41 protein-coding genes and 1 pseudogene are annotated in these 50,894 nt (G+C 37.5%); 20 read left to right on the top strand and 22 right to left on the bottom strand.

Features of this window, described 5'->3' with window-relative positions; all coding sequences use genetic code 11:
* Positions 1–384 (bottom strand): annotated as a pseudogene (locus MT391_RS16680) (hypothetical protein); the annotation flags it as partial.
* A 411-nt stretch (positions 385–795) separates the two neighbouring features.
* On the bottom strand, positions 796–1,209 hold the full coding sequence (locus MT391_RS16675) for a hypothetical protein (protein ID WP_166370895.1): 414 nt from the start codon (positions 1,207–1,209) through the stop codon (positions 796–798).
* 231 nt (positions 1,210–1,440) lie between these two features.
* Between MT391_RS16675 and MT391_RS16670 the strand changes: the two genes are divergently transcribed.
* Positions 1,441–1,878, top strand: a complete 438-nt coding sequence (locus MT391_RS16670; protein WP_499499094.1) for an excalibur calcium-binding domain-containing protein — start codon at positions 1,441–1,443, stop codon at positions 1,876–1,878.
* 90 nt (positions 1,879–1,968) lie between these two features.
* A complete protein-coding gene (locus tag MT391_RS16665) occupies positions 1,969–2,445 on the top strand; it encodes a DUF3465 domain-containing protein (RefSeq protein WP_499499092.1) in 477 nt (158 codons plus the stop codon).
* Positions 2,446–2,549: 104 nt separating this feature from the next.
* Here the strand turns inward: MT391_RS16665 and MT391_RS16660 are convergent, their stop codons facing one another.
* Positions 2,550–3,764: a DEAD/DEAH box helicase gene (locus MT391_RS16660; RefSeq protein WP_499440033.1), complete on the bottom strand. Its 1,215-nt coding sequence runs from the start codon at positions 3,762–3,764 to the stop codon at positions 2,550–2,552.
* A gap of 5 nt (positions 3,765–3,769) precedes the next feature.
* On the opposite strand from MT391_RS16660, the gene MT391_RS16655 reads away from it, so the two are divergent.
* The gene (locus MT391_RS16655; protein ID WP_499499091.1) at positions 3,770–3,970 is read left to right on the top strand and encodes a hypothetical protein; all 201 of its coding nucleotides are present in this window, start codon (positions 3,770–3,772) and stop codon (positions 3,968–3,970) included.
* A 51-nt stretch (positions 3,971–4,021) separates the two neighbouring features.
* On the opposite strand, the gene MT391_RS16650 is transcribed toward MT391_RS16655, so the two are convergent.
* Positions 4,022–5,638, bottom strand: coding sequence for an ABC-F family ATPase (locus MT391_RS16650; RefSeq protein WP_166370889.1), 1,617 nt, complete (start codon positions 5,636–5,638; stop codon positions 4,022–4,024).
* Between the two features lie 372 nt (positions 5,639–6,010).
* Here MT391_RS16650 and MT391_RS16645 point away from each other — a divergent pair, with 372 nt between their 5' ends.
* The gene (locus tag MT391_RS16645) at positions 6,011–6,748 is read left to right on the top strand and encodes an HNH endonuclease (protein WP_499499089.1); all 738 of its coding nucleotides are present in this window, start codon (positions 6,011–6,013) and stop codon (positions 6,746–6,748) included.
* A 520-nt stretch (positions 6,749–7,268) separates the two neighbouring features.
* On the opposite strand, the gene MT391_RS16640 is transcribed toward MT391_RS16645, so the two are convergent.
* Positions 7,269–9,512, bottom strand: a complete 2,244-nt coding sequence (locus tag MT391_RS16640) for a peptidase U32 family protein (RefSeq protein WP_499499087.1) — start codon at positions 9,510–9,512, stop codon at positions 7,269–7,271.
* Between the two features lie 287 nt (positions 9,513–9,799).
* Here MT391_RS16640 and MT391_RS16635 point away from each other — a divergent pair, with 287 nt between their 5' ends.
* Positions 9,800–10,273: a peroxiredoxin gene (locus tag MT391_RS16635; RefSeq protein WP_499499085.1), complete on the top strand. Its 474-nt coding sequence runs from the start codon at positions 9,800–9,802 to the stop codon at positions 10,271–10,273.
* 200 nt (positions 10,274–10,473) lie between these two features.
* Here the strand turns inward: MT391_RS16635 and MT391_RS16630 are convergent, their stop codons facing one another.
* Both MT391_RS16630 and sfsA read right to left on the bottom strand, forming a co-directional pair.
* Positions 10,474–11,292: a fumarylacetoacetate hydrolase family protein gene (locus tag MT391_RS16630; RefSeq protein WP_499499083.1), complete on the bottom strand. Its 819-nt coding sequence runs from the start codon at positions 11,290–11,292 to the stop codon at positions 10,474–10,476.
* Positions 11,293–11,412: 120 nt separating this feature from the next.
* A complete protein-coding gene (sfsA, locus tag MT391_RS16625; RefSeq protein ID WP_499499082.1) occupies positions 11,413–12,108 on the bottom strand; it encodes a DNA/RNA nuclease SfsA in 696 nt (231 codons plus the stop codon).
* A 136-nt stretch (positions 12,109–12,244) separates the two neighbouring features.
* On the opposite strand from sfsA, the gene MT391_RS16620 reads away from it, so the two are divergent.
* Positions 12,245–12,442: a hypothetical protein gene (locus MT391_RS16620; RefSeq protein WP_166370879.1), complete on the top strand. Its 198-nt coding sequence runs from the start codon at positions 12,245–12,247 to the stop codon at positions 12,440–12,442.
* Between the two features lie 78 nt (positions 12,443–12,520).
* Entirely contained in the window at positions 12,521–14,149 is a 1,629-nt protein-coding gene (locus tag MT391_RS16615; protein ID WP_499499080.1) for an NAD(P)/FAD-dependent oxidoreductase, read from the top strand.
* Positions 14,150–14,326: 177 nt separating this feature from the next.
* On the opposite strand, the gene MT391_RS16610 is transcribed toward MT391_RS16615, so the two are convergent.
* A complete protein-coding gene (locus MT391_RS16610; RefSeq protein ID WP_499499079.1) occupies positions 14,327–15,943 on the bottom strand; it encodes a B12-binding domain-containing radical SAM protein in 1,617 nt (538 codons plus the stop codon).
* A 242-nt stretch (positions 15,944–16,185) separates the two neighbouring features.
* Here MT391_RS16610 and MT391_RS16605 point away from each other — a divergent pair, with 242 nt between their 5' ends.
* The gene (locus MT391_RS16605) at positions 16,186–17,118 is read left to right on the top strand and encodes a D-2-hydroxyacid dehydrogenase (RefSeq protein WP_499499077.1); all 933 of its coding nucleotides are present in this window, start codon (positions 16,186–16,188) and stop codon (positions 17,116–17,118) included.
* Positions 17,119–17,264: 146 nt separating this feature from the next.
* Here MT391_RS16605 and MT391_RS16600 read toward each other — a convergent pair whose 3' ends face one another.
* The 7 genes from MT391_RS16600 to queF all read right to left on the bottom strand — a co-directional run bounded on the left by MT391_RS16600 (position 17,265) and on the right by queF (position 28,330).
* Entirely contained in the window at positions 17,265–18,560 is a 1,296-nt protein-coding gene (locus tag MT391_RS16600) for an NCS2 family permease (RefSeq protein WP_166370871.1), read from the bottom strand.
* Between the two features lie 500 nt (positions 18,561–19,060).
* Complete coding sequence (locus MT391_RS16595; RefSeq protein ID WP_499499076.1) at positions 19,061–20,791, bottom strand: hypothetical protein; 1,731 nt, start codon at positions 20,789–20,791, stop codon at positions 19,061–19,063.
* Positions 20,792–21,147: 356 nt separating this feature from the next.
* Positions 21,148–21,936: a flap endonuclease Xni gene (gene xni, locus MT391_RS16590; RefSeq protein WP_499499074.1), complete on the bottom strand. Its 789-nt coding sequence runs from the start codon at positions 21,934–21,936 to the stop codon at positions 21,148–21,150.
* A gap of 1 nt (position 21,937) precedes the next feature.
* A complete protein-coding gene (ppnN, locus tag MT391_RS16585; protein ID WP_299660556.1) occupies positions 21,938–23,290 on the bottom strand; it encodes a nucleotide 5'-monophosphate nucleosidase PpnN in 1,353 nt (450 codons plus the stop codon).
* 296 nt (positions 23,291–23,586) lie between these two features.
* Positions 23,587–25,056, bottom strand: a complete 1,470-nt coding sequence (locus tag MT391_RS16580; protein WP_499499073.1) for a GGDEF domain-containing protein — start codon at positions 25,054–25,056, stop codon at positions 23,587–23,589.
* Between the two features lie 73 nt (positions 25,057–25,129).
* On the bottom strand, positions 25,130–27,160 hold the full coding sequence (locus MT391_RS16575; RefSeq protein WP_166370860.1) for a tetratricopeptide repeat protein: 2,031 nt from the start codon (positions 27,158–27,160) through the stop codon (positions 25,130–25,132).
* 312 nt (positions 27,161–27,472) lie between these two features.
* Positions 27,473–28,330 (bottom strand): NADPH-dependent 7-cyano-7-deazaguanine reductase QueF, encoded by an 858-nt coding sequence (queF, locus tag MT391_RS16570; RefSeq protein WP_166370858.1) that lies wholly within the window; start codon positions 28,328–28,330, stop codon positions 27,473–27,475.
* A 104-nt stretch (positions 28,331–28,434) separates the two neighbouring features.
* On the opposite strand from queF, the gene syd reads away from it, so the two are divergent.
* The 6 genes from syd to MT391_RS16540 all read left to right on the top strand — a co-directional run bounded on the left by syd (position 28,435) and on the right by MT391_RS16540 (position 34,330).
* Complete coding sequence (gene syd, locus MT391_RS16565; RefSeq protein WP_499499071.1) at positions 28,435–28,992, top strand: SecY-interacting protein; 558 nt, start codon at positions 28,435–28,437, stop codon at positions 28,990–28,992.
* 235 nt (positions 28,993–29,227) lie between these two features.
* A complete protein-coding gene (locus tag MT391_RS16560; protein WP_499499069.1) occupies positions 29,228–30,112 on the top strand; it encodes a DMT family transporter in 885 nt (294 codons plus the stop codon).
* Positions 30,113–30,557: 445 nt separating this feature from the next.
* Entirely contained in the window at positions 30,558–31,406 is an 849-nt protein-coding gene (locus MT391_RS16555; RefSeq protein WP_499499067.1) for a PA4780 family RIO1-like protein kinase, read from the top strand.
* 369 nt (positions 31,407–31,775) lie between these two features.
* A complete protein-coding gene (locus MT391_RS16550) occupies positions 31,776–32,213 on the top strand; it encodes a tellurite resistance TerB family protein (RefSeq protein WP_499499065.1) in 438 nt (145 codons plus the stop codon).
* A gap of 22 nt (positions 32,214–32,235) precedes the next feature.
* A complete protein-coding gene (locus MT391_RS16545) occupies positions 32,236–33,900 on the top strand; it encodes a SagB/ThcOx family dehydrogenase (RefSeq protein ID WP_499499063.1) in 1,665 nt (554 codons plus the stop codon).
* Positions 33,901–33,937: 37 nt separating this feature from the next.
* Complete coding sequence (locus tag MT391_RS16540) at positions 33,938–34,330, top strand: 4a-hydroxytetrahydrobiopterin dehydratase (RefSeq protein WP_499499061.1); 393 nt, start codon at positions 33,938–33,940, stop codon at positions 34,328–34,330.
* Between the two features lie 131 nt (positions 34,331–34,461).
* Here MT391_RS16540 and MT391_RS16535 read toward each other — a convergent pair whose 3' ends face one another.
* On the bottom strand, positions 34,462–34,983 hold the full coding sequence (locus MT391_RS16535; RefSeq protein WP_299660585.1) for a GNAT family N-acetyltransferase: 522 nt from the start codon (positions 34,981–34,983) through the stop codon (positions 34,462–34,464).
* A 168-nt stretch (positions 34,984–35,151) separates the two neighbouring features.
* Here MT391_RS16535 and MT391_RS16530 point away from each other — a divergent pair, with 168 nt between their 5' ends.
* Together MT391_RS16530 and MT391_RS16525 are read left to right on the top strand one after the other, a co-directional pair.
* Positions 35,152–35,775, top strand: coding sequence for an alpha/beta family hydrolase (locus tag MT391_RS16530; protein WP_499499059.1), 624 nt, complete (start codon positions 35,152–35,154; stop codon positions 35,773–35,775).
* Between the two features lie 375 nt (positions 35,776–36,150).
* The gene (locus MT391_RS16525) at positions 36,151–37,218 is read left to right on the top strand and encodes a branched-chain amino acid aminotransferase (RefSeq protein ID WP_299660591.1); all 1,068 of its coding nucleotides are present in this window, start codon (positions 36,151–36,153) and stop codon (positions 37,216–37,218) included.
* 179 nt (positions 37,219–37,397) lie between these two features.
* On the opposite strand, the gene MT391_RS16520 is transcribed toward MT391_RS16525, so the two are convergent.
* Positions 37,398–38,354, bottom strand: coding sequence for a LysR family transcriptional regulator (locus MT391_RS16520; RefSeq protein ID WP_499499058.1), 957 nt, complete (start codon positions 38,352–38,354; stop codon positions 37,398–37,400).
* A gap of 177 nt (positions 38,355–38,531) precedes the next feature.
* Here MT391_RS16520 and MT391_RS16515 point away from each other — a divergent pair, with 177 nt between their 5' ends.
* From MT391_RS16515 to MT391_RS16505, 3 genes are all read left to right on the top strand, one after another.
* Positions 38,532–39,737: a multidrug effflux MFS transporter gene (locus MT391_RS16515; RefSeq protein ID WP_166370837.1), complete on the top strand. Its 1,206-nt coding sequence runs from the start codon at positions 38,532–38,534 to the stop codon at positions 39,735–39,737.
* Between the two features lie 137 nt (positions 39,738–39,874).
* A complete protein-coding gene (locus MT391_RS16510; RefSeq protein WP_166370835.1) occupies positions 39,875–40,663 on the top strand; it encodes a M48 family metallopeptidase in 789 nt (262 codons plus the stop codon).
* 413 nt (positions 40,664–41,076) lie between these two features.
* A complete protein-coding gene (locus tag MT391_RS16505) occupies positions 41,077–41,565 on the top strand; it encodes a hypothetical protein (protein WP_499499056.1) in 489 nt (162 codons plus the stop codon).
* 163 nt (positions 41,566–41,728) lie between these two features.
* On the opposite strand, the gene MT391_RS16500 is transcribed toward MT391_RS16505, so the two are convergent.
* Entirely contained in the window at positions 41,729–42,712 is a 984-nt protein-coding gene (locus MT391_RS16500) for a hypothetical protein (RefSeq protein ID WP_166370831.1), read from the bottom strand.
* A gap of 255 nt (positions 42,713–42,967) precedes the next feature.
* Between MT391_RS16500 and MT391_RS16495 the strand changes: the two genes are divergently transcribed.
* Positions 42,968–43,420 carry an Lrp/AsnC family transcriptional regulator gene (locus MT391_RS16495; RefSeq protein ID WP_499499054.1) on the top strand — a complete coding sequence of 151 codons (453 nt, stop codon included), beginning with the start codon at positions 42,968–42,970 and terminating at the stop codon, positions 43,418–43,420.
* Between the two features lie 124 nt (positions 43,421–43,544).
* Here the strand turns inward: MT391_RS16495 and pntB are convergent, their stop codons facing one another.
* From pntB to rapA, 4 genes are all read right to left on the bottom strand, one after another.
* Entirely contained in the window at positions 43,545–44,915 is a 1,371-nt protein-coding gene (gene pntB, locus MT391_RS16490) for a Re/Si-specific NAD(P)(+) transhydrogenase subunit beta (protein ID WP_166370827.1), read from the bottom strand.
* Positions 44,916–44,917: 2 nt separating this feature from the next.
* Positions 44,918–46,459, bottom strand: a complete 1,542-nt coding sequence (locus MT391_RS16485; RefSeq protein ID WP_499499052.1) for a Re/Si-specific NAD(P)(+) transhydrogenase subunit alpha — start codon at positions 46,457–46,459, stop codon at positions 44,918–44,920.
* A gap of 342 nt (positions 46,460–46,801) precedes the next feature.
* On the bottom strand, positions 46,802–47,461 hold the full coding sequence (locus MT391_RS16480) for an RluA family pseudouridine synthase (RefSeq protein WP_166370823.1): 660 nt from the start codon (positions 47,459–47,461) through the stop codon (positions 46,802–46,804).
* A 65-nt stretch (positions 47,462–47,526) separates the two neighbouring features.
* Positions 47,527–50,439, bottom strand: a complete 2,913-nt coding sequence (gene rapA / locus MT391_RS16475) for an RNA polymerase-associated protein RapA (protein ID WP_499499051.1) — start codon at positions 50,437–50,439, stop codon at positions 47,527–47,529.
* Between the last annotated feature and the right edge of the window lie 455 nt (positions 50,440–50,894).

Here is a 50,894-nt window from a genome sequence, read left to right as displayed (position 1 = left end):
AGGAGCTTTTAATGCATGAATAATCGAAAATAAAGCAACCAATGTTGCAGGGTAAACCCAAAAACCATGTCGTATGTTATCCAGTAAACCATCAAGCTCGCGAATTAGCATACAAGCAAAGAAGCCTGTAATAAGCACACTGAAATGTCTGACAGAAGGATCTTTATATGCGGTATAGGCAAAAGATAAGGTAGTGCAGAATAATAATGTTTCCTGTAAAAACTCTGTTGCAGAGTATTCAGAGATACCCTGATCTAAGTTTATCACACCGTGCTGCATATAAATAAGATCAAAGGCAAGGGCTAAAATAGGTAAGGTTACTAAAAGAGATAACAACAAAAATTGTTGAAAGCCTTTTAGAATGATGCGTAAATCTGATGACATAATCACTCCGCTAAAATAAAGTATGGTGTTTTGTCCTTAATGCGAGATTCCGTTCTACTTTATTAATGGGACGGCATATTATATCTCCATAAATAAAAAATCACATTATTTACATAGGTAAAAAGTAAAGATAAATAATTAATATTTGTGATTTTGGTTGTGTTTTATGCGGTTTTTATTGGGCTGATTGTTTGAATTAAAAATTAGGGTATTGAAATGAAATATATTTGGTTGAAATTAGTGTTAACGATATTGGTTTTTGCTGGATTGTTTGCTTGGATTTATTATTTAGTTTCGAGCGGTAATATCTAATTATTATTAAAAATAGTTTCAAAAAAATTGCCAACCCATTACATATAAAAGATAACATTGGGTTAGCGATAAATTGATAGGCTAGTTTACGTGTAAAAACTACTTAACCGTTAGTTTTACATCTGCATCACGTAGAAGATAAAGCGCAATACAAGCGGCAAGCATAGGCCATGCTGCAAAAAACAATAGATTGTTGAAGCCGTCAATATAGCGAGGGAATGAAGAAAAAGTAGATGCGGCGTGCATTAATAAAATAATACCGTAAGTAAGGCGTTTTTTGATCCCAGCAACAAATGCAAGAACTAACAATAATTGTAGCGCGCCAAGAATATAAAAGATGGTATCACTTGCTCCACTGATACCATAAAATGCTTTCATAACTATCGCACTGTGTGCTGGATTGATAAATTTATCTAACGTCCACATAAAGAAAACGATAAAAATACCTAAGCGTAATGAAAAGAGAGACCACTGAAGGCGGTTTTGTAGGTTTGCTGAAACAGGTTGTGACATAGGAAGATCCTTAAAAGTGTTAAATGGTTTAATACATAACTTATCAAGACCGTGGCCTATGTTGTTTTATTTCACAAATTTATAATTAATTTTCAAATAATGACGCGTTAGTTCATAAGTATCATTAGTGATGCTTTACAAAAAGTATTCATTTAGGCGCTTTTTATGTTGCTTATCGTCATTGGCTCATACTAGTAGCCAAAGAATCAGGGTAAATTAAAGAGACTTTCAATGATGAAAATGTTCACAATATTAATACTACTTATTGCTGGTGGATACGCTTATTTTTTATATTCAAATAATGAATTGCCGTTTATTGCAGCTAACTCATCAAGTGTTTCCATTGATGACAAAATAAAATGTACGACTAAAGAAGGCCGAATTTTATACGGGAAAGTTCCTGATGGTGTGATTTGTGAGCGCCTTGAGTCAGTAAAAGGAGCGATTATTATTTTGCCAAGTGAAACTAAAAGTGAACGTAAAGATTCTATTAATTTATTTAATAAAAAAAGTGAACTGGCAAATTCAAAATACCGATGTGATGGTAGAACCTATTGCAGTGAAATGCGTTCAAAAGCGGAAGCGATCTTTTTCATAGAGAACTGTCCGAATACTAAAATGGATGGCGACCACGACGGCCAGCCCTGTGAAAGTGATTCTCGTTTTTAAATCAATTTATAACCGTTAACGGATAGGGATTATTAATGTTCAATCCGCCTAGCTATAAATAATTGCAACTCGGGATAAGGAAAAGTATTGATGAAAAATAGTATGCTTATGCTGTTAGCGCTATTGCTTGTGGCGTGTAATAACGAAAGCCAACCTAATGGAGTTAGTTCAGAGGCATTAGCAAAAGTTGAACAGATAAAAGAAGCGGTTTACACCGTCAGTGTTTCAGCTAATAGCGAACAACGTCTGAGTGATGCTTTTAAAGATAAACGCTCTGATCTTCAGATCGCTGGTAAAGGAACGGTGATCAAGCTACTTGCTGATGACCTAAAAGGTTCTCAGCATCAACGCTTTATTATAAAAACGAATACTGGGCAAACAATATTAGTCGCACATAATATAGATTTAGCGCCAAGAATAAATACTCTAAAAGTCGGCGATAGCATTGAATTTTATGGTGAATACGAATGGAATAAACGCGGTGGTGTGATGCATTGGACGCATAAAGATCCTAAGCAACGTCATATCGATGGGTGGTTAAGGCATGCTGGTCTAGTTTATCAATAACAACAAAAGTGCCGTTAATCTTTAAATGAGCTCAGCATTCGAGCTCATTAATTAACCTGAAAGGTTATTTATCACTTTTAAGGCAAGTAATCGCTAATATTATTTTAGCGTTTGATCGATGATTGGCGACGACGGCCTTTTTGCGCTTTTTTCGGTGCGTGTGCAGCGTTTGAATCAGGCACAACCAACTTCGCTTCAAAGCCTTCAATCACTTCACGGTTAATGAAGTAACCTAAATGACGTTCGATCGCACATAGGTTTCTAAAGTCATCACGCGATACCAATGAAATAGCTTCACCTTCAGCACCAGCACGACCAGTACGACCAATACGGTGTACATAATCTTCAGCTTCATCGGGTAAATCATAGTTAACTACACGTTCTAAATCGTCGATATCAATACCACGTGCTGCAATGCCGGTAGCGACTAAGAACTGAATTTTCCCTTCTTTAAAGTCAGCCATTAATTGTTCGCGTACTGCTTGGCTACGACCACTATGGAAAGATTCAGCGGCGATTTCACGTTTTTCTAATTGGCTTACTAATTTAGCCGCGCCACGTTTAGTTTCAATGAAGATCAACGCTTGTTGCCATTTATTCTCATGGATCAAATGGCTTAATAATGCCGATTTAAACTCTTTATCTACAGTGATCAAACGTTGTGCAATCTTAGGCACAGTAACATTCTCTGGTGCAATTGATATCTCTACCGCATCTGTCACAGCTGTTCTTGCTAAAAAGCGTACTTGCTTTGATAAAGTTGCAGAAAATAACAGATTTTGACGTTGCTCTGGTAACTTCTCAACGATTTTATTGATGTCACTAATAAAGCCCATGTCTAACATGCGGTCGGCTTCATCAATCACTAGAATAGAGGTTTCATCAAAGTGAATAGCACGACGTGTGTACATATCTAACAAACGACCAGGCGTTGCTACTAAAATATCAACACCTTCAATCAAGCTTTGCTTTTGTGGTTCAACATCCACGCCACCGTACATCGCCATCGAAGTAATATTAAGGTGCTTGGCATAAAGTTGAATATTAGCTTCCACTTGAATCGCTAGCTCGCGAGTTGGCGTTAAAATCATTGCGTGTACACGTTTAGGACGAACTAACGGCGCATCAATTAATTTTTGTAAAATAGGTAATACAAAACTTGCAGTTTTACCGGTACCCGTTTGCGCCGCGGCAATCAGGTTTTTTCCTTTTAATACAACAGGAATCGCTTTTTCTTGGATAGGTGTTGGCGCAGTGTAACCCTGTTCAGTTACGGCTTGTACGATTGGATCACTTAATCCAAGGGATGAAAAAGGCATGTTATTTGTCTCTACTTATCAAGTTAAAATGGTATAAAACGGCCACATTTTTACATAAGCAAAGTATCAAACGTACCTCACTGTCGCTAATGCTAAACGGTGATGCGCATGATAAAGATGGAAAAGTGACAGGTTTTATGAGTTATTCGGTTTTATTTATTGCTTCTTTTTTTATTTCTTTATGTCTTTATTTCTTTGTTTCTTAATGTTTCAAATCAGCAGCGCTGAACGCAACTACTGATTTGAAGTGTTGTGCTTTATTGTAGGTTTAAGCTTAATTTTTTTGCTTCTGACTGACTTGCTAGGTATTCGTTATAAGTACCTTGGAAATCAACCACTTTTGTCTCTTTAATATCAACAATACGGGTTGCTAATGAAGATACAAATTCACGGTCATGACTTACAAAAATAAGCGTACCTTTAAATTCTTTTAATGCATTGTTTAATGCATCAATCGCTTCTAAGTCCATGTGGTTAGTGGGTTCGTCCATTACTAACACGTTGATGTCTTGCATCATTAACTTACCAAATAACAGACGGTTTTTCTCACCACCAGAACAGTTACGTGCTTTTTTGTTTGCATCGTCATCGGTAAATAATAAACGACCTAACATACCACGCACGATTAAATCGCTGTGTTTGCTAGTACGCCATTGACCCATCCAGTCCATCAAGGTTAAGTCGTTATTAAAATCTTCAGTGCTATCTTGTGGGCAGTAGCCGATAGACGCATTTTCAGACCATTTAACAACGCCTTCGTTATGTTGTAAGTCATTCACTAAACAACGCATGAAGGTTGTTTTACCCACACCATTCTCACCAATAATAGCAAGTTTAGCTCCGGCTTCTAAAATAAGGTCTCCACCACTAAATAATGGCCCTTCTTCAAAACCATGCCCTAGACCTTCTAATACTAACGCTTGACGATGCATTTTCTTGCCTTCATCAAAAGATAAAGAAGGGTGCATACGGCTTGTTGATTTAACATCATCAAGTTTGATTTTATCCATTTTTTTAGCACGTGAACTTGCTTGTTTCGCTTTAGAGGCATTGGCACCAAAACGGTTTACAAAGTCTTGTAGTTCGTCGATTTCAGCACTTTTCTTCGCATTTTCAGATAATAACTGCTCACGGATCAGTGAAGAAGCTTCAAGGAAGTATTCGTAGTTACCTGGGTAAATACGTAATTCACCGTAATCAATATCAGCCATGTGCGTACACACAGAGTTTAAGAAGTGACGGTCATGCGAGATGATAACCATAGTACAACGACGTTTATTCAACTCTTCAGACAACCAGTTAATGGTATTAATATCCAAGTTATTGGTTGGCTCATCGAGTAATAATAAGTCAGGGTTTGCAAACAATGCTTGTGCTAATAGAACTCGCAGTTTCCAGCCCGGTGCCACTTGTTTCATTAAACCAAAGTGAAACTCTTCTTCAATACCAGCATCTAATAAAATGTCACCAGCACGACTTTCAGCAGTGTAACCATCCATCTCAGCAAACTCACTTTCAAGCTCACCAACTTTCATGCCGTCTTCTTCAGTCATTTCTGGTAAACCGTAAATACGGTCACGCTCTTTTTTGATTTCCCACAACGCTTTGTCACCCATAATAACGGCGTCAATTACTGTGTACTCTTCAAAAGCAAACTGGTCTTGGCTTAACGTACCGACTTTCACACCCGGATCTAATGATACGTTTCCTGAGCTTGGCTCTTGTGCACCCGTCAAAATCTTCATGAAAGTTGATTTTCCGCAACCATTAGCACCAATTAACCCGTAGCGGTTAAAGTTACCAAATTTGGCTGAAATATTTTCAAATAAAGGCTCGGCGCCAAATTGCATTGTAATGTTTGCGGTAGATATCAAAGTCAAGATTCCATCAGTTTAGAGCAGCACTTATTCACCTAAAAGTGATTAACAGCGTTGCAGAAATAATAAGGTCGCGAAGTATACAGATTAAGCAATTAAAATGTCGAATTATGTGAGTAAAAGCAGGTTATTTTTTGTTTTATTTTTAATCTGCTAGGTTGTTGGTGATGGAGATAAGCAATCAACATCATTAATTTCTTTTTAAATTTAGATATTGATAATTCAGTACTCTGCTAGTTGTTAAGGAAGCAACTATCTAGCTTATTGATTATTTTATCTAAGTTGGTTACTTTGTGTGAAGTTTGTTTTATATACAAATTATATCGGGTTGTTCAGCTTAACTGCACTTTTAATCAAAGGTTATAGAGCATGGTCAGTGATAGGGAATACATATTTTCGTTACTTCGTAAAAAAATGGAAGATGCTGGATTTTGTTTTGAGAAAATTCAAACTCCTCACTTTCAGAATATTAGAAAGCAGGAGCTTAAGTTTATTCATCCGGAATTGGATAAAAAATTTACTAGCCTCGGACTTAATAACAGAGCCAAAAAATTTTACATTAAGCCCTTGTCTGATGAAGAAGAAAGTGAAATAGTGTTAACTACAGGCAAAACATCTCCATTATTCAGTTTAGAAAATTTTCCCGAACCGAATGCTATTGATACCTATAAGAATAGTGATATAAATGCTTGGGTTAATAGTGAAAGGGATAATAGTTTAGATCTGTTACTTTACTCTATTAGAGAATACGTATTTGCAACGTTAAACGATATTGATGAGTCATTTACAAATGAACTCCAGTACTCAATGGCGAGGACCTCAGAGGAAAGACTGGAGCGTCTAAAAAATGCGTCTAAAAATCCTAAACAAATCATTGTTAAAACATTGATCTATAAAAGAAATTCAGATGTAGTGGTGGAGGCGCTTTATCGTGCTAAAAGCGTGTGTGAATCTTGTGGGGTTAAAGCTCCTTTCACCAGAAAAAAAGATCTTACGCCATATTTAGAAGTTCATCATATAGTTCAGCTTTCTAAAGGCGGAGAAGATACTTTGGACAATGCCATCGCTATCTGTCCAAACTGCCACAGAGAGAAGCATTTTGGCTAAGAATAACAAAAAAAGCCTTATTTAATTATTACCATATTACCCAATGTGGCTGCTTCATTGTCCCGTCAAGTTTCCCCAAGGTAACGATTCATTTTAGCAACAGCAAACAGGACGTTTGCTGTAATGTCAGAATGGCCATGGACGGCCATCCTGACATGGTGCGTTTAAAATAAATGGTTAGCTTGGATTAGGAAACGTCACGGGTGGCCTTTCTTTTGGTTCTGTTTTCTTTGGCCATTTAAAGAAAATGAACCCGCCGCAAGGGCGGAATACCAAGGTCAGTCGTAATCTAAAAGCCCCGATGAGCACAGACGAACCTACACCAAACTAATCTAATTCAAACTACTGCACTGAGAGTAGACAAGTTAGCAAGCTAACTCGATTAGCGCAGACAAAGCTATTAAGTTAATTCAAACTGCCTAGATGAGCGCAGACGAACCTACACCAAGCTAATTCAGATTACTACACTAAACACTGACGAAGCTGACAAATTAAACACCAGATTGATCAATTATCTAATTTACAAGCCTTGTTGGTATTGCGCATTGGTCGCAACTGTCACCATACCTGTAACCGTTGCTGCTGCTTGCTGATCGCCATCTAAGAAATCTTCAAAGTGCTTAATTAACTGCGCTTTATCCTGCTTCTCTTTTGAACCTGAACCAATATCCGTTAGGTCGATAAAGAACTCATCAAACAAATCTGAGAAATCTCTGACAGCATCAAAATTTAAGAACTGTTCATGGTTATAAATACTTGGGTAACCACCTAACTGCTTATCAACGGCGAAAGAGATACCTTTCACGTTGGTAATTGTCGTCGCTTTTTGACACTTCAACATACAGCCATCTTCAATGCTTGGTTTGTTACAACCCACGGTTTGTTGAAAGAAACATTGGCGGCTAGTCATCATTAGAATAGGGTGGTAAATGCTGTATAACATTTTGAAGTTAGCAGGGCGTTTGATGTTTTTGATCTGGTTACGGTTAATTTCGTTTGAGATAAATGCACCGGCACAATTTAACTCTTCTTGCATGGTTAATAATGCATAGGAGTTAGTGGTGTTTAAAAATGGACCTGCAATCCATTCAATACCCATTTCAAAGGCTTTATATGCAATACCAGTATTATTGGTAACAATACGAGCAGGTTTTAACTCTTCTAAAATGCGTACTGCTTCAATGTAATCTTTACCGATTAATACCGCTGGGAACCAAGGAATAAAGCGCGGATTACGCACTAAAATATCACGTTGTTTGTTGCAGCGTTTTTTAAAGCTTTCCGGTAATTTAAAGTAGATGTCAGCATCGGTTAAGTCACCTAAGTGTGCATCTTTTTCATCGCTGATTAATATTGATAACGTTGGCTTTTCGTTTAATTTAGGGTGAGAAGCTAATGGCGGTAAAGTGACTGCTGGGATCACGTCTTTTTCGCCATTTAAATAATAAGCGACTTTATTTTTAACTTCCGTTAACTCTTTAAATGGAATAGTTAAATGATCATCCAGTTGCGAAAAGTCAAAGTCAGCAACATTGTAACGGCTATTTTTAAAGCTTTTGAAACGTTTTTCAATGGCTTCAACGGTGACTGCTGATTGCTCAGAAGCAATCATGTTTGAGTTTGATTCTACTACAAAAGTTTTCTCGTCAATGACGATAGTCACGGTGAATGGTTTATCCAACTGCCCTGAGAAGCTTAATGATAAATCGCTTTTATCAATATTTAAGGTCGCTACTTTAGCGGCTACTTCGTCAACGATTTTATTTTTATCGTCACGTAAGTCTTGTTGTACTTCTTGGATTTGTACGATTGAAATCGCATTATTTTTTTCATTGGCATGGGTAAAGCTGTTATCGCGTGGATTGTCGATAAACATGTCTTTAGTTAAATTGCCTTTCAAAAACGAGTTAGTGAAATCACGGTTAAATACTTTGTATAAAGCAGAGTCATCGGCTAATAATTTACCGGTATCCACAAAAGTATTGATCTGCTGACGCCAGCTATCCACAACCGTATGCACGTATTGTGCGCCTTTAATACGACCTTCAATTTTTAATGAGTCAACACCGGCTTCTACCAAATCAGGCAAGTCAAACCATGCAGAGTTATCTTTTAAATTAAGTGGGAATTTATTGCCTGCTGCAGTCACTTCATATTCATCACGACAAGCTTGGCTACAGCGACCACGGTTACCTGAGTTACCAACACTCACTGAGCTTGAATAACATTGACCAGAAAACGCGATACATAATGCACCGTGTACAAACACTTCGGTTAATACTTCGTTATCGTGTGCTAAAGCAGTGAGGATTTTGATTTCAGTTAGGTTTAATTCGCGTGATAAATTAGCACGGGTTGCGCCAATTTTAGCAAGGAATAAAATTTGCCCTTCATTGTGCGTTGTCAGCTGTGTTGATGCATGAATATGTAAGCTTGGGAAAAACTTTTTAACCAGGTTAAAGATACCTAAGTCCTGCACTATGATGCCATCGATACCGGTATTAACTAGCTGATTTAATAGTTTAGTGAGCGTTGGGATTTCATGCTCTAGGATCACGACATTAAGCGTTAAAAAAACTTCACATTCATATTCATGTGCTAGCTTGATGATGCCGACTAAATCATCAAAGGAAAGGTTGGCAGCACGGTTACGAGCGTTAAAAATATCCAAACCGCAATAAATCGCGTTAGCTCCTGCAATTATCGCCGCTTTAATCGCGTCAACATCACCACCTGGGGCTAATAATTCGATTTTTCTACTCATAACTTGTCACCATCTATTTAATTCATTTTTATTTTGAGGCGCGAGTTTACCTTTATCCAAAGTGTTTTGCCATCGTGCAAGGGAGCTAGAGTTAATCGACTTAAAAGTAATTGAATAGCCACTTTATTATTCAGTGTTTGTTTAGCTGGTTTAGGGATAGACTGTTAACCTGTAACAGCCTGTTATTGATTATATTAATAGACGCGATTGTTATATTTAAAGTAGCAATTGTAATGGCAATAACTAAAAGTAATTAAAAGTAACTTAAATTAACTAAGGATAATAAAATGATTGAAGTAGGCCAAAAATTACCAACAGCAACCCTAAGCCAATTAACTGCTGAAGGTATGGTTCATCATGACGTTGCTGAATTATTTGCAGATAAAAAAGTAGTCTTATTTGCTGTACCTGGCGCATTTACGCCAACTTGTTCTGAAGAGCATTTACCAGGTTATGTTGTACTTGCTGATAAGTTTCAAGCAAAAGGTGTTGATTTGATCGCTTGTGTTGCTGTGAATGATGCATTTGTGATGAAAGCATGGGGTGAATTACATAACGCATCTGAATTATTAATGTTAGGCGACGGCGATGCGAGCTTTTCTAAAGCACTTGGTTTAACCATGGATACTGCAGGATTCGGTGGCGTTCGCTCACAACGTTATGCAATGGTCATTGAAAATGGCACCGTCACGTTATTAAACGTTGAAGAAGCAGGTGAATTTGAAGCAAGTAAAGCAGAAACAGTTCTAGCTGCACTTTAATTTTAGATGCCTCATCTACTTTCATAAAGTTGCATTTGAGCTAATTAATTGTCCCTTACAATGCCGTTGTAAGGGATTTATTCTCTACTTTCCTTCCTCTTTCTTTGTTATCTCTGTTGTCTGTTTATTTTTAGCTTTTACATATAATAGGTTGCTGTTGTTATTGTTATTGTTATTTTCACAGTTGTCACTGTGAGTATTTAACGTTTAATTTTATTCTCCACTGTACCTACTTGATCGATACTAACGGATACTGTGTCACCATTATTCAACGCTTGGGTTCGACCTGGCGTCCCCATAAAAATTAAATCTCCGGGCATTAAGGTGAAGTATTGGCTTAAATAGCTGACTACTTTTGCTGGTTTGTGGATCATATTTTGAGTATTTTCCTGCTGTACTATTTTGCCGTTTAAGCGAGTCGTCAGGAGTAAGTTATTATAATCAACACCTACTGTAATGATTGAGCTAATAGGGCCGAATCCATCGCTGGCTTTAGAGCGCATCCATTGCAGGTCTGAACTTTGCCAGCTACGTTCGGTTAAATCATTGCCTGCTAATACACCGAAAATAACTTCTTCTGCCTGTGATTCTTTAATATGCTTAGCTTGTTTACCAATCACTAATACTAATTCGCCTTCAAAGTGCACGTTATTTGCATCTTCAGGTAGGACAATAGTTTCTCCTGAGGCGATTAATGACGAAGGTAATTTAAGAAATAACGGCGGTGGCGCTTTTGATGGTGATGAGATATGACTACTAAAGTTCATACCCACGGCAAATACTTTCTGCGGCGTTGTAGGAAGTAATAATTTAACCTCTGCTAATGCAATAGGGTCTCCTTTGGCGGTTAACTGAGTAGATAACTCGCCGCTAAGCGGTTGAATCAGATCTCCTTTAATTTCACCGTAACTGATTGCTTGATGGTGCTTAAAGCGTGCAATTTGCTTTACATCGGCACTGACCATTGAGGGCAGGCTTAACCCTGTCACTAATCCTATGACTAACATAATTTTTTTCATTATCTGACTCCTGTCTTTTTTGTTCCATTAATGTTCCGGTTTAATAAATGCCAGAGCTATTACAGTCTTGTTAATAACCACTACTTTCAAGCTAGCGATTACTCTGCTTGCTGTTCATTTTCATGTGTGGGAGTTAACAATATTGCTTAAATTCGGGAAATAACAAATGACTTCAACGCCTGCTTGTTTTGCCTGTGCGAATAAGTCGGCATATTTTTTGTCGATAAAGTCTGCGGGTTGCACACTTTTTATCGCGGAGTGTAATACCGCAAATAATAAAACACTGCGATAGCCTTGTTGTTTCATTTCTATTAATTCGCGTAAATGCTTTTGACCGCGAGTTGTCACTGCATCTGGGAAGTAACCATCACCCGCCTGTTTGCGTTCGTCTAATAGGGTGCAGCTTTTTGCTTCTACATAGCAATCCACTTTATTGTCATCGCTTAATAAAAAATCGATGCGACTATTTTCCTCTCCGTATTTTACTTCTGCTTTGCACTGTTGATAGCCGAGTAGTTCAGGGATTTGTTGTTCAGAAATCGCCTGTGCAACCAGCGCATTGGCTTTGGCTGTATTTACACATATCCAATGGCCAGCTTGAGTGAGCGTAAATTCCCAAGTGTATTGGTATTTACGTTTTTTATTGCTGGAGGTGCTATATAAAACGCTATCGCTTGGGGTTGCACAACCCGTCATTGCGCCGGTATTTGCACAATAAATAGTTGTTTCACTGCCATCTTCTAAAATTACATCGGCTAAGAATCGCTTGTAACGTTTTATTAATGTCGCTTTTTTAAAGGGAGTTTCAAATATCATTATTGTTTAATAACCTTTATTGATGTTGTACTTTTTAACAAATAAGTAACAAGTGTGTTGTTATCGCGTTTTATTTAAGTGATAATGGTTATCATTAACTTTTTTCTTCACTTATCTTCAAAGGAGTGTGTTTAAAATGACTATTCAAATTGAAATTGATAAAGATAAATTAATGCATTTATTTGAACAGGGTGTGTTGTGTGCTGCTGATTTTCGCTGTTTAACCACGGAGTCAAAACAACAGGTTTCACAATTATGCCTGACAAACTGTTCAAAACGTTTACAGGCTATCCCCTGTAGCATCCCTATCTCTATCCATAAACAAGCACATTAGGGTTTATTAAACCTTATCATTTGATTGTAGATCACGTAAACTACGCGCTTATTTTTTAAGCCAATTTTTAGGTGCATCATGATACGTCTCAACCAAGTTAAATTACCGCTGGACCACGAAGAAGGTGCGTTACAGCAGTTTGTATTAAGTAAGTTAAATATAACTGCACAGCAACTGGTTAATATCCATGTTTTTAAACGTGGATATGATGCGCGTAAAAAGAACCAAATCACACTTATTTACACTTTAGATGTTAGCGTGACCGATGTCGATCAAGCTAAGTTATTAGCGAGCTTTGAAAAAGATCCAAATGTGCGTGTTTCTCCGGATACTGATTACCAATATGTTGCTACTGCTCCAGCAGACTTAGCGGAGCGACCTATTGTTATTGGCATGGGGCCTTGTGGGTTATTTGTTGCTTTAATTTTAGCGCAAATGGGTTTTAGACCGATTGTATTAGAGCGCGGTAAGTCGGTACATGAGCGTGCTAAAGATACGTTCCGTTTTTGGCGTACGAGTGAGCTTAATACCGAATCAAACGTACAGTTTGGTGAAGGTGGCGCAGGTACCTTCTCCGATGGCAAGTTATACAGCCAAGTTAAAGATCCTGGTTTTAAAGGTTTAAAAGTAAAACAAGAATTTGTTGCTGCGGGTGCTCCTGCTGAGATTATCTACGTGAGCAAACCACATATCGGTACCTATAAGTTAGTGACGATGGTGGAAAAAATGCGCCGTAAAATCATCGAGTTGGGTGGAGAGATCCGTTTTGAAACGCGTGTTGAAGAAGTCAATATCGAAGACGTTGATGGTAAAAAGCAAGTGACTGGCGTGACCTTAAAGGGTGGAGAAGTGATCAACTCACGTTATGTGACCGCTGCTATTGGACACAGCGCACGTGATACTTTCCAAATGTTGCATGATAAAGGTGTACATATGGATGCGCAGTCATTTTCGATTGGTTTCCGTATTGAGCATAAGCAAGAGATGATTGACCAAGCTCGTTTTGGTATTAATGCTGGGCACCCAATTTTGGGTGCTGCGGATTATAAGTTAGTACACCATTGTAAAAATGGTCGTAGTGTATATAGCTTCTGTATGTGTCCGGGGGGGGTGGTTGTTGCGGCAACATCGGAAGAACATGCCGTGGTAACTAATGGCATGAGCCAATATTCTCGTAGTGAGCGTAATGCAAATAGTGCGATTGTAGTGGGCATTTCTCCTGAAGACTTTAATAACGACCCATTACAAGGGGTCGCATTGCAACGTAAATTAGAGCGTCATGCCTATGTGATGGGTGGCAGTAATTATGATGCGCCTGCACAAATGGTAGGGGACTTCCTTGCTGCGGGTAAAGGTAAACCCTTTGAGAACGTTGAGCCTTCTTACAAACCTAACGTAAAAATGACTGACTTAAGTGATGCATTACCGCAATTTGCAATTGATGCGATTCGTGAAGCGTTACCAGCTTTTGCTAAGAAAATCCGTGGATTTGATAGTAAAGATGCGATGTTAACAGGCGTTGAAACACGTACTTCATCACCTATACAAATTAAACGTGGCGATGACTTACAAAGCATTAATACGCAAGGTTTATACCCAGGCGGTGAAGGTGCTGGTTATGCTGGTGGTATTTTATCTGCGGGTATTGATGGTATTAAAATCGCGGAAGCGGTGGCATTAAAAATGTTAGCGGATTTAGAGGCTTAATCTTTTCCTAGATATCTCATCTTTTTAAACATTTAGATTGTTAAGTTTTATAAAGCAAGTCGGTTGTGTTTTATAAAGTAAACTTGTTAAGTTTTATAAAGTAAGGCCGCTGTGGTTTATCAATCACAGCGGCCTTTTTGTATTTGAAAGCTTATTTCTTTATTACTTTCATTACTTCTATTGCATATGTTGCTTTTGTCGCTGTAATAATTTACTACCACTGGTGGATTGTTTTTTCTGGCCGCCATAAAGATTAAGGGTATTAAATACGCCTTTTAACCTTGATGCGGTGTAATCTAATTCTATCTTAGGTAATAGTGTTTGATGTATTTCAGGAAATAAGGCTTCAACACATTGAGAAATTAATTCAAATAATCGTTTTAGATTAATCTTATGCGTTTGTCCTGTTTCTTCAAATAACCAATTGGTGATGGCCATAAAGTGCTCAAAAGGGTCGTCCGCTAGAATATGCCCTAATGAATGTTTAAAACGTCCTGAATTTCCTATCATATCCCAATATCTTGCAAAGCGATTAACCAGCTGCATGGTGGCAAAATCTACTCTGTCGGTACTTAAAATATTAAACGGTGGTAGTGGGTTAAAGCGTAAATCAAAGGTGTCAGTGTGCCTAATAATCGGGCTACCTTTAAGGCGTTTTAAAATGCCCATTTGAATCTCATGGGGATGGCATTCATATAGTTGGTTGAAGCTGTCTTTAAAGCTTTCAAAGGTTTCACCGGGCAGGCCAAAAATAAGATCAGCATGGATATGTGCGGTGGTATTTTCTTTTAACCAAATCAGATTTTGTTTGGATTTAGCATTGTTTTGCTTACGGCTAATATTGGCTTGTACTTCTTGATTAAAGGTTTGAATACCCACTTCAAATTGCAAGCTGCCCTCAGGAAATTGCGCTAGCATCTCTTTTAACTTGCGAGGTAGATGATCCGGTACTACTTCAAAGTGTAAGTACAAATCATCACTCATTCTGTCTAAGAAAAACTGCATAATTTGTAACGAGGTATTAATGTCTAAATTAAAGGTTCTATCAATAAACTTAAAGTTGCGCGCACCACGTTGATACAAGGTTTCCATCTGTTTTAAGAAAACAGTTAACTCGTAAGGATTTGATTTAGTATCTAAAGAGGACAGACAAAATTCACACTTAAAGGGGCAACCGCGAGAGGCTTCGACATACAATAAACGATTCTTTAAATCTTCGTCGCTGTAATACTGATACGGCATTTCAAGGTCTTTTAAATCCACAGGTTTAGACTTCAAAATTTTATTGCCTGGTGGATTGTTATTGATTAGATCCTGACATAATTCGTAGAAACTGATATCTGCTTCACCGGTTAATACATAATCAGAAGCTTGTACTATCGCTTGCTGCTCAGATTCATAACTTACCTCTGGCCCACCTAATACTACCTTGACTTCCGGCGCGATCACTTTCAATAGGCTAACCACATTAGTGGTTTCGACGATATTCCAAATATAGACACCAAAGCCAACAATAGTCGGTTTGGAAGCTAAAATTTGCTCAACGATATCAATAGGCCAAGTTTGAATAACAAATTCTTTTATTTCAGCGATAGGCTGTAGATCTTTTAAATTGGCGTATAAATAACGTAAACCTAAACTGGAATGAATATATTTAGCATTGATTGTCGCTAATACTATTTTTGGCGAGGCTGACCCGTTGATAGCTACGGGCTTAGCGTGGCTGCTTGCGACAGGCTCTGGTTCACTTAGCGTTGTACGCATAATGGTTAGGTCATGGTCGAATTGTTGCATAGCAGTTGAGACTCTTTAGTATTTAAGAAATATGCGCGAATAATACAGTAATCGATGAGTTTATTCAGTGCTTGATTTATTGTGTTAAGAAAAGCGAGGCTTTGGTTTGTTTTTTGAGAAAAGAGAAGCATTAATTATTGCTACAAAGTTTATTGATTTTGCATCTGGAATGGTAACCAGTATCAAAATCCTGTATATCTAAGACTCTCAATTTATTGGCTTTTTCGTATTAAGGGATAGAAATGAAAATTGTTTTATTAGATGCATTAACATTAGGTGACAGTGATTTATCTGTTTTTGATCATTTAGGCGAGTTAACTGTTTTCCAGACAACAGATGAACAACAAACTGCTGAGCGGTTAGTAGGGCAGGAAGTTGTTATTACTAACAAGGTACTGATCACTGCACAGCATATGGCGGATAACCCACAGCTAAAGCTCATTTGTATTGCTGCAACAGGCACTAACAATGTAGATCTAGAGGCCGCGGAGAAAGCGGGTATTACGGTTAAAAACGTATCGGGTTATTCTACGGAAAGTGTTAGTCAGGCAACCTTCTCTCTATTGTTTCAATTAATACATCAAAGCCGTTATTACGACCAATATATTGCTAAAAAAGGTTGGTGTGATAGCCCTGTATTCACTCATATTGAACGTCCTTTTTATGAGTTAAAGGGTAAACGTTGGGGCATTATTGGCATGGGCACTATTGGTCAACGAGTTGCAGAGCTAGCAACTGCTTTTGGTTGTGATGTTTGTTATTACTCGACTTCAGGCAAAAATTCACAACAGTCCATTGAACAGGTAAATTTAGCTACGTTATTAAGTGACTGTGATGTTATCTCTATTCATGCGCCACTTAATGCGCAAACTGAAAACTTAATTGCTGCTGAGCAAATACAGCAATTAAAAGCGGGGGCGGTGATCATGAATTTAGGTCGCGGTGGGATCATTGATGAACAGGCAATGGCGACGGCATTGGATACACAAGATATTTATCATGGAACGGATGTATTGGCGGTAGAGCCTATGCTATTAAATCACCCATATTTGTCAGTAAAAGAATCTCAGCGTTTAGTAGTGACACCGCATACTGCTTGGGCAAGTGTAGAAGCTCGTCAATGTTTGTTAGAAAAAGTAGTGGAGAACATCAAGAGCTACGTGACAGCAAATTAGTAAGTTAATGTAACAGTATAAAGAGACAGTAAACTTAGGTTTTAATCTTTAGAATAAAAAAATGTCACGCTTTAATCATTTAGTTTCAAATAATAAGCGCGGCATTTTTATAATTAATATTTATCGGTTATTGCAAATTAGATTGCTTAACCAGGAAAGAAAACCAGTTTAAGAAAGAATAAAACAGCAAGGAACCAAACGCTTGCGCTTAACTCTTTCATTTTACCACTAGCTACTTTGATCGCAGCGTAAGCAATGAAACCAATCGCAATACCGTTAGCAATTGAGAACGTTAATGGCATCATGATGGCTACAATAACCACAGGCGCGGCTTCAGTAATATCATCCCAGTTAATGCTTTTTAAACCACCAACCATTAATACTGCTACATATAATAATGCGCCTGCTGTTGCATAAGCCGGAACCATGCCTGCTAAAGGAGCAAAAAATAGAGCAAGTAGAAATAGGATACCAACAACCACAGCAGTTAAACCGGTACGACCACCTTCAGCAACACCAGATACACTTTCGATGTAACTTGTTGTTGTAGATGTTCCTAACATTGAACCCGCCATAGAAGCGCCACTGTCTGCTAATAGTGCGCGGCTTAAACGTGGTAAGTTGCCATCTTTATCTAGCAGTTTTGCTTTATCTGCTACCGCAATTAATGTACCTGACGTGTCAAATAGATCCACGAATAGGAATGCGAAGATAATGCTGATCATACCTACGTTTAAAGCACCGGCTACATCCATTTGCATGAAAGTAGGCGCAATACTTGGTGGCATTGACATAATACCTGCATATTGAATATCACCCATTAATAGGCCGATAACAGTAACACCCAAGATAGCTAGCATCACGCCACCTTTAACTCGGTAGTGTGCAAGTGCAATAATGGCAATAAAACCTAAGCAAGCTAAAGCGGCTGGTAATGCAGTTAAATCACCTAAACTCACTAATGTCGCTTGATTTGCAACTACGATACCGGCATTTTTTAAGGCAATTAAACCTAGGAATAGACCGATACCAGCTGCAATCCCTTTACGCATTGGTAGCGGGATTGAGTTGATGATCCACTCACGGATTTTGAATAAACTTAATAAGGTAAAACAAACACCTGAAAGGAATACAGCACCTAAAGCAACTTGCCAGCTGTAACCCATGTGTAATACCACAGTGTATGAGAAGAAAGCATTTAATCCCATACCCGGTGCTAAAGCGACAGGGTAGTTAGCGTATAACCCCATAATGAAACAGCCAATTGCAGCTGCTAAACAGGTTGCGACGAATACAGCACCTGAGTCCATACCGGTTGCAGATAACATTGATGGGTTAACAAAAATGATATAAGCCATGGTTAAGAAGGTGGTAAAGCCTGCAACAATCTCTGTTTTTACATTACTGTTGTGTTCGCTTAGTTTAAATAATTTTTCTAACATAATTTTTCCATTACTCGCGCGTGTGGAGGTCTATTTCCTTCCGACCTATTAATATCCATGATAATAATTAAGCGATCTATATTATTGGCCAAAATCACTTACTTAATACAATCGATATAAGATGAACAAATTCTCTGTGTGAATTTCGCGCAATTATAAAAGAACTGATTTTATTAGCTAGTCTAAAAGGGCAATTAATCTGATTGATACTTAGATCTCGTTTGGCTTAGATCAAAAAATAAGCGGCTTTTTACGAGCTGAAAAAAAACTGACCTGAGTCAGCTTTTCGTTTGATATCTCATTTTTGTTAGCTGAGGTGATTTTTGTTAGCTGAGGTGATTTTTGTTAGCTGAGGTGATTTTTGTTAGCTGAGGTGATTTTTGTTAGCTGAAGTAATTATTGTTAGCTTGAGATAATTGATGATATTGATCACTTGAGTTATTTGCCCGTTACCATTTATGTGCATGTTCATGCTCGATGGTAACGGGTAAAGCTACTTTTTATTGTTGAGGTGATTTATTATTCACCGTTGAATCAAAACGAATACCTTGCTCATTAATATCTAAATTGATATTCATACGTGCGTCATAATCCATTAGGAACTGCATTTCATCAGCGATTGATTCCCCAGACATTAACTGTGTTGCACTAGCAAAAGGTGTAAGCATTTTATTTACGTCAAATGATAATTGGTACAGCCCATTAGCAGATAATGGTTCCTGTCCAAGTTTTTCAGCGGCTTGCTCACCTTTAGTCCCGTTATAAATCACTAAATGTTTACCTTTGATGGCAATTTTAGGATTGATGTTTAAAGCAACCGGTACAGGGAATAAATCTTTTAATGAAATAGCTTTGCCATCATCACTTAAATTAACCTGTTGCAGCTCTGGGCTAAACATTCTAATGGAGTTAAAAATAGCTAATGGGTTCTCAGCATGTACTGCTAATAACGCGTCAAAACTATCCAATTGTGTTGGTTCTGTTTGACTCATACTGTAATCAAACAGTGCACCACTAAGACCTTTTAGACCTGCTGCCATATTAGCGCTCATACCAACCATTGCTATCGACTGTCCATTCGCAGCAATTTGTGATTGTAGTTCTGCTAATGGCTGACATTGATAAGCAGGTTTTTGTAAATCACCCCAAATAGTGGTTAATGCGTTAGAGAGTTCGCTAACATTCAAGCCAATTGCTGTTGCTACAACACTATCGTTAAAGTTTTGTGTGTAACTTGGGATGAAGCCTCGCATGCTGCTCAGTGCTTTTAAAATCACTGCATTTTTACTTTCTATGACCGCTGAAAATCCGAGTGTTGACTCTGTTTCACTGATATCCATTTGGGTGTAGCCAAAGGCTGTGCGAGGCCAATTTTTTGCAATGCCAGTGAATTCTTGATGACAAACAGGTGTTTGTAAGCTGGCAAATGGATTATCATTTTCTACCTTAGTTATTTCAGTTAGTTGTCTTGCTAATTGATTACCGTCGGTTGTTGTTAAGCCTTTAATAATCTCAACATGATTAATAAAACCAACACTCGCATCAGAGAATTGATGTTGTTTAATGATATCTGTTAATAATGTGGTATCTGCTATTGGTGCTGTTACTTTTTCTAGACCGAGCGCGGTTGCCAATAACTGCTCAGAAACAAATCGCGTTTTTACTGTGACGGTTAAAATACCGTTGCCCTGTGCCACAATAACATCAACTACTTCGTCTTCATCGGGTGGGGTTATCGTATAAATGCGGTAAGCAAGATCTTGGATTTTTCCTTGTTTATGTTCAAAGCCTGTTTCTTGTTCATTTTTATCTAATAAATCCCAGATAGCTTGAGGGTTAGCAACTTCTAGTTTTATAACTGGCAGCCACCCTAGTGTATAAGCGTAAGCTCGGATTTGATCGCTCAATCCAAAGGTTTTAACTAATAAATCAGCATCTTTTAAGCCGTCTTGATAAGCTTTGATTAAATTAGCAACAAAGTGCAGGCCTGGTTCATCAGATTCATACAATGCATCTAGTTTTGCTTGGTCGCTTGGTGTTACTAATTTTGGCGCGGAAGCAATGTAATCTTTAATTGGAAATGGAGTTAATTGGCCTGCAAAAAAAGGAGTGTCTGACGGGACATAATTTAAAACATTATAGGCAGCAGCTGCAGGTTGTTGAGATAAGTAAACGCCTGCGCCAAATGCGCCAATAGCTACCACAGCAGCAGGGATTAATAATTTTTTCACAGTTAAAACTCCAAAATTTATTTATTAGGATGTTATAAATAGCAAACGCTATGCGTTGCTAATGTAAGGTTTATATCGCTTACTAGTGGCGATAACGATTTTCCAATAATTGTTTGAGTAAATTATTTCAATAAAACGTTTCAGTAAATTTGTTCATCATATATTTAAAAATTGACCGAGGTGCTTAATTTCAAGTTACTTAATTTTAAATTACATATCTTATAAACAATGTAACGGCTTATAAGAGCTCCACCCCTTTTTAACGTGAGTGCTCGAAAAGTGGTGCAAACAGGGTAAGTTTATTGGTCATTTTTTTTAGTCTTTTGTTCATTAAAGTTATTCTTTTGTATTCTTTATTATTTTGTTTGATAACGTAAATCTTTTAAATTAAAACCTAATCCAATTTGGGTTTTTAAAGTAACCAGTTGTTTGGATAAAAGCGCGTCAGCCTGATTTGCTTGTACTTTTTGTAGGCGTTTATCTTCACTAACTATCGGTTGTACTTGTTTTAACATGTTATCTAGACTTTGATATTGCTGCAAAAGTGCTAATGCGCCTTTATTACCAACTCCCTCGACACCTTTAATATGGCTACTACTTATACCTGTTATGGCCCAGTAATCGATTAATTGGTTTATTTTTAAACCCAGTTTATGCTCCACATAATAACTGTCCATATGTAACGATTGAAAATAGTCGTAAATACTAGTGTAGGCATTTAGTAATTGGTAAAAGCCTTTATCCGTGGACACTATGATACAGCGCTGTTGTCTCTGCGTTACTTTGCTTGTTAACGTTGCAATTAAATCATCCGCTTCGTCTTGTTCTGTGACTAAAGATTCAATACCCATTTCGTAAAATGCGTCTTGAATTTGTGGTAAATAGGCTTTTAAAGCCTCGGGGATCGGTTTTCTACCTTCTTTATATTCAGGTAGTAACTGATGACGCCAGCTTTGCTGGTGGCTATCAAAAACGCAAATAACATGGCTCGGCTGATGCGCCCTTAACATCTTTTGAAGTGCATTACAGGCGGTGTTATTGGTTGCACTTAATACAAAGTCGATATTTTTATTTTGTTTTTCTTGTACTGCATAGATACGACGAATTAGGTTCATCGCATCTATAATTAATAAACAAGCACTCATATTAAGTTTTAATCTTATAGCAAGGGGTGTAAACCGTTCCTGGTAGTTTCATTCGCCCTTGTTCAATGAAACTCTTTAATAATTTATCTACGCGTTGCATTAAATCTTTTTCACCGGTTAACAAAAATGGACCATTTTCTTCAATGGATTTTATGCCTTCATCTTTTACATTACCACCAACGATCCCAGAAAAAACACGACGTAGATTGGATGCAAGTTGATCTTTTGGCTGATCGCGATGCAAAACCAGGTTTGCCATATTTTCATGATTTGGAATAAAAGGAACTTGGAAATCATGGTCGATTTTTAATGTCCAATTAAAGGAATAAGCATCTCCAATTGCTTTGCGATACTCTTTAACGCGGCGCATTGATTTTTTAATGAGCTTGGCGACTAATGGCGCATCGTCAATAATGATTTGATAATGCTGCTGTGCTTCCTGCCCTAATGTATTCACAATAAATTCATCAATGGCTTTAAAGTAATCAACACTACTGGCTGGCCCTGTCAATACGATAGGTAAGGGCTGACGTTTATTTTCAGGGTGCATCATAATACCTAGAATATAAAGCAATTCTTCCGCTGTTCCTGGGCCGCCTGGGAAAATTACGATGCTATGGGTAAAGCGCACAAAAGCCTCTAAGCGCTTTTCAATATCTGGCAAAATAACCAGTTCATTAACAATCGGGTTAGGTGGCTCAGCGGCAATAATACCAGGCTCGGTTAAACCAATATAACGCCCATTATTGACACGTTGTTTTGCGTGTCCTACTGCGGCACCTTTCATCGGACCTTCCATGGCACCTGGGCCACAACCTGTACAGATATTAAGTTCTCGTAACCCTAATTGATTGCCAACTTCTCGAGTATATGCAAACTCAATATCATTAATAGAATGTCCTCCCCAACAAACGACAACACTGGGTTCGACACCGGCTTTAAGTACATTAGCATTACGCAAAATCGAAAACACTAAGCTGGTCGCTTGTTCGCTGTTGAACGCTGATGGTGGGTTGGGTTGTAATTGTGTGTTGACATATAAAAGGTCACGTAACACTGAAAACAGGTGATCTTGCATGCCTCTGATTAGCTCGCCATCGATGTAGGCATCTTCTGGTGGATTTAATAGCTCTAAGATGACGCCACGTTCTTGGTGGAGTACATTAATTTGAAAGTCTTTATGTTGTTCAAGGATCTCTTTACTACTGTCGGTATGGCTACCTGACTTTAATACTGCTAAAGAGCAGTTTCTAAATAATTGATAAACTTCGCAAGAGGCGCTGTATTTTAGTTGGTTTACTTCTAATTGAGATAATAGCGCCATGCTACCAACGGGACTGATATGTGAAATCATAGCTTCTCCTTTTGACTGTCTATTAAGACTAACTTAGTTAGGTAGAGATGCCATCAAAAAGTACCAGTTATTTATTAAATAATTGAATTAGCTACAGACTTTACTAGGATCTCAGATTAGAGAACTAGGAGCTTAGCTAATGGAAACGAAGTTTAAATTACAATAGCCGAAGTTGCATTAAATTTGCTTAGAACATTCGTTTTATGCTTAGAGATTCATCATCTTATTGCTTGCTGAATTTGCACCTTGAATGGGAAACAGCACAGACAATTTATTTATCTGTTGCCAGTTAAATCTTATTTGTCATCAGTTGCTGTTTTTTCTATAAAGATGACGCGATCTTTGCCCTCTGCTTTTGCTTGATATAATGCTGTATCAGCACGTTCAAACGCTTCATCTTGATCATCACTTGAAACTAAGGTGGTAAAACCAACTGAGATGGTGATGATTAAGTTTTCTTCTTTGAATCTGAAAGTGATTGCTTTAATACGATCTCGTAATTTATTTAATACAAACTGTGCTTGTTGTTGGTTTATCTCAGGTAATAATAATGCAAATTCTTCGCCACCGAATCGGGCGATGTAATCTGTTTTACGAATTGATTTTTGTAATGTTTGAGCGATGGCATGTAGGACTTTATCACCTGCTAAATGGCCAAAATTATCGTTAATACTTTTGAAGTTATCGATATCGATGACCGCCATTTGTAGCGGGGTTTTATAACGTTTTAAACGCGTTATTTCAATTTCTAGGCGTTCGCTCCAAGCAGCTCTATTGGGGATTTTAGTCAAAAAGTCGACGTGTAACTGTTTAGTTTGGTGTTTGAGTGTTTTTTGATAGCTCTGTGTTTCACTTTGCAGTTCTTTAATTTGTCTCACCATACCTTGAAATTTATGACGAAACTTTTGCTCTTTCTTTTTCTCTTGTTCAGCAATGACATTTTTCACTTCACTCACGTAGCTAGTAATGTAATTACGTAAACTATCGATATCTTGTGCTTCTTCACTTTGTTGCTGTAGACTTTTTGCACTCTTTTCTATCGATACAAAGGTATCTTTTTGTTGTGCAAAACCAGCTTCAGTTGCATTTAAGGTTTTTGCAAAATTTAAATAAAACTCGGTTAAGCTATCATTCAGTGTATATAAAAAATGACGTGAAGAACTACGCTCTTCACGTGTACTGTTAATGATTAGATTAATGACTTGTAAACAATGATGAGGTAATTGAAAAGGATCACTTTCGTTACTGATATTAATACGTAGTTTTTCAAGATCTTGTACATAAGCTTCACCAACATCTAACTCTAATATCACTTGCTGCAGTTCTTCATTAATAAATTCTACGTCACCCTTATGATCGTCGTCAGATTGCATCGAACGTTTACTCAGTTCTATTACTGCGCGTTGATAAATTTTGATCAGTTCTTTTAATTCAACTTGATGCTCAATAATAGTGTAAGGGACATCTCCATCTTGCATTTCTAGGAGTCGAGTTTTAATGGAGTCTGATAAAGAATCTATTTGTTGTAATTGCGTGATCGAGTGACGAGAAATTAAACGTCCCTCTGAGAGCTTGTCATCTAAATTATTTGGGATTGTTGCTAACTGTACGACGCATTCATCGAATAGATCGTTGTCGCTTTCATCGGTAGATGTTGCTTGTAATTTTTTTAGGAATCGGATTTGATATTTATCAAAAGCTTTATCTTGGCGATAATTTCGTCTTAAGAGTTGTTGTAATAACCTTGTTAGCGCCGATGATGCCATGAATATAATCCTTTAATATTTGTAATTTTCTTAATGTGAGCTAATTTTTATTTTTATACTAAATTACAATCGCTTAGCGACTAATCTCTGGCCATGCAATAGGGATGTTGGGATGGCTCGTTTTCAATTTTACTATTCCTTTATCGATCCCTGCTTGACCTAATAACCACAAATCTCCATCAAAGAATGCAGGTTGAATTTTTTCTATTGCATATAATTCTAACCAGCTACTTTCGTGTACTATCTCTCTTATTTGACAAGCACCAAATAAAGCTAAACAAGTGATATTAAGCATGCGTTCCGGCGCTATTGCACGAGTGACATTGTTTAAAAAGGGAAAAGCAACTATGCCTGTTGAAACTCTTCCATCTAAATCATAATTCTCTGCAAATGTTTGAAAGAAATATTCAATATCCTGTGCTAATTTTTTCGCTTCACCATGATGTTCTTGTTCGGCAATAAATAGTAGTTGATTATCTCTGACTTGACTAATTTGTGTATGTTGAGAAAAGTTAGCTTTTAATTCTTGTCCTAAGGCTAACTCTATTTTCTCTGCACTGAACAAACCTTTTGAACCGTTTAAATTACTTAAAAATGGAATATGTACCAAAGCATAAAACAGGGGACGTCCTTGATACTGTTGATCATATTCCTGTGCTTGTTGTGATATTAAACGTGTTCGAGGGTGATGCAACCATTTTTTACGCGTTATTTGTTCTCTAATTACGAGTTTTTTATGACGAATAAAGATAAATAATGTAAATAATGAAGTGACGCCTAATAACGCCAATACAATATAGGCAATGTTTTTAAAGCGATTATTTTTGAGTAATAACTCATTGTTTTTGGTTTCTAGCTGGATTTGTTGCTGTGTTTGCTCAATGAGTTGAAATTGCTCATTAATTTTTAATTGTTGCAGAGCAAATAGTTTTTCTTTAATTGCATTTTGCAAAGAGTGGAAGTTTTTAAAATGAAAATTTGCTTGCTGATGGTCGCCGGATAACTCATAGCTTAGGGCGAGCATTTCAAAAGCCTTTACGCGTAGCTCTGGAAATCTATCCTTGGCCAAAGTTAATACACTTTCTAATTGTAGAATTGCTAAACCCGTATCTTGACTTCGAATGTTTAATTGCGCCAATAATAAAGTGCTTTCAGTTTCTTGTTCAAGTCGATGTAATTTTTGAAAATGATAACGTGCATTTTGCAAATATTTCTGTGCTAATTCGGTGTTCTTTTTTAAATCGTAAGGCATCGAAGCATAAGTTCTACCGAGTTCTAAATAGGTGTAAGCAAGTAACATTTTATGCTTCTTTTCTACCAGTTCAAACGCATTAAATAAGTAGATAATCGCTTGATTGTATTCTTTATTTTGACGTTTTAAAATCGCAAATTTTAATAGGCTATCCGCCTGCTGTACATAATTGTCTGTGGGCAATAAAAGCTCAACACGTTGGCTAGCAAAATCCATTGCTTGTGTGTAACGATGTTTTTGTTGATAAAGATTGGATAAACTTTCTTTCACTAAACTGCTTAATTTTATCAGGTGTAGTTGGTCTGCCATTTCGTTTGCTGTTTGAAAGTTGGATATAGCTAATTGTTGCTGATTTATTTGATCGTAATAATGACCATAATAATAAGCTAACCACGCAACTAACTCTTTATGCTTGGTATTTTTTATGTTCTTTTTAACTTGGCTTAACGACTCATTCGCTAATTGATATTGGTGCGTCGCTAACGCGAGTTTAGCGATAGTTAAACGAAGAATATCGACTAGGTTTGACTTGTTTGCATGCTTTTTATCTTTCATAGACTCAATTGAATTAAGCAGCATTTTAATTAGTGCTTCATTACTGAGCTGTGGACGCTCAGACTCTGGTATCTCGCTAGCAATGATATTTAATGTTCTGATTTCATCGGGAGTGATACTTGGCGTTTTTAGTAAAGGGATCAGTAACGCTAAACTGTTTTCGTAGTCTGCAAGCTCTGTATAACAAGAGGCTAATAACTGTGAAGGCGCATGATTAGGAATACGTTTAGTAGAGGTCAACCTATTCTTAGGCATGGTGCCTTCAGCATAAGTGGGCAGAGCTTCTACCTTATTCATAAATTTAGTAACGGAATTAATACAATTTAGAGGTTCCAATTGACGCGTTTTATAACTTTCTTTGATTGAAGCAGGGATAAGTGCCCCCGATAATTCAAGGGACCATAGGGGATGGCTAACAGAAAGTAAAAGGCAGCTAAATAAGACTCTTGAAAACAAACGCATTAATAATTAAAACCTCATCACAAAACGGTGGCGGTACAACTAAATAATTTAAGTAAGTGCAACATAACATGTAAAAACGCGAACAGTTGCACTTCTGCTCATAATACTGACTTAATAAGCACTATTAAGTCAGTATTATTAATAAAACTACTGGCGTATCAAGCGTATATTATTAATTGCAGATTCCATTGACGTACTACGTAAAGGATTAATATCTAAGCCACCTCTACGTGTATATCTAGCATAAACGGTTAACGATGTTAAAGAACCATACTTCATTAAATCACAGAAAATACGCTCTACACACTGCTCATGGAATTCATTATGTTGGCGAAATGAAATTAAGTATCGCAACAACTTTTCATGGTCGAGTGATTTACCCGTATAGCTTATTTCAACACTTGCCCAATCTGGTTGGCTAGTGATTAAACAATTTGATTTTAATAAGTGTGAGTAGAGTGTTTCCGTTACTGTAGTATCAGAGCTAATATCCGTTAATAATGACGGTAACAGTTGATACTGGTCAACTTCAATATCTAACTCATCTAGGTTAACACCGCTAAAAGTACCCAGTGACTCGTTAATCATATCTAGATTTGCATTAAGGTCGACGCTAACCGGTTTGTTGGCACAGGCTGATAAGTCTGCAGTTAATATTGCTTGTACCGCTGCAACGGACTCAAATTTACTTTGATTAAAGCTGTTTAAGTATAATTTAAAGGATTTTGATTCTATTAAAAACTCACTATCAAAGGGGACCTTAACAATCCCCGTTGCAACCATTGGTTTACCTTTATTATTTAACCAGGAAAGTTCGTAAATATTCCATAGATCAAAACCATGAAAAGGCAGTGCAGAGGCATCTAAGTTAAGCTCATTACGGTTCAAACTACGTGGAACTCCTTGCAATAAGGATTGATCGTAGTGGCATTTATACTCTGTGACTTTACCTAAAGATAAGTTTTGTAATGTTTCATCTTGGTTATAAAGTGTTGAATTTGGCATGGAACATCTCATTTAGAGGAAAGCGTTGTCAGAAAAACAAGACAAGGCTGCCCGAATAGTTACAATATGCCGTATTGTAACTAAAAAGAAGAATTATTCGAGCTATGAATACAGATACACAACAGCAGTTATTTGCATTATATCAACGTCATCAACAATTATGGCAATCAACACAGCAAACTTTACCGACTCAATCTTTTGACCCTGAATGGTTGTCTCCTTGTCAGGTTGGTAATGTTGAGGATGATCAAATAACATGGCAGGCTGTGCCGAGAGAGCAAAAAGCGAGCCTTAATAATATTGAGCAAGCACTGGAAGTGACTTTACATCCTTCTATTGAAGATCTTTTTTGTAGCGCTTATAGCGATCACATCAGCTGCGAGTTTGAAGGGCATCCTATTGAACTTATTCAAGTGTGGAATGAACAAGACTTTAATGTGTTGCAAGAGAATATGATTGCTCACTTTATGATGCAAAAACGATTAAAAAAACCAGCATCAATGTTTATTGCAACCTGCAGCGATGAGATGCAAGTCATTTCTATTTTAAATGAAACAGGGCAAGTGCAATTAGAAACCTTAGGTAAAAAACAAGAAGCAGTGTTAGCTGAGTCATTAGCGGAATTTCTAGAAAAGTTAACGCCTATTATGACTGATAGTTAAAAGATATGGCTGATAGTTAAAGGGCATATAAATATTGCTTCATTTTAAGTTTTGCTATGCTTCTTTATATCTCGCGAGGTAGATGAGCATTGATGAATTATATTGAACAATGTTTGTTATCATATTAACGTTTAAATCAATGCATAATCTGAAAATTAAAGATTCAAATAAATAACTAGGCGATGCAAAATACGATAAACTGCACGTCTATTTTTTTAATCAAATTAGTCTAATTATGTTACGAAATTTTTTCTTGTCGATACCGATTAGCTTACGGTTTATGTTGCTGTCAGCTTTTTCCTTTGCATTGATGACTGCCTGTGTGAAGCTGGTAAGCACCCATAATATTCCTGTCTTTGAAATTGTTGCTGCTCGCGGGATTATTTCATTGTTGATTAGTTATGTTGATATTAAACGTAAGAAAATTCCTGTGTGGGGAAATAACAAAACACTACTTATTGCTCGTGGCGGGGTAGGGACCTTAGCGTTAATTTGTGTCTATTATGCAGTCACGACTTTACCATTAGCTGAAGCGACATTATTACAGTATCTGTATCCCGTCTTTACTGCTTTGTTAGCTTTTTTCTTTCTGAAAGAAAGGATCCAACGTTCAACATTAATTTGTATTGTGCTTTGTTTATTTGGTTTACTGGCGATGGTTAAACCCAATTTATCGATGACAGGAGAAGCGGTTTTACCTTGGTTTAGTGTTTGCGCTGCATTATTAGGCGCATTAGGCAGTGGGACTGCTTATGTATTAGTTAAGCGTTTAAGTCAATCCGAAGACAGCTCCGTGATTATTTTCTATTTCCCCCTGATTGCCTTACCATTATCAGTTATTTTATTAGGCGATAACTTTGTTATGCCCAACACCGAAGCGTTGATTTTATTATTGTTTGTAGGCATTTTTACCCAAATTGGACAGGTCGGCTTAACTAAAGCCATGCAGAAAGAAGTTGCCGCTAAAGTCAGTGCTTTTTCTTATGTACAAGTTGTCTTCTCGGCTATCCTTGGGGTCATCGTTTTCAATGAAGTGCCTTCTATTTGGACTTTAATTGGAGGTTCATTAATCGTTTTAGGTGCACTAGTGAATGTTTTTGGCAAAAAGACAAAATCATAAATAACTACCTATTATAAAATCTATTTTAGGGCTTGATTTAGTTCTTAATTACTAAGTATTTTCTATGCTGTAAAAGTAAAATTAAATGGATTTTTATTTTGCATGTCATGAATTGAACAAAAAGAAACAATGAAACGATTGCTTTTATAGTACTATGGACGGTTATACCTTTTGATATAAGCGCTTATTAGTGTTTTATTAATACACTACTTAGTTAAAAGGCACTATAAATGAGGCGCTATAAATGTAGCCGTTATTTATTTGATGAATTGCCTAGACATATATTTAAGACTAATGGGTATATGCTTCTATCTCACTATTACTTGGCATAACTATTATCTATTAAGGTAATGACTGGGTAATACTGTTTCTGCTTTTTAGCTCTTTATTTAATTAAATAGCATTTAGCTCAATCAATTAAAATATTAGAAAACAAATTATATAAATGAAAATACCTAAAAGAATTCAACCATTAGTTGACGATGGCATCGTCGATAATGTACTACGCCAGTTAATGAGCGGCAAAGAAGCAACGGTTTATGTTGTTCAATGTGGTGATCAAGTTCGTTGTGCAAAGGTTTATAAAGAAGCTAGTAAACGTAGTTTTAAAAATGCGGTTTTGTACAATGAAGGACGAAAAGTCCGAAATGGTCGTAATGCACGTGCAATGCAAAAAGGCTCTAAATTTGGGCGTGAGCAACAAGAAGAGATTTGGCAGAGTACTGAAGTGGATGCCTTGTATAAATTCGCCGATGCAGGTATTCGAGTTCCTACACCTTACGGATGTTTCGGTGGAGTGTTGATCATGGAACTGATCACCGATGCTGAGGGTTTTGCAGCTCCGCGCTTAAATGATGTAACACTGTCTCAAGAAAAGGCAATTGTTGACCACGCTAAAGTGATGGACTATGTGGTTCGTATGCTCAGTGTTGGTGTGATCCATGGTGATTTGTCAGAGTTTAATGTGTTGGTGGATGAAGAAGGTCCTGTGATTATTGACTTACCACAGGCCGTAGATGCAGCTGGTAATAATAATGCGAAGAAAATGTTGTTACGTGACGTGAATAACATGACACAGTATTATTCTCAATTTGCGCCTGAGCTTGCTAAAACACGTTATGGCGAGGAAATTTGGTCTATTTTTGAAACGGGTGAGTTATCATCTAAAACAATATTAACAGGACGATTTGTTGACTCAGACATTGATGCTGACGTTGATGGAGTACTGCATGAAATTAATGCTGCTCGAGAAGAGGAACTAGACCGTTTAGACCGTATTTCTGACGTTGATTAAGGTCTTTTAGTAACGTAAACCGCTTAATATAACAGTGGTTTACGCTACTTGGTTATGTTACATAGCTACGTTATATAGTTACGTTACATAGCTACGTTACATGATCATGCTGCTAAAGAGTAACAAACGCATGATGGTGAGTTATTCGTCATTTCAAGCATAACTCAAATTTTAACCTTCCAATCCAAATCTTAAGCTTTCTTCAATCCCTAATCTACTGAGTATTTTGTTATATAGTGTGACAACTAAGACACTTTGATTTCTATTTTGATTAAGGCTAGGATGACCAATTGATAATGGATGAGCCTTTTAATTCAAAAGCCCAGCATTAAATTTTTATCCATTCTTTTCATTCCTATAGGTTGAAATATGATTGCAACAGTTAAACATTTTATAAGTTCTCTGATATCTGATGAGCACCCTGAATTCGATAATACTCTAGCGATTGCTTCTTTATTGTGTGAGGTTTGTATCGCTGATCATCACCTTAGTGCGGATGAAAAAATAGTTGCTACTCGCTCGCTTGAAAAAGTACTTAATGTTAATGCTGAGAAAGCAGCCGAATTATTAAGTGTAGGTATGCAGGAGGCCAAAAGTAGCCAATCTGTTTTTGATTTTACTTCACAACTGGGGGATTTAGAGCGAGAACAGCGTATTGAGTTGATAAAAGCCATGTGGCAAGTCGCTTATGCCGATGGTCACTTAGATGAAATGGAAGAAGCATTGATACGTAAAGTGGCAACATTAATTTATGTTAATCACAGTGACTTTATTCGCACTAAACTGGCTGTTATGCCGCAATCATAAGTAAACTGATAAGAGTATTGATATGACTCAATCTTCATTGCAAACCGTTAAAGATTATCATCAGCGTACAAAACACAGGCCTGGTGCATATGCTCGCTCTGCGGGTTATATGGATTGGGCGAATCAACCCTTGCCCTATCGATTATATCAAGGGACAGATAAAATATATTTGCCATTAGGGCAAGGTAAAGATGACTCTCCTGCGAGTGACTTATTTCAACAATCAGTATGCGCACCTACTGTTATTTCTTTACAGAGTGTTGCTTCACTACTGCAAAACAGCTTAGGTTTGTCGGCGTGGAAATCCTATAACGGTAATGAGTGGGCTCTACGTATTAATCCTTCGAGTGGTAACTTACATCCTACCGAATGCTATTTATTATTACCTGAGCTGCAAAGCCCTGCAGTGGAAAGCTCAGAGGAAAAAAAAATACATAGCGTGCATTACAACCCTTATCTTAATTGTTTAGAGAAACGTGCTGCATCAACAGACTCAAGCGCTGAATTTTTGGCAGAAGCTAAAGGCTTTGCCATTGTGTTAACCAGCATCGCTTGGCGAGAAGCGTGGAAATACGGAGAACGGGCTTATCGATACTGCCAACATGATTTAGGGCATGCATTAGGTGCATTGAACATTGCCGCTAATTTAAATGGTTGGAATATAAGGGTATTAGATGAGTTGCCGAATACAAAAATAGACTCATTATTAGGGCTCAATAAATCACAACATTTAGCGCAAGAAGTTGAATATGTTGATTGCGTATGTTGGGTAAGTGCAGAGCCAACAGACTTACATAAAGTAAAGCAATGGCTCAATGAACTAGGTGGTTTTAATTATATTGATCAAGCGAATCAATTGAGTCAATCACATCAAGATTGGCCGGTTATTGATGCTGTTTTTAAAGCAAGTCATCAGGTAGATTTTTCATTTATAAGTGAAGATGCAGAGGCTTCAAACAGTCATACTGTAAATTATGAATATGCTAGGAATTCTAAAAATAGCTCGCCACTAGATGAAAGTGCGCAAGGTTTGATCCAGCAACGTAGGAGTGCTCAAAGTTTTGATCGACAAACGAGTACCATCTCCAGCGAATTATTTTTAACGCAGCTGCAAAAAACATTGCCCACACAAAGCGTGCCTTTTTCTGTCTTGCCACAAACAGCGCAAGTAAATTTGTTGTTATTTATTCATAATGTACAGGGTATTGATTCAGGTCTATACGTTTGGGTACGTAATGCTAGGCATCTACAACATTTAAAATCTGCGATGCATAGCAATTTTCAATGGCAACAATGTTATCCCGATAAACCTTTGTACTTGTTGAAAAAAGGCGATTATAGGCGGGTGGCTAAAGCGTTAAGTTGTGAACAGGATATTGCTGCAGATAGCGCATATAGTTTGGGTATGTTAGCGCGATTTGAAGAGAGTCTGGATTATTCTGCTAGCCAATATCCTTTATTATTTTGGGAAACTGGGTTAATTGGTCAAGTATTATATTTAGCTGCTGAGAATGATGATTTAAGAGGAACAGGTATCGGTTGTTTCTTTGATGATTTGGTACATGACTTATTAGGACTAAAAGATCAACAATGGCAAAGTTTGTATCATTTTACTATCGGCAAGCAGCTAGATGATGCGCGTATATCAACTAAATCGGCTTATTTTCATTTGCAGGATACACTCTAATAGGCTTTTAATTTTAAAACAGATGTAGGAGTAATAGATGACATTGTTAAAACAACAAACTTGTAGGGCCTGTGATACGAGTGACACTGATAAAGCACTGTTACTAAATGAAGAGCAAGCGATTGAGTTACTTAAACAGTTAAAGGCTCAATCATCTGAGCCGGATAATTGGCAGTTAGTTGAGGAACAGGGCATACAAAAACTAACTGCTGAGTTTGCGACTAAACGTTATAAAAAATCAATGTTATTTGTTAATCAAATAGCCGATTTAGCTGAGTCGGTCAATCACCACCCTTTGATGGTAGTCGAGTATGGGCTGGTGGGCGTCCAGTGGTGGAGCCATAATCTAAAAGGATTAAGTAAAAACGATTTTATTATGGCGGCTAAAACTAGTGCTGTATTTGCTGAAATGGCTGAAAGGAAAGTATAATCCTAGTTGTTTTTGCACTCGTTTTTTAATGTTTAAACAACTGGTATTATTCAGGTGCTATGCAAGAGAACTTTACAGTGGCTATGCATGAGTTATGCATGGGCTATAAAGGAGATTATTAAACTATCTATTTATAGATCTTTACGGAGCAATAAATCAGTTTGAATATCGCCCGCCATATCAAATCCATGTTCACCAAACTGTTCAAACCCCATTTTTTTATAAAAATTTAATGCAGAAAAATTATTTTCCCAAACACCTAACCAAAGGTGTTTTTTATTTTGTTGTTGAGCGCGCTTAATTGCAAATGAGATCATTTGCTTACCTAATCCTTGAGATAAAAACTCTTTTAGGATGTAGATTTTCTCAACTTCTAATGCCTCAGGATCTAATAGATCCGTTTGTGCATCATCTATGTTCAACTTGAGGAAACCAGCGAGTTTAGCTTCAGGATCAGCAAGCGGAGCTGAGTAGATAAAATAAAATTCGCTATTAGTCATTTTTAGCTGTGCGGATAATTTTGTTAGGTTTAACGATTGTTTATAATACTGCTGTAGCAAATCATCACTATTACTCTCTGCAAATGTTTCTTGGTAGGTTTGTATTGCGATTTTTTGCAGTAAATGTACTTGGTCGAAAGTACATTTTTTCATATTCTGACCTAGCATGCCCATTCTCTCCCATGAGTTATATTTTAATCGTTAATCGTTAAGCGGTAAGCACAGATTGTAGCTAATAATTTAAGCTATTGCATGAGCTTTGCTTGACCATTCAATCGCTTACTAGCATGATCATTATTTATCTATTTGGCAGAGATTGATATGCAGCTTATTTTTGATGGTCCAAGCAATGGTCCCTTATTTGTTTTTGCCCATGGAGCAGGGGCGCCATTAACATCAGACTTTATGGAAAAAGTGGCGACTGGTTTAGCTAAACAAGGGATTCGCGTTGCTCGTTTTAATTTTAATTATATGCAGCAACGTATTGAGACGGGAAGCCGTCGCCCTCCGGAGCGAGCGCCGCATCTGATCAAGCAATTTATGGATGTAATACAAACATTAAATCAACCGATGGTGATTGGTGGGAAATCGATGGGAGGCAGAATGGCCACCTTGTTAGCTGCACAGGAGCCCGCCGAGCTTTTACAAAATGTAAAAGGCATCGCTTGTTTAGGTTATCCATTTCACCCGCAAGGGAAACCGGAAAAACTTCGCACGGAACACCTGCCAGCAATTAAACAACCCGTGGCGATAATTCAAGGTTCGCGTGATAAGCTTGGTGACAAAGAAGAGGTTGAAGGGTATTCGCTACCTGAGCATTTCCAATGGTGTTGGTTAGAAGATGGTGACCATGACTTTAAACCAAGAGTAAAAAGCGGTTTGACTCAGCAGCAACATATTCAATCTAGTATCGACTTTCTTGTCGCTTATATTAGAAGCTGTTGAACTTTGCATTTGAAAAATAACTTTGAAAGCATAACTGCACTTAAAGGTTGCTTTAATAGCCCTATATTAAACGTAATGCTGCATAACAATATGTAATGAATGTCTTTAATCTATTGATATAGATTACTATTGTTTGTTTTTATTTATTGTTGCGGTTAAACGATAGCGGAGTATGCTACTTATTTATTTTAATATTAAAAAATTTAAACCGTTATTGTTAGGCTAATAATTTTACTTAATCCTATTTTTTTTAAAAGAACAGTGGATGTATGGTGGAATATTTTTTAGAATCTAGCTCCGCCCGACACGTGAGCAATAATGCTTATGCTTTTCATTCGTTGTCGCAAAAAGCATTTAGATACAGAAGGGATTTACATGTCAATTGATATCAAACCGTTAGCAGTTTCAGAGCGTAAAGCTTGCCCAGCAGAATTTAGTTTTGGCGAAGTGTTTGCCGACCACATGTTTACACAATCATTTGATACCGCTCAACAGTGGTCAAATGCTGAAATCAAACCTTATCAAATGCTACAACTGGATCCTTCGGCATCAGTTCTACATTACGGGCAAGAAATTTTTGAAGGTATGAAAGCATACCGTACTGAACAAGGGGATATTAACTTATTCCGCCCACGTGAAAACTTTAAACGTTTTAACCGTTCAGCTACGCGCATGGTAATGCCAGAAGTTGATGTGGAATTCCACCTTAAAGCGGTAATGGAACTATTAAAAATAGATAACCAATGGGTACCTGACAAAAATGGTACTTCTTTATACATTCGTCCTACTATGGTCGCGACTGGTGCTAAGTTAGGCTTAGGTGCTAGTGATAAATACTTGCACTTTATTATTACAGGCCCTGCAGGCGCATATTTTAAAAATGGTTTTTCACCTGTTTCTGTTTATGTTGCTGATAAATATCGTCGTGCTGTTGTAGGTGGTGTTGGTGAAGCTAAAACAGGTGGTAATTATGCTGCGAGTTTATATATGTCGGAAGATGTTGCTAAACGTGGTTATTCTCAAGTACTTTGGTTAGATGCCATACACGGTAAATATATCGAAGAAGTGGGTGCGATGAACATTTGTTTTGTTTATGGCGATCATATTGTGACACCTAAGTTAAGCGGCAGTATTTTACCGGGGATCACTCGTGACTCTATATTGCAACTGGCTCCAACGTTAGGATACACCGTATCTGAAGAGCAAATTGCCATTGAAGATATTTTAGCTGATATTAAAAGCGGTAAAATTACTGAAGCCTTTGGTTGTGGAACGGCTGCAGTTATTTCTCCGGTTGGTCAATTATGTTGGAAAGACGAAGACTACTTTATTAATGATAATAAAGCCGGTACTGTTTCTCGTAATTTATATGATGAATTAACAGGCATTCAATACGGATCACGTGAAGACAAATTCGGTTGGATTGAAAAAGTTAACTACTAAAGCGAACTGCTTAATCGAATTACTTAAGCAAACACTACTTTTAAGTTAACTTTACATAACAAAGGCGCTTTAAGCGCCTTTGTTATGGCTCTGGTTCAAATCAGTAATAAGTTCGGCTAAACAGAGTGACTACATAACCTTGTTTATTCTCATACTATCTTGTTTGCTCTCAATAACTCTTAGTTAAACGTATCCGCAACACTTCGGCAAATCATTTCTCTTACCCATTTATGCCCTAATTCATCACTATTACGTTGATTCCATAATAAAACATAAGCCATATTTTCAAATGTAAAAGGTAGAGGGATTTCTTTCAGCGGATAGAGTTTTTGTGCGTGCGGTACAAAGCTTGAAGGAAGGGTAAATATTAAATCACTATGAGCACAAACACTCGCCGCCCCATAGAAGTCAGGTAAAGTACTAATAATGTTGCGTTTTTCACCTTTTTTTTCTAAATGATAATCTAATGCCCATAGGTTATTTCCTTCACAACAAACTTGTAAGTGATTGTATTGTAGATAAGTATCCCTATCCCAAGTTCCACTTTCTAGTGCAAGTAATGCAGGATGGTGTTCATTCACTAAGCAGGTTTGTTGATCATGAAATAATATGCTGTGGGCAATACCATCAGGTAAGTTCTGTGTGCTTAAACGCTGATCTTGATAGAAATCTATTCCGGTAATACCAAAGTCCACTTTGCCTTGAAGTAGCGCCTGCATTGAACCTTCTTTCCAACTTAATACATCCAAGCGAATATGCTTTGCTTGTTGTAATAACGGACTAATGAAGCAAGCTAATAATGTGGCGTAAGCACTTTCTAGCATGCTGATAGAAAAGTGTCTGTCACTGCTAAGTGGATCAAAATTTGGCGCTTGTGTAAGTTGGTATAAACCTTGTAATAAAGGGGATAGTTTTGGCTGTAGCTCTAGTGCATGAGTCGTTGGTTTTAAACCATGCGCAGTACGGGTGAACAATGGATCATGTAGTGTAGCCCGTAAGCGGGTTAAACTCTTACTGAGGGCTGACTGGCTTAGGTTTAAGCGTAACGCTGCTCGTGTCACACTCTCTTCTTCCAATAGTACCTGTAAAATAAGCAATAGATTTAAATCTACACGCGCAAGTTTATCAATGTTCATGGATGATATTCCTATTGGGAAATTAAGATCTGAATTAATATCATTTCTGTTCATATCATAACTGATTTACACTACGAAAGTTAATTACCCTTTATTTTTAATTTTTTTAATGTGCCTTACTAATAGTATCTAATGCATTAAAGATTGCCAGTTACCTATTTTATATAAGAGATTGAGATGACCCTGAAGTTATTACCTATTTTAATGATCATGGTGGTATTAAGCCCCTTGGCGATAGATATCTATTTGCCTTCGATGCCGCAAATGGCACAAGATTTTTCTGTTTCAGATATGCAGGTTCAATCTACGTTAGTGTTATTTATATTTTCGATGGGGATAGGGCAGATTCTGATTGGTCCCTTAGCGGATCGATTTGGGCGTCGTCCTATTGCTCTGTTTGGTATTTGTTCATATATCGCGAGCAGCCTACTAGCAGCTTTAGTTGTAGATTTTGAATATTTACAACTAGCACGTGTATTACAGGGCGTTGCTGCCTGTGCTACTTCTATTGTGGTATTTAGCGCCGTGAGAGATCGGTTTGATGCACAAAAAAGTGCACATTATTACAGTTATTTGAACGGTGTTATTTGTGTTATCCCTGCTTTAGCTCCAACTTTAGGTGGGTTACTTGCATTACAGTTTGGTTGGCGATCTACTTTTATATTTATGGCTTTATACGCTGTAATAGTGTTGTTTGTGGTGGCATTTAAATTACCTGAAACACGTCCTGAACACAGTAATAATAATGCTGCTTTATACCGCTGGGCACGTTATCAACCAATTCTAGCTAACAGCCACTTTGTTTTTTATGCTCTTACTTGCATGATCGCAATGGCTAGTATTTTAACCTATGTTTCCTATGCGCCGAGTTGGATCATTAAGCACTTAGGCTTGGATGAACTGACCTTTAGTTATTTATTTGGTTTTAATGCGATCGTTAACATTAGTGCATGTTTTCTTGCCCCTAAAGTGATTAAAAGATTAGGCAATCATAAAACGGTGACAGTTGCATTGTGGACGATGGTGCTTTCTGCTGTTTTACAGGTCATATTCCAACAACTACCCGTCACCAACACATTATTAGGCGGGTTGTACTTTATGGTCCCTATGCTTTTTTTATGTATTGGTTTTGCATTATTATTAGGGCCTGCAACATCAATGGCTTTAAGTGCCTTTGGAGAACGGGCGGGAACGGCTAGTGCTCTTTTAGGCTGTATTCAAATGAGTGGTGCTGCCTTACTAGCTGGATTAATACAGCAAACAAACCTGAGTGCTCCCTATGCAAATGTAGTGATGATTGGTGCTGGCAGTGTAATATTATTAATGACTATGTTTTTGCCGCAATACAAACATTGGCATCAAGAGCAAATAAGTTACACATAAGAGCCAAACGATGGCTGCATTAAATTGTATAGCCTATTAATTCTAAAGTAGGTGTTTTTTGATATTTAAAATACATTGGCATTATTGGTTTTAGCCTGAGATAATAAATTAATTAACCATTTGTAATTGGACTTACTATGAAGCATTCAATCTTAAAATTATCACTACTAAGCTCTGCTATTTTATTAACTGCATGTGTTACCTCTTCACCTACAGGGCGTAACCAGGTGTTATTGTTTGATGGCGCTGAAATGGCTGACTTAGGTGCAAAATCATTTGCGGAATTAAAAACACAGGAAAAAATCAATCAAGATCCTAAAGTGAATACCTATGTACAATGCGTTAGCAAGCAAATCACTGATACCTTAGGTAAACAACCTGATTTCGACCAGTGGGAAGTAGTGGTATTTGATAGTGAACAGGTGAATGCCTTTGCATTACCGGGTGGTAAAATAGGGGTTTATACTGGTTTATTGCAGGTAGCAAAAAATCAAGATCAACTCGCTGCGGTTATTGGACATGAAATTGCACACGTTCAAGCAAACCATTCTAATGAGCGTTTATCTTCAAGCCAGATAACAGGCTATGGAACACAAATAGCACAAACTGCCATAGGTACGACTGAATATGCTGATATGGGTATGGCTGCCCTAGGATTAGGTGTTCAATATGGTATTACTATGCCCTATGGTCGAGCTCAAGAATCAGAAGCTGATATTGTAGGTCTACACCTAATGAATGATGCTGGTTTTGATGCTCAGGAAAGTATTGCGCTCTGGAGAAATATGGCGATTGCTTCAGGTGGAAGTGAGCCAATGGAGTTTTTATCAACTCACCCATCTAATGAAACCCGTATTAATAACTTAAGTGATGAATTAAAAAAATTAACTAAAAGCAGTAAACAACATCCTAACTGCACAATGTAATTTGCTCAGTTGTAATTTACTCAGTATAGCTATGCCACTTTAACTTGTACTAGAACAGTGGCGTAGTAGTTTGAGTATGGTATTTTGCTTCAAGTGATCTAGTTGAGTTAAGTAGTCTAGTTCACTATTAACCTTGCTCACCATTAACCTCGTTCATTGCTAATCATAATAAGCTCTTATTATGCTATAAGTATTTATTTTTAACTCCTTCCATTTATAGCACTCCCACAAGATTTGTTTATTTAACTCACTTTTACTGCTTAATCTCATACCTCAATAGTTTATTTTTTACTGAGATAGTCATTATTTTTGTGCTTCAGTATGCGTTTTTCTATATCCAATATGACCCATACTTTTCTAGGAGTAACATCAAGCCTCTTCTTCTGCTTATTAATAATTGGGAGGTGTGTGCTATGAGTTACCGATGTAAGCATTATGATATTAAAGAACTTGTGACTCCTCAGATGTATAGCGATTGGGGGGATCGTTGCTGGACCTTATTTGATGATAGATTATTACGGCTAATTGATACCTTAACGGAGCAGTTAGGATCCTGTACTATTAATGATTGGTCGTGGGGAGGTAAATTTAAAAATAGTGGGCTTAGAGATCAACATTTTTATGGCTCAACGGACAAATATTTAGCTAGTCGCTCACAACATAAATATGGGCGAGCAGTTGATATGAAGTTTAAACAAGTTTCAGCTCAAGCAGCCAGAAAATATATTATTGAACATCAGGCACTATTAGGTGATATTAAGTTTGTAGAGTGTGGTCCGTTAAAACAGGGGCAAGAGATGAACTGGGTGCATATCGATGTAAGGAATGAACTGCAACTTTGTTGTTGGTCGCCTTCTGAAGGAGTTATTGACCAAGCAGAGGTGGTTAGACGTCACCTTTAATTTTCATGCTAAAGCATTTAAAGTAAATGCCATATAAGATAACCATATCCATTTTATAATATTATTAAGTTAATGGTACTCAGTTCAAGCTAACTCTTTAGTGTAGTTAGCTTAATATAGATTGCAGTTAGCTTATATGGTGTATGTATTCCTTTGTTATTGCCTATGTTGCTGATTGCATCTTGTTTGATGCAACACTGCGATATAAATAACGTTCGCAAAACACTGGCGATAGTTTTCTGATGGTTGCTGCTAATACGGCAATGATAATAAATGAAAACAATAATCTTCCCCAAAAAATGGTATTAAAATCTGCTCCCATTAATAAAATCAGTAATGTATCCTCAATTAAACTATGTAATAAATTTAGTAACATAATTGAAGTGAATACATCACGTGCTGCTACATGTCCTTTTTGCGCTTCGTGTATTAATAACCCTCCACCAAATGAAAGTCCTAATGTAGCACCAATAATAGTAATATTAGTCGCCTCTTGGCTGATCCCTAATAACCGTAAAAAAGGTTTCAAGATGATCGCCATTAACTTTTCAATACCTAGTATTTTCAAAATCTTTAACGTGAATAGCAAGATTGATATAACGAAGAAGACCATCACTAAATTTTGTAGCTGGTTCATTGCCCAGTCAAGATAACCACTTTCCACACTGACTTCAGGAGACCAAAGCATTTTAGCGGGCTGGTTAAGGCTATCCGTTAATTGATAGGTCAGGTGTAATAACCACGCTAATAGTAAGCTGCCGCCAATGCGCAGAGTCAAGGTAACCCATAAACTGACTCCGGCTTTTTTCGCGATTGTGGCCTCAATAGGTAATGAATGTGCAAGTAGCATCATGCTGCCGAGCACCGAAGCTTGTGCGACAGTTAGTGTGTCGTCTATGGTAATTAAGACGATTAAACCAGCATAAATGTTGGTCAGTAGGGTTGTTGCCCAGACTAATCCCATGCTATCCGGTAAGCCTACGGTTTGCATCAGAGGTCCAAGTAATTCACTTAATAAAACAATCCCTCCTAGATCTTCAACGATTTTTATTACAATTAATACTGGGATCATGACTTTAAACAGAGTGAATGTAACATTAAAAATATCTCTGCCTAGCTCAATGAAAAAATGTTTAACGGATTGCATCATACTGACCTTTATTGTGTGTTTTCTTAAATTTAATAAGCTATATGATACATAAGATAGTTGTAACTAAATTTCAAATATTGTTTCCTAGTTGCTTAATATTTCTTTTATTTCTCTTTTAAAGAAATATTGCCACTAATAATGGGGCTTGATAGAAATAATAGATTACAGAGAAAATGTTAAAGTTAAGGTGAAGTCATAGAGTTAAGGTAAAGTCATAGGGTTAAAAGAAAATAATAGTGTTAAGGCAAAATAATGGATATTGATAGAATTGATCGTGCGATATTAATGTCGCTACAAAAAAATAATCGTCTACGTAACATTGAGCTTGCTGATAAAGTTGGGTTGTCAGCGCCCGCTTGTTTAAAGCGTGTTAAACGTTTACGAGAGGGCGGAGTTATTATTGCTGATGTTTCAATCATTGATGCGCAGTTAGCGGGCAATAAAATGACCTTGATTGTTTCTATTGAGATGGAACGAGATAGAGCTGATATTTACCAGAAATTTAAAAACTCAATTATCAAAGCTAATGAAGTGATGCAGTGTTACCAAATATCCGGAGCATATGATTTTGTACTGATTGTTTGTGTACAGGATATTCAAGCCTATGAAGCATTTGTTGACCGTGTGTTACATACGGATTTAAATATTAGGAAGTTTCATACTTCAGTTTCATACTTCAGTTTCATTACGCACGGTAAAGCATAGTACGGCTATCGACCTTTAATAAACAAAAAAGCCGAATCATCATTCTGATTCGGCTCTTAAAGTAAATGTTATTGCTTACTTAACTATTTATTAGCTTGCTAATTAAAGGTTATAAGCTTGCTAATTATAGGCTAGCTAAAATTGCATCTACCGATGCTTTTGCATCACCTAATAACATTTCAGAGTTGTCTTTAAAGAACAGTGGATTTTGTACACCAGCATAACCAGCGCCCATTGAACGTTTAAACACGACTACTTTCTCTGCTTCCCAAACACTTAATACTGGCATACCTGAAATAGGTGTACCTGGTTCGTTTGCTGCAGGGTTAACGGTGTCATTTGCACCAATAACTAATACAACATCAGTATCAGGGAAATCTTCATTGATTTCATCCATCTCTAATACGATATCGTAAGGTACTTTTGATTCAGCAAGTAGCACGTTCATGTGGCCAGGTAGACGGCCTGCAACAGGGTGAATACCAAAACGTACATTTTTACCTTTAGCGCGTAAACGTTTAGTAATTTCAGCTACTGGATATTGTGCTTGCGCAACAGCCATCCCGTAACCCGGTACAATAATAATATTTTTTGCAGCATTTAATGACGCAGCAACTTCTTGTGCCGTTGTTTCATGGTGCTCACCGTATTCTTGGTCACCTTGTTCAAATGTTTCAGTACCAAAACCACCTAGGATAACGCTCACAAATGAACGGTTCATCGCTTTACACATAATGTAAGATAGAATCGCACCACTTGAACCCACTAATGCACCAGTGATGATAAGTAAGTCATTTGCTAACATGAAACCTGTTGCGGCAGCTGCCCAACCTGAGTATGAGTTAAGCATTGAAACAACTACTGGCATATCAGCACCACCAATAGAAGCCACTAAGTGCCAACCGAATGCTAATGCAATCACAGTCATGATGATAAGTGCTGTTAAGCCTAAGTCACCGCTTACAAAAGCAACTAACAGGAAGGCTGCAGAAGTTACCGCTGCAATGTTGATCCAGTTTTTACCCGGTAAAGATAACGCAGAGCTATTGATTTTTCCGCTTAATTTACCGTAGGCAACGATAGACCCAGTGAAAGTAACCGCACCGATGAAGATACCTAAGAATACTTCAACATCATGGATAGTTTGCGCTGCAGAGGCTAAAACTGCATGGTCTAAGTAAGAGTTAAAACCGATAAAGGTTGCCGCTAAACCTACGAAACTATGTAGGATTGCAATTAGCTCAGGCATCGAAGTCATTTCAACTTTTAATGCTAAACGAACGCCAATACCAGCACCTACTGCCATGGCAATGGTGATGTAACCTAAACCAGAAACCTGTGAGCTAGCAATGGTGGCAAAAACGGCAATAATCATACCGATAATACCGAATACATTACCTCTTCGTGCACTTTCTTGGCTACTTAAGCCACTAAGGCTGGCGATAAACAGGATGGCTGCAATAACATAAGCAGCAGTAATTAATCCTTGAGACATGATTATTTATCCTTCTGGAACATTTTCAACATACGATGTGTCACGGTAAAGCCGCCCACGATGTTGATGGTTGCAATTAAGATTGCAATCGTTGATAAAGCGGTAACAACATTACTGTCACTACCGACTTGCAGTAATGCGCCGATAATGATGATGCCACTGATCGCGTTGGTAACACTCATGAGTGGTGTGTGTAGTGAATGAGCAACATTCCAAACTACGCCGTAACCAACAATACAGGCCAACATAAATACAGTGAAATGCGCTAGGAAATCAGCAGGAGCAACACTTGCTAACCAACCAAATAAACCAGCCGCAACAACCGCTACAGCAGGTTTAATCCATTTGTTTGGTTCTTTTTCTTCAACAACAATTTCAGCTTTTTGTTCTGCTTTTGCAGTCGGTGCTGCACTAACATTGATTGCTGGTGGTGGCCAAGAGATTTCACCTTCTTTAACAACCGTTGCACCACGGATAACTTCATCTTCAAAGTCGATATCTATTTGACCGTCTTTGTTTTTACAAAGCAGTTTCATCAAGTTGACTAAGTTAGTTGCATATAGTTGGCTTGATTGAGTTGGTAAACGACTTGGTAGATCAGTGTAACCAATAATTTTTACACCGTTTTCAGTTTCAAAGACTTTATCTTTTACTGTTAGCGCTGCATTACCGCCAGCAGCTGCTGCTAAATCAACAATCACACTGCCTGACTTCATTGATTTAATCATGTCTTCAGTAATGATTTTTGGTGCAGGTTTACCTGGGATAAGCGCGGTAGTGATGATGATATCAACATCTTTTGCTTGCTCAGCCATCATTTCAGCTTGCGCTTGTTGATAACCTTCACTCATCGTTTTAGCGTAACCGGTAGTACTAACTTCAGTTTCTTCAGTGTAATTCACCTCAAGAAACTCTGCGCCCATACTTTCGATTTGTTCTTTTACTTCAGGGCGAGTATCAAATGCACGAACAATTGCACCTAAACTACCTGCAGCGCCTAAAGCGGCAAGACCTGCAACACCAGCACCTACAATCAATACTTTTGCTGGTGGCACTTTACCTGCTGCAGTAATTTGGCCTGTAAAGAAGCGACCAAATTGGTTTGCTGCTTCGATAACTGCTCGGTAACCGGCAATATTTGCCATTGAGCTTAATGCGTCTAATGCTTGTGCACGAGAAGTACGAGGTACACTATCCATCGCAATAACGCTGATGTTTTTAGCTTCTAATTGCTTTAATAGTTCTGGGTTTTGAGCTGGCCAAATAAAGCTAACTAATGTTGCGCCTTCTTTGATTAGTTTAATTTCTGCTTGGGTCGGCGCATTCACTTTGAAAATGATATCTGATTGCCAAACCGTTGCTGCATCAGTGCTAATTTCTGCACCTGCATCTTGGTAGGTTAAATCAGAAAAGCTAGCTGCTGTTCCCGCGTTTTTTTCTACCAGGAAAGTGAAACCTTGTTTAATTAATAGCTCAACAGTATTAGGTGTTGCGGCTACACGGTTTTCATTTTCTTGGATCTCTCTAGGTATACCTATCTGCATAGTAATTCCATGATCGCTTATTGTTATATTGAGTTATAAAAAGTGTATTTTATGTGTCATTTAAAAGGAGGAGTAGATATAAATTATCGTTACCTTTTATTAAAATTTACCACTGACTTACAAAAGACTGGCTATGTGCTTTTTTGTATCGTTTATGGATTTTTATTCACAATAAATTTTGCCAAGCTAAAGCTTAGTGAAAAAACGTGACTTAGGCTACCATTTTCAGCGGTTTTGAATGGTTTTTATGCAACATTAAGGTTACTTAATATAACCATTAATCATAAGCAGTGATTTTGTTAAGTTATTGTTAATAGAAACTATCCCTTAATTTATATTTGTTTACATAAAAGGAGCAGGGCATTCAAAAGTGATACGTTTTTCTGTTGTTGGGTGGGTTAAAGTAATACTTCCCGCATGTAAAGCAAGACGTTGTGATAGTTTTTTTCCAAATTCAGAGGCGTAGAATTCATCGCCAATAATTGCATGACCTATCTGCTGTAAATGAACCCGTAACTGATGAGTTCTTCCGGTCAATGGGGTTAACTTGACCAATGTAGTTTGTTGGTTGCGCTTTATTACTTGCCATTCAGTTTGTGAACTTTTACCTAATTCAAAATCTACAATTTGTCGTGGTCTATTCTCCCAGTCACATCGTAAAGGCAAATCAATTAAACCCGCATCTTTTTCAATGATTCCTTCCACGCTAGCAAAGTAGGTTTTATTAATCACTTTTTGCTGGAATTGACGTCCGAGATGACTTTGTGCGGATTTTTTCAGCGCAAGAACAATAATGCCAGAAGTAGCCATGTCTAAGCGATGTACAACACAAGCATTAGGCCAAACACGTAAAACACGTAATGCTAAACTGTCTTTATGCCATGGGTCACGGCCGGGTACACTTAATAATCCGGAAGGTTTATTCAGTACGACGATATCTTGATCTTGATGAATGATATCTAAGTATGGCGACATCGGCGGGTTATATACAAAATTTGGCATTGAATCTCTGCTATCAGCAATAAAAATAATCGGCTACTAAGCATATTGCTTAATAGCCGAATAAGTTATGAATGAGTTGAAACGATAAAACGAACGGCATCGAGTTTGAGTTGTGTATTATCTAATATCTGCTCAAAACTTGCCTGCTGGTCACGGGAATATTGAATTTCTTCTTCACGTATATTCGGGTTTACCGCTTTCAATGCTAACAAACGTGATCTCTCTTGTTGCAAAGTACGTTGCATTGTTTGCTTCGCTTCATCAATAACTTCAGCCATTAATGTTTGTGCAGTAGGTAAAGACTGTTTAATTAACTGGTCTATTAATGCCTGTGATGCATTGGCCACTTTACGGCTAATATGACGATTGATTGGCGTTAGCTGACGATTGAAACTATCGAAAGTGACATTTTCTCCAAGGTTTTTTGCATTTTTATCTAACAATAAGCGGATCGGAGTGGTCGGTAAGAAGCGACTTAATTGTGCATTTTCAGTGTTTAACGCTTCAACAACGTAAATAAGCTCTAAGAACGTTGAGGCAGCCGGTAATGAATTGTTTTTTAAGATAGCCACAGAGGTTGTACCTGTATCTGAACTTAATACCATATCCATGCCGTTGCTAATGATCGGGTGTTCCCATGTTAAATAAGCAATGTCATCACGACTTAAAGCGGTTTGACGGTTAAAAGTAACCGTGATGCCATCTTCAGGTAACCCAGGATAATCAGACGCTAACATGTGATCTGTAGGTTTTAAAATTAAACAATGTTCACTGCTATCTTCCTGCTGTACCCCCAACACATCAAACATTTGTAATGCAAAACCAGTGAAGTGCGGTAATTGATCTATTTCAGTAATATCATCCAACAAGTTACTGTTTTGTAATACACCACTTGAGTTAATTTCTAATAGCTTATCGCGCCCTTGTTCTAAGTTGGTTTTTAACTCTGCATTTAATTTAGCGGTACGTTGAATCAAGTGTTCTAACTGTTGCTCGCTATTATCACCGGTTGCCAATAAATTAATTAATTCATCTTTAACCGCTTCGTATACCGTATGGCCAGTAGGGGTGGTTTGCGTAAATGCAGATAAACCTTGTTCATACCACTGTTGTAAAAAGGCTTGTGAAGTTTCTTTTAAGTACGGCGTATAAATTTGTATATCACAACGTTGCCCAATTCTATCTAATCGGCCGATACGTTGTTCCAACAAATCTGGGTTTATAGGTAGGTCAAACAAAACTAAGTGATGAGCAAACTGGAAGTTACGACCTTCTGAACCTATTTCAGAACACACCATCACCTGTGCACCATCTTCAACTTGTGCAAAATAAGCTGCTGCTTTATCTCGTTCTATTAATGATAGCCCTTCATGGAAAACGGCAGCTTTGATTGCTTCGCGTGTACGCAATGCTTCTTCAATAGCTAAAGCGGTTTGTGCCTGTGCTGCAATAATTAAGATCTTTTCATCTTTATTCTGCTGGATCAGGTCAATCAACCAGCTAATACGTGGATCAAAGGCACACCATGAATTATCCGTAGAAGCTTCAAATGCTTGGTAGATCTGTTCTGGATACAAGGCTGTAAAAGCTTGTTCAGCTAGAGTACCAACAGGCATCATTTTAGATACTTTCATTGCTGTTTTATATTGGTCAGGTAACGGTAAAGCAACTGATTTTAATAAGCGTTTTGGAAAACCTTTAATAGCAGAACGCGTATTTCTAAATAATAAACGCCCTGTACCGTGTCTATCTAATAATCCACGGATTAATTCTTGCTGCGCAGACTGTTGTTCATCTTCATCAATAGTAATATCAGTGATCACATTTAATAATGGCTCAACATCTTGTTCAGAGAGTAATTCAGTAATACTGTTTTTTGCTTCATTGCTTAGGAATTTTCCGTCTAACAATTGGTTTACTGCATCTACTACCGGCTTATAGCCTGCTTCTTCATTAACAAAAGCTTGATAATCATAAAAACGATTAGGATCTAATAAGCGTAAACGAGCAAAGTGACTTTCGTGACCAAGTTGATCGGGTGTTGCAGTTAATAACAATACACCTGGAATTGAGTTAGCAAGCTTTTCAATTGCATTGTATTGCACACTTGGTTTTTCTTTATCCCAGATAAGGTGATGAGCTTCATCAACGATCAACAGATCCCAAGTCGCTAGTAACGCATTTTTTAAATGTTTTTGTTTACGAATTAAATCAATGCTACATAGCACAAGTTGTTCAGTATCAAATGGGTTAACAGCATCAAGATAAGCTTCTTCACAGCGTGTTTCATCAAAAATACTAAAATGTAAATTAAAGCGGCGAAGCATTTCTACTAACCATTGGTGCTGTAAATTTTCAGGCAATACAATTAATACTCGTTTAGCGCGTCCAGTGATTAGCTGCTGGTGGATGATTAACCCTGCTTCAATGGTTTTACCCAAACCTACTTCATCGGCTAATAAAATACGCGGTGCATGGCGTTGCCCAACTTCTTCTGCAATATAAAATTGATGAGGAATTAAATCTACGCGAGGGCCCAGTAGACCGCGTAAGTGAGAGCGTTGTTGTTGGTGCTGATTTAATAAAGACTTGTAACGTAAAATGAAACGATCGAATTTATCAATTTGTCCTGCGAATAGCTTATCTTGCGGTTTATTAAATTTGATAAAGTTATTAAGAAAAGTTTCTTTTAATTTAGTTTCTTCACCGGTATCAACACGGGTACCAACATAAGTAATAATATTATCGTTTTCTTCAATATCTGTGACTAATAAAGTCCAATCGGCATGGCTTAAAACTTCATCCCCAATATTAAAGCGTACGCGAGTTACCGGTGCTTCTTGAATCGAATATAGACGTTGTTCTCCCGACGCAGCGAACAACAATGTCAGCATACGTCCTTCTATAGCAACAATAGTACCTAAACCTAACTCTGATTCAGCGTCACTAATCCAACGCTGGCCTAACGAAAATGTCATAAAAACTCACTCATCATTTGTAACTAAAGAAAAACTAACTAACAGAAAAGCTGCGTATGTTACCTAAATCCGAATCAAACATACTAGCGATAAATAGAATAAATATAGTGAAAATGAAAATAGCATATAAATGGAGGAAAAGAGTGGTTTGTTTGATATTTAAGCAAACGAAAATAAATCGTAATAAAACACTTGCCAATGTGATCTCAATCCCTATAATGCGACCCCACAGACACGGGGTGTAGCGCAAGTTACCCAGCGAGTTTGAGAATGGTTTTTAACGTATTAACGCTTCGTGGTTCGCTTCGAAATTAAGTTAAATTAAAACGTTGACAATGTTCGAAAGGCGCGTAATATACGCCGCCTAGCCGAAAGGCACGCTCTTTAACAATTTAATCAAACAATCTGTGTGAGCACTTGTTGTTGATGTGATTTCAAAAAATCAAAGTCCTACT

Source organism: Vibrio sp. 1-Bac 57 (assembly GCF_037546855.1).
In the GTDB taxonomy this organism is placed as follows: Bacteria; Pseudomonadota; Gammaproteobacteria; order Enterobacterales; family Psychromonadaceae; genus Psychromonas.
This window is presented reverse-complemented; position numbering and strand designations above follow the sequence as displayed.

Excerpts from the sequence above, each read along its gene's own strand:
- MT391_RS16675 (WP_166370895.1), bottom strand. The coding sequence starts at position 1,209 with ATGTCACAACCTGTTTCAGCAAACCTACAAAACCGCCTTCAGTGGTCT.
- MT391_RS16670 (WP_499499094.1), top strand. The coding sequence starts at position 1,441 with ATGATGAAAATGTTCACAATATTAATACTACTTATTGCTGGTGGATAC.
- MT391_RS16665 (WP_499499092.1), top strand. The coding sequence starts at position 1,969 with ATGAAAAATAGTATGCTTATGCTGTTAGCGCTATTGCTTGTGGCGTGT.
- MT391_RS16660 (WP_499440033.1), bottom strand. The coding sequence starts at position 3,764 with ATGCCTTTTTCATCCCTTGGATTAAGTGATCCAATCGTACAAGCCGTA.
- MT391_RS16645 (WP_499499089.1), top strand. The coding sequence starts at position 6,011 with ATGGTCAGTGATAGGGAATACATATTTTCGTTACTTCGTAAAAAAATG.
- MT391_RS16640 (WP_499499087.1), bottom strand. The coding sequence starts at position 9,512 with ATGAGTAGAAAAATCGAATTATTAGCCCCAGGTGGTGATGTTGACGCG.
- MT391_RS16635 (WP_499499085.1), top strand. The coding sequence starts at position 9,800 with ATGATTGAAGTAGGCCAAAAATTACCAACAGCAACCCTAAGCCAATTA.
- MT391_RS16630 (WP_499499083.1), bottom strand. The coding sequence starts at position 11,292 with ATGAAAAAAATTATGTTAGTCATAGGATTAGTGACAGGGTTAAGCCTG.
- sfsA (WP_499499082.1), bottom strand. The coding sequence starts at position 12,108 with ATGATATTTGAAACTCCCTTTAAAAAAGCGACATTAATAAAACGTTAC.
- MT391_RS16620 (WP_166370879.1), top strand. The coding sequence starts at position 12,245 with ATGACTATTCAAATTGAAATTGATAAAGATAAATTAATGCATTTATTT.
- MT391_RS16615 (WP_499499080.1), top strand. The coding sequence starts at position 12,521 with ATGATACGTCTCAACCAAGTTAAATTACCGCTGGACCACGAAGAAGGT.
- MT391_RS16610 (WP_499499079.1), bottom strand. The coding sequence starts at position 15,943 with ATGCAACAATTCGACCATGACCTAACCATTATGCGTACAACGCTAAGT.
- MT391_RS16605 (WP_499499077.1), top strand. The coding sequence starts at position 16,186 with ATGAAAATTGTTTTATTAGATGCATTAACATTAGGTGACAGTGATTTA.
- MT391_RS16600 (WP_166370871.1), bottom strand. The coding sequence starts at position 18,560 with ATGTTAGAAAAATTATTTAAACTAAGCGAACACAACAGTAATGTAAAA.
- xni (WP_499499074.1), bottom strand. The coding sequence starts at position 21,936 with ATGAGTGCTTGTTTATTAATTATAGATGCGATGAACCTAATTCGTCGT.
- ppnN (WP_299660556.1), bottom strand. The coding sequence starts at position 23,290 with ATGATTTCACATATCAGTCCCGTTGGTAGCATGGCGCTATTATCTCAA.
- MT391_RS16580 (WP_499499073.1), bottom strand. The coding sequence starts at position 25,056 with ATGGCATCATCGGCGCTAACAAGGTTATTACAACAACTCTTAAGACGA.
- MT391_RS16575 (WP_166370860.1), bottom strand. The coding sequence starts at position 27,160 with ATGAATAAGGTAGAAGCTCTGCCCACTTATGCTGAAGGCACCATGCCT.
- queF (WP_166370858.1), bottom strand. The coding sequence starts at position 28,330 with ATGCCAAATTCAACACTTTATAACCAAGATGAAACATTACAAAACTTA.
- syd (WP_499499071.1), top strand. The coding sequence starts at position 28,435 with ATGAATACAGATACACAACAGCAGTTATTTGCATTATATCAACGTCAT.
- MT391_RS16560 (WP_499499069.1), top strand. The coding sequence starts at position 29,228 with ATGTTACGAAATTTTTTCTTGTCGATACCGATTAGCTTACGGTTTATG.
- MT391_RS16555 (WP_499499067.1), top strand. The coding sequence starts at position 30,558 with ATGAAAATACCTAAAAGAATTCAACCATTAGTTGACGATGGCATCGTC.
- MT391_RS16550 (WP_499499065.1), top strand. The coding sequence starts at position 31,776 with ATGATTGCAACAGTTAAACATTTTATAAGTTCTCTGATATCTGATGAG.
- MT391_RS16545 (WP_499499063.1), top strand. The coding sequence starts at position 32,236 with ATGACTCAATCTTCATTGCAAACCGTTAAAGATTATCATCAGCGTACA.
- MT391_RS16540 (WP_499499061.1), top strand. The coding sequence starts at position 33,938 with ATGACATTGTTAAAACAACAAACTTGTAGGGCCTGTGATACGAGTGAC.
- MT391_RS16535 (WP_299660585.1), bottom strand. The coding sequence starts at position 34,983 with ATGAAAAAATGTACTTTCGACCAAGTACATTTACTGCAAAAAATCGCA.
- MT391_RS16530 (WP_499499059.1), top strand. The coding sequence starts at position 35,152 with ATGCAGCTTATTTTTGATGGTCCAAGCAATGGTCCCTTATTTGTTTTT.
- MT391_RS16525 (WP_299660591.1), top strand. The coding sequence starts at position 36,151 with ATGTCAATTGATATCAAACCGTTAGCAGTTTCAGAGCGTAAAGCTTGC.
- MT391_RS16520 (WP_499499058.1), bottom strand. The coding sequence starts at position 38,354 with ATGAACATTGATAAACTTGCGCGTGTAGATTTAAATCTATTGCTTATT.
- MT391_RS16515 (WP_166370837.1), top strand. The coding sequence starts at position 38,532 with ATGACCCTGAAGTTATTACCTATTTTAATGATCATGGTGGTATTAAGC.
- MT391_RS16510 (WP_166370835.1), top strand. The coding sequence starts at position 39,875 with ATGAAGCATTCAATCTTAAAATTATCACTACTAAGCTCTGCTATTTTA.
- MT391_RS16505 (WP_499499056.1), top strand. The coding sequence starts at position 41,077 with ATGAGTTACCGATGTAAGCATTATGATATTAAAGAACTTGTGACTCCT.
- MT391_RS16500 (WP_166370831.1), bottom strand. The coding sequence starts at position 42,712 with ATGCAATCCGTTAAACATTTTTTCATTGAGCTAGGCAGAGATATTTTT.
- MT391_RS16495 (WP_499499054.1), top strand. The coding sequence starts at position 42,968 with ATGGATATTGATAGAATTGATCGTGCGATATTAATGTCGCTACAAAAA.
- pntB (WP_166370827.1), bottom strand. The coding sequence starts at position 44,915 with ATGTCTCAAGGATTAATTACTGCTGCTTATGTTATTGCAGCCATCCTG.
- MT391_RS16485 (WP_499499052.1), bottom strand. The coding sequence starts at position 46,459 with ATGCAGATAGGTATACCTAGAGAGATCCAAGAAAATGAAAACCGTGTA.
- MT391_RS16480 (WP_166370823.1), bottom strand. The coding sequence starts at position 47,461 with ATGCCAAATTTTGTATATAACCCGCCGATGTCGCCATACTTAGATATC.
- rapA (WP_499499051.1), bottom strand. The coding sequence starts at position 50,439 with ATGACATTTTCGTTAGGCCAGCGTTGGATTAGTGACGCTGAATCAGAG.